Raw genomic sequence first — 56856 nt, forward strand, 5'->3', positions numbered from 1 at the left:
GGGCGAATACAAAGAAGCTATTCAGTATTTTTCTAATGTGGTAGGTCAGCGCCCCCGCAATGTAACCAGCTGGGAGTCGCTGATAAGGTGTTTGTATCATGGAGAATTTTATGAAGAAGCGCTGGAACAGATCCATGCGGCCCTTCATATAACAAATAATAAACCTGTTTTCAGATTTTATCTTACTGCCGTATATCTCGCGCTGGGCAAGACGAAAGAGGCCATGCTTCAACTGGAGAACGCCATGAGTCATAGTCCCAGATTGTTGAAAAAAATAGTAGAGCTCGAACCATCGTTGCTGCAGCATCCGCTGGTGGCCGAAATTGTGGCGAGATTCAAAAAGAATAAATAAGGCTGCGTTAAAGCTGTTACGCGTTTTATCAATCTTCCCTATTTTTGCGGCGACTTTAGAATTCCTAAGTGTAAAACCAGTCGAATGAATTTCAATCTCTCTCAGATCCCCGAAAGAACGGCCAGACCCCGTACTGATGGTATAACCATGGTGATGGACAAAGGCCTCAGCATTACAGAAGTTCATAATTTCATGGAGATTGCGTCTCCCCATGTAGATATTGTGAAGCTGGGTTTCGGAACCTCTTTCGTAACACCCAACCTGAAAGAAAAGATCAAAGTATATCAGAGCTACAATATTCCCATTTATTTCGGCGGAACATTGTTCGAGGCATTCCTCATCCGTAATCAGTTCGATGATTATATCAATGTCTGCAAAGAATATGGCATCTCTTATATGGAAGTAAGTGATGGTTCAATCACTATCCCTCATGCCGAGAAATGCGGTTATATCGAAAAACTCACCAAACACGGAACCGTGTTGAGCGAAGTGGGCAGCAAGGATGCGGCTCATATCATCCCTCCTTACAAATGGATCGAACTGATGCGCGCAGAACTGAATGCCGGATCTACTTACGTGATCGCAGAAGCGCGCGAAGCAGGTAACGTAGGCATCTATCGCGGATCAGGTGAAGTGAGAGAAGGTCTGGTACAGGAAATTCTTACACAGATCCCCGGCGAAAAAATTCTCTGGGAAGCTCCGCAGAAAGCACAGCAACTGTACTTCATAGAGCTGCTCGGATGCAATGTAAACCTCGGCAATATTGCACCTACAGAAGTAATTCCTTTGGAAGCGATGCGTGTAGGCCTTCGTGGCGATACCTTCAGCTTATTCCTCGATAAAGAATTGACTCAATGAGACAATTTGGCCTGATTGGATACCCACTTGGGCATTCTTTCTCACAGCCTTTTTTTACGGAGAAATTCAACAGGGAAGGTATCACAGATTGTGTGTACCAGAACTTTCCGATTGCTGAAATCGGGGCGTTGAAGACAGTGCTGCAAAATCATCCCGGTCTTGCAGGACTGAACGTAACTATTCCTTACAAAGAACAGGTAATTCCTTTCTTACATCATATGCAGCCGGTGGTAGCAGCTATCGGCGCATGCAACTGCATCCGTATTGAAAATGGTGAGCTCACCGGTTTCAATACGGATGTTATTGGTTTCGAACGATCTCTGGCAGAGAAACTGCAGCCAACCCATACGAAAGCGCTGGTGCTGGGCACAGGCGGAGCCGCCAAGGCGGTTTGTTATGTGCTGGAGCAAAAGGGGATTGCATACTGCATTGTTTCCCGCAATCCTTCAGGGACCAATCAGATCGGGTATGAAGATGTAACACCTGCTATCATCGATGATCATACGCTGATCATCAACACCACTCCATTGGGGATGTATCCGAAAGTGGATACTTTTCCGGATTTGCCGTATGAGGCCATGAGCGCAAAACATTATCTGTTCGACCTGGTGTATAATCCGGCACAGACGCTGTTTCTCCGCAAAGGAGCAGAGTTTGGAGCAGCTACAAAGAATGGCATGGATATGCTGGTGATACAGGCCGAAGAGAGCTGGCGGATCTGGAATGAAAAATAATAGAGCAGCTGATGGATTAGTTGCTGATCATCGAATCTATCAGGAGGTAATTATTGCGCGGTTTGGCGGAATCGAGTATCACTAAGAATCTGGCGCCTTTGCATATTTCCTTATCTGGTTTCTTACGGGAAAAATAATAGCCGTCGGTGTATTTTTTCCCCTTGTAGTTGTAAGTATATCGCAAATAATGTGTGGAGCTTTTGTAATCCGTATGACAGGTTGTAGTGGTTCCAACTACTGTAGCTTTCCGTTTGTAAATGCCCTCGCTTTCGGCTTCATTGGATGCTACGATACAATAATTGATAAGCGCAGCTACAAGTATAAAAGAAGCTACAAGCAACAGATAGAACCTGATATTCGCCGACAACTTCATGCTTATTTTGCTTCGAGCTTTTCGCGGGCTTCGGCAGGGATCGCCGCTACTTTTTTCTTCTCATAATCGAAACAAACCATACCGGTTTTGGCAGCCGCTACCAGAATAGTTTTTCCATTCTCCTCTTTTTCCAGTTTGTAATAAAGATCGAAAGAGATCTTAGTGAAGTCGCCTGCAACAACAGATACTTTCACCACATCGCCGTAATGCAATTCTGCTTTGTATTCGATGCCAACATCTGCCATGATGAGTCCGGTTCCGGCGAAGCTGAGTTCACCATATCCGAGTGCATGCAGGTATTGAACGCGGGATTCGTGAATGAGGCTGAGGATGGTATCATTACCTACGTGATTGCCGTAATTGATGTCTGTGATACGTACAGGTATAACCGAAGTGAATGCAAATTCAGCAGGGAGGTCGATCTTGATGCGTGGCATAGGGTGCTTATTTATCCTGAAGGAGTTCCTTCAGTTCCATGATATCGAGAAAATTTGTGGCCGAAGGTACGAAAGATGCCTGTTGTATCAATTGATTGCGCCACTTCTGAAAACGCTGTTTGAGGGTGTTGTTGAATTGTCCGTTATCAGCGCCGGTATTGAGGAAGGTAAGCACCGGAAGGAATTTTTTGTTGATGCGTGTCTGTTCTCCGTTAGGCGCCGTAACCGTTACGTATTGTGTGCCGGGATTGTTGAGCAGGTTCATGTCCATCACCACCTTACCTCTTGCATCGCGATATGGGCGATCCGGGATAGTTGCCGGAGCTTCTGTTGCAGTTGCTTTTACGGTAACCGGGTTGGCAGGGGTGATTTCTTCCACAACAGCATCATTGCCGATATCTGTACTGCTGATGGCAGTTGCTGCATTGATGGATTGTTCGTTTTTATCTGAAGCACGCAATGGCTTTACTGCCTGATCATGTTCTTTCTGTGCAATCACCGGTGGCGCAACTGCAGGTTGCGGGATGGATGATGGAGAGGCAGGTTGCTCATTTTCTTTCTGGGCTGCAACGGATTGCTGAACAGGCGGGATGCCTGCACTGTTTGTGCGAAGGAGGTACCAACTCCCGAGGGCAATGATGCCAAGCACCGCAGCGGCTACTGCTATTTTCTTCAGTGAGAAGGGAACCACTTTTGCAGGTGTTGCTTCTTCAGTGAAAGTGGGTTGAATGGTTTGTTTCGGCTGCACCGCTTCAGAAGGGATGGCAGCAGCGATAGCGGCCCATGCATTGGCAGGAGGCTGCAAAGCAGCGGCATCCAGTTTTTGCGCGAGGGCGATTTCGGGGAGATCATACTCCGCGTCCAGTCTGGCAGACAGTTGATCCCAGGAGCCCTGAGGGGGCGCCATTTCGAGATTGGCCAGTGTGTGTTGGATGTTGGAAGCCATGATTACCTTGTATAAGATTTCCGTGTATCGCTCAAATATTGACTGATCTTTTTCTGCAATAATGCTTTTGCTCTTGCGAGCTGGCTCTTGCTGGTACCTTCGCTGATACCGAGCATTTCGCCGATCTCCTTGTGAGAATATCCTTCCACAACATACAGGTTGAAAACAGTGCGGTATCCGGGAGACAATTCCTGGATGATGGCGATGATATCTTTTTCGGCCAGTTGATCCAGGGCCGTGATATCACTGTCTTCAATCGTATTTTCTTCTTTCTCGCTTACACTGGAGAGTTGAGCCGACTTCTTTCTGAAATACTCGATGGAAGTGTTTACGAATACCCTTCTCATCCAGCCTTCGAAAGAGCCTTCGGCCCGGAACCGGTGAAGGTTCCTGAATACTTTAATGAATCCTTCCTGTAAGAGGTCCTGCGCATCGTTGGCATTGTTGGCGTACCGGAGGCAGACTGCATACATTTTAGGTGCGAACCTGTTGTAGAGTTCCTCCTGCATCCGCCTGTCGCCGGCTACAGCTCCCTTAATTAAGTCGGGTTCCGAAATGGTATAGTTGCTTTTGTTATTCAAGTTTTCTGAATGGTAATGATATGGATTTGCCGCAATCAGGCATTTTGGGTCTGATTTTGCAGGAAAAGCACCAATTTATCGGCGGCTTTGCGGCGATGACTGTACTGGTTCTTTTCTGCAATGTTCATTTCTGCAAAACTACGGTTGCTGTTGTCGGGTACGAAAATGGGGTCGTAACCAAATCCGCCCTCGCCTTGTCTTTCGGTGAGGATGCGACCTTCGCAAACTCCTTCAAACAGGTATTCCTGCTTGTTCCAGATGAGGGAGATCACAGTGCGGAAGCGGGCGCTGCGATGGGTGGTGTCGCCCATTTTGGAAAGAACCTTGTCGATATTCTTGCCAAATGCTTTGTCCTCCCCGGCATATCGGGCGCTTTTTACACCTGGTTCTCCGTTAAGGGCATCAATTTCCAGGCCGGTATCTTCACTGAAACAGTTTTCGCCGGTGAGCTGGTGAATAGTGCGGCTTTTTTCTGAAGCATTGGCTTCGAGGGTATCGTGAGGTTCGGGAATATCTATATCGATGCCTGCTTCGCGAAGGCTGATCACATCGAGCGAACTGCCAATGGCAGCCTGCATTTCAGTGACTTTATTGGCATTATTGGTAGCGAATACTATCCTGATCATAATTATTCATCTGTTATGTGCAAACGACAAATCCCTGCTGAATTATTCTATCCTAAATATTGAACATTTTTTTCAAACATCCCCATAATTTTCCTTTCAATAATTTTCCTTCTTCGGTGGGTTGGTTCATATCGGCCAGGGAAGTGGCGAGGAGATAGGTGCATCCTGCATATTCCTGTTCCTTGAACGGGGGGAAACTGAGCGGAAGACCTGTGAGTTCCGGCTGAATACCGAAAAGGATTACGCGTTTCGGTTGCAGTTGCTCCGCAAGGCGGCTGAAATGAACAGGCTGGGTGGCATGGTTGATAATGGCAACGTCGCCGAGATTGAGACGGCAGGCGTCGAGCATTTTGGTGAGCAGCGCCAGCTGGTCGTCGGGGAGGAAGGGCTCGGTAGGTGAGAACACCACAATGGAAACATGCTGCGCATTCTTACCGAGGAAACGATAGGGGGCGCCGGGCGCGTCCGAAGCGGGCTGAGGACGGGTATTTTGTTGGGTGCTATATGAATCTTCGGATTGAACAGGCTGGGAGACTATCGGAGTCGAAACGATGAGATTTTCCTGTGCCTTGGTTGCGAAGCCAGGGATCGAACTTGGCTTAGGTTGGGCAGGCTCAGGCTGATAGGCCTCCTGTGAAGTGGTTTGTGGCACCGGTTGTTCGGCGGCTTGTACGGGAGATTCTATAACCTCTGCTGTTCTTTGTGCACGATTGCCATTGGGCATGCTTGCATGATCGTCGGTTACTACAACCTGTTTGAAGAGGTTGGATAAGACGGTGGATGGCAATTGAATGTTCTCGAAACTCATAGCGCGGTAAAGATACGAAAGGGGAGGGGAAGATGGCTAGCGATGAAGCATTTCGCGTAAACTTTCCACGGAGAGGTTGTCGATGTCTTTATGGAGTATGCGATGGCAATTAGAGCAAACTAAGGCTAGGTTATCGATTTTGGTAATGGTGTTGGTTTCTAACTTTGACAGGGGTACACGGTGATGACATTCGATAAACCCGCGCCCAAGTTCACCATAATGCTCTTCAAAATCAAAGTCGCAGACTTCGCAGGTGAGTTTGCCGAATTTCGACCATGCCCATTGGATCTTTTTCTTTACGATACTGCGAGAGCGTTCGCGATACTTGTGAATTTTATAATGAGCTTGACCTTCAACGGCAGCATCATCCCATATGGTTTCGTCTTCTTCGATGGTGGAGATAGCTTGCACCAATGCTGCGTCTTTATTGATTTTTAGAATTGATTCGGCAAGTTTTTTTAGTTGAGGAAGATCATTTCTGTACTTCTTGAATAATTCTTCATCCAGTTTGGATCCGCCAGTCATGCCCTTCTTGCCTTGCTTTGTGTATTCAGGATCGACGGCTCGGAAATTCGAGAGCTTTAGTGTTACTCCATTGGGGTTACGGAATTTTTCTGCATCAGGACGATTGGTAACAATTTCCAGGTCATTCAGTGTTTGGCTGAGTGCTATGATCTTTGGGTTTTTGCTGTCGATGCTTCCTCGGTCTGGAGAGAAATACAAATTCAAGGCAAGAATGATCTCGTCGGATTGCCATTTGGGATTGCGCGTGCTCATTAAATAGGTTTAATGCTGATAGCTTTCAACAGGTTAGAAGTTGCTTAGCTTAACTGTTGATTTCTGAAAGCTAACTTATTTTTCTCGTACTATAATTCTACAATAGCGAATGCAAGCTTCCATCAGCAAAATCAATCTCTCCAAGCAAGTCATATTAAAAGAGGCGGGCAAATAGATTTTTTTCAATCCAGTGCCCCTTCAATTAAACAACTAACATTTGTTAGCAATTTAATCCTCTTTTTTTGCCAACCCCAATCTTTGTTCGTTTCTTTGTAGTCCAAAAATTTCGGAATTATGATTGATGCCTATAGCATTCCTGTTACGAAAATCGAACGTAGCAAGTTGAATGACACGCCCCTGGAGAATATTCCCTTTGGTAAGTATTTCACTGACCACATGCTGGAAGCAGACTACATCAATGGCGAATGGACCAATGTAGAAATCAAGCCTTATCAACCCCTGCTGCTGAGCCCGTCTCTCGCGGCCATTCACTATGGCCAGTCGATTTTTGAAGGTATCAAAGCTTATAGGAATGCCGCAGGTGAAGCCTTTATTTTCCGCCCTCACGATAATTTCAGCCGCTTCAATCTGTCTGCCAAACGCATGCAGATGCCCGAAGTGCCTGAAGAGATCTTCATCGAGGGTATGCGCCAGTTGATCGAGCTCGACAAGAACTGGATCCCCAATCTCACAGATCATTCGCTCTATATCCGTCCGTTCATGTTCTCTTCTGACGAAGTGATCGGCGTTAAAGCGTCTGATACTTACAAGTTTATGATCATCCTCAGTCCTACAGGACCTTACTATAGCACGCCTGTTCGCATTTATGTGGAAGAAGTGTATACCCGTGCGGCTCCCGGTGGAATCGGTTTCGTAAAAGCTGCCGGCAACTACGGCGCGAGCATGGCTGTTACGGCTGAAGCCCGCAGACAAGGGTACGATCAGGTGCTGTGGACCGACGCCTTCGAGCACAAATATGCGCAGGAGATCGGAACCATGAACGTGTTCTTCGTTACCGGCAAAACCATCCTTACACCCGATCTTGAGCAGGGAACCATCCTCAACGGAGTTACCAGATCAAGCGCCATTACCATTTTTAAAGAGATGGGATACAAGGTGGAAGAGCGTCCGGTGAACATCGAAGAAATGATCGAACTGTACAAGAAAGGAGAGCTGCAGGAAGTATTCGGAACGGGTACAGCGGCAACCATTTCACCGATCAAGGAACTGAAGTATAAAGACTTTGTAATGACCTTCAACGTAGACGAGTGGAAAGCGGCTCCGGAGATGAAAAGAAGGCTTACAGACATCAGAGAGGGTAGAGCGGCCGATAATCATGGCTGGTTATTTAAAGTATAAGTAGCTCATTTTCAAGTGGTCATAACTTTCTCAAAATATTTTCAACAAAATCAATTTTCAAAATTTGGTAAATAACCGGTAGGGGGTTACCTTTGCCGTCCCAAAAATAAAAGGTTTAGAATGCCTACAATTCAACAACTGGTAAGAAAAGGAAGAGAGATCATCAAGGCAAAGAGCAAATCACGTGCTCTTGATTCCTCACCATTCCGTCGCGGCGTATGTACCCGTGTTTATACTACAACTCCTAAGAAGCCTAACTCTGCATTGCGTAAGGTTGCGAAAGTGCGCCTGACCAACAAAGTTGAGGTTATCGCTTATATTCCGGGTGAAGGTCACAACCTCCAGGAGCACTCAATCGTGCTGGTAAGAGGTGGTCGTGTGAAAGATCTGCCAGGTGTACGTTACCACATCGTTCGTGGTAGCCTGGATACTGCAGGTGTGAAGGACAGAAAGAAGAGCCGTTCTAAGTACGGTACGAAAAAGGAAAAAGCTAAAAAATAATAAGTACGCATTTATAAATAAATCATAAATGAGGAAGACAAAAGCCAAGAAGATCGCCCCGGCGCCGGATTCTAAATACAATGACGCTCTGGTTACGCGCTTCGTAAACAACTTAATGTGGGAAGGTAAGAAGAACACTGCCTTCAACATTTTCTATGATGCGATGGATCGCGTGTCAAAGACAACCAATGAGAATGGTTATGAAATTTGGAAAAAGGCGTTGAGCAACGTTACACCTGCTGTGGAAGTACGCAGCCGTCGTATCGGTGGTGCAACCTTCCAGATTCCTACCGAGGTTCGCCCTGACAGGAAGATCTCCCTCAGCATCAAATGGATGATCCGTTACAGCCGCGAAAGAAACGGACGTAGCATGGCTGAGAAACTGGCTAACGAGATCGTTGCTGCAGCTAAAGGTGAAGGTGGAGCTTTCAAAAAGAAAGAAGACACTCACCGTATGGCAGAAGCCAACAAGGCATTCTCTCACTTCAAGGTTTAATTCAATCTTGAATCCATATAATTGGAACCCCCGCATCAGCGGGGGTTTCTGTTTTGCAGTTGACTCAAATTGTTTTACAGTTGCCTGAAATGTTTCTGGCAATCCGAAGTCCGTCAATTGATTTCGCAGATTGTATCGCTCACTTACGAAAGGCTTTTATTGCTGAAAGCCTATTTTAACTGCAACCATTTATCTACCCGCAGCCATTGATGGAGGTTGTTCGATAGTATGCCGCAGCTCCTGTTGGGAATTGTTCCATCATTTTCTGGCAGCCCCGCTTCGAGTCGCAGTTCCTTCATCATTCGCTGTGCAATGCAGCTCCCTGGCCACAGAAATAGTCAGTTATTCCATCTGATAAACGACGAACTGCATCCGAATCAGATCTGCATCAACCCTTTGCAAATAAAACTCACTTCGTTTCACTGGTTTTTAACTTTCATTGTTTGCCGGGGCAGGATAGTTCAGGTAAATTTGCGTTGGAACTTTAGCAATTCTTCACCCCCTCAACCGAATGCTGTATGATTCGTTTGCTGTCCGTTTTACTGGTCATTTCAATTTTTGCTGCCTGTGGCAACAGGTCGGGCAATGATCAACCTGCACCAACGGGCGACAGTACCAATCAGGCGTTCTTCTCCGATAGCCTCAACCCGGATTCCGATACAACCTGGCAACCCTCTTATGCAGACCTCCTCGCAGGTTCCTGGGCCAGAGTTGGACACAGAGAAGTCTCCCTCGTTTTTCGCGAACAAACTGTTTTCTTTCCCGATCAGCAGATATCAGCCAATTATCAGATCAGGAATGATAGCCTGCTTGTAGATCAGCCCGACTGGCAGGCAGGAGGAAAATGGAGAATGATTGGCATCGATACTTTCGAGCTGGAATCAAATGAAGAAGGTATCGCAAAGTATTATCGCATCAGTCAATAGAAGATTCTCAAATTCATCGTACCACCACGGCTTTCCGGTACAATTGTTTCCCGTTTTTCGATACCACCAGAAAATACAATCCATTCTTTAGTCCTGATAACGAAACCGCTTGCGGGAATTCCGTCAATGGCTGTTGTTTCATCAACTGCCCCTGCACATTGTACAACTGTATCAATGCCGGCAGAAAATCTGCTGCATAAACTTTCAGCGTTCCCGTTGCTGCAACCGGATTCGGATACGCCAGGTAAGCGCCTTCTTTCAATGCGAATACTGTCTGTGGCTCACTGTACACCCATTGCCCGTTCTGCAACTGGAGTTTCAGCCGGTAGGTATTTTCTCCCTGCTGCAATTGTTCATCTGTCCATTCGTACAAAAGCAGGGTAGGAGCAGTTACCTGTTTCAGTTGCTCACTGCCTTTGCGAAGCAGTTTTTCCAGTACAATATTTTTGATCTGATACAATGTTCCGAGTTCTGCATTGATCCGGATGGCGCCTGATTCTCCCAATACCGCAAGAAAGTTTCTGATATAACAATCCACTCCCTGTGCCGTATAATCGAAAGCAAAGCTTTTTATGCCGGAAGTGTTGCCGTTGATACTAGTTGCCACAGCATAATGCAATGCCGGATGTGCTGATTTTTTCAGCACAACGTTCGTATCGGAAGTGGTAAGTATTGGATGAAGATATTGATCGCCCAGTTCATACACCGTAAACTGTTTGGTGTTTGCAGATTTGTTCCAGCTCAATAAAAATGAGTCTGCGCAATTGAAACCTGTAACAGCATTGAGTTGCCCCGAAATCGTAAAGGGATCACTGTCGAAATGTTGCCCGCCGATACTCATGCGCAGCTTCGCTATGCAGACCGTATCTGGTGTTGTCCATTTAAACCATGATTGTGTCAAAGCAGCCGCCCCTACTGGCTTCCAGCTGCTGCCGTTATCGGTCGAATAGCTGAGTTGTCCTGCCGCCACATCAAAGGATGATGACCAGCGAAGCGTATTGCTGCTTCCATTCAGCAGGTTGTCTTTTCTTCCCGGATAATACCAGCGGAACCTGTTCGCCGTATCCATTTGAAAGGCTACTGCATAATCCTGATAGGCCGTTGTTATATGCGTGCCTTTGACTGCAATCTGATAGGTACCGCCAGCGGGATTATCGATAGTGATCTGTTCGGTATTATTGAGCGTATCCACTTTCCTTACTGCTGCTTTCTTCAATGAATCTGCATGCGGAAAATGGGATGCTACCCATGGGTGTAAGATCTCTCCTGTTAGTGTATTCGTTAGCGTTAGATCGAGATCGTTCACCAGCGCTTTGCTGGCTGCAGGATCTCCGGGAGGGTCCGTCCAGCAGAGCGTGACTTTGAATTTCTTCAGTCCGGCAGGAAGCGCAATGGTTACCTGATCTGTCTGCCCTGGTGCAAGCCTGTTCTGCATCCAGCTGATCCAGCTCATAGCCTCCAATGCGCGCAGCACATTTACATTTCCATAGCCATATTGAAAATCGGGGCCGGGTGCGCCCATATCATCGGCTGAGTTGATGAGGAATGCTTTTACCAGCGAGGCATTGGGATACACGCTCCGTATCTGTTTGTAATATTGCTGCAACAGCAATGCTGCACCGCTCACGATTGCTGCTGCTCCGGAGCTTCCATCCTGACCGAATGCTACGAGATCGGGTTTTAACCTTCCATCGTATGTGGGACCCCGTGAGCTTCGTATTTCGAGCTGATGCAGAGAATCTGTTGCACCAACTGTAATGATGTTTTTCGCCATCTTGAAACTGCCGGTAAGATTCGCGAACGCCGGTATGTTTTGATACGGCCCACTGGTACTGGTTACATTGCCGCTATTGCCTGCCGAGAAAACATGCAGCAACAATGGATTGGCTGATACACTGGCATCATAGGCCAGCGCATCTGCACCGTAATAGTTTTCAATGCCCGTTCCATAACTGTGATTCTGCACATTGATTGCATACTGCTGATACACTGCATCGGGTTCAGGCAACAGGCTTTCGAATGAGGCCGAACTGATCCCCGCAGCCCATGCTGCTCCTTTACTTGTGTAGTGTGAGTTTCCACCTCCGGCAGCGATAGTACCCATGATAGTTGCATGCCCCGAAAACGTATTGGAAACGAGATGGGTACGAAGATAGCGTCCCTTAAAATCTATATCGGTAGTATCGAAGCGATTCTCCTTCACGGAGAGCACGGTGCCCTGTCCATTCAGTGTTTCAAAGAAATTATGGGCGGCATTGATCTGATTGGCGGTGGGGTCGAAGCCCTCGATGCTGAGTTCTTCTGTCGGGATCCTGGGCCGGTCTACCAGCTGCAGCAGCCCCGGTACTGCCAGCAGTGAATCGATCACTTTACGGGTGGTCTTAACCACAACGAGTCCGGTTGCGGGATAGCGCTGCAGAATGGTTAAGGGAACCTGTTTTTTAATGATGTAATCCTTCAGCAGGGTGGTATCTTTGCAAAGAAGCCACCACGTAGTGGATTGATTATCAGAGTTAATTTGGATAGCCGACGGAGATATGCGTCCGATACCGGGTTTTGACGGTTGCGCAATACCGGGCAAAGCCGGCAGGAGTAAGGCTAGCAGAAGCGATAAGTAGATTCTCATAACAGCGGCACTATCCTTTAAAGTTAAATAATTGCGGCATGCGCATTTTGCATATATTTTTCGGGTCGCCGCACGTGTTTTTCCGGGTTATTTGATTACCTTTGCGCACCAAATTCAGGGAGCGTTGTTCCCTGTTCACATTAAAAAGCAAATAAATCAAGTCATGGCAGACTTACGACTACAAAGAAATTTTGGTATTGCGGCGCACATCGATGCCGGCAAAACCACTACCACAGAGCGTATCCTGAGGTATACCGGTATGATCCACAAGATTGGTGAAGTACACGACGGTGGCGCTACCACTGACTGGATGGAACAGGAAAAGGAGAGAGGTATTACCATTACTTCTGCTGCTGTTAGCTGCCAGTGGCAATTCCCTACCGTAATGGGTAAGGCTGATGCAAACACCAAGAAATACTATTTCAATATCATCGATACTCCAGGTCACGTAGACTTCACCGTAGAGGTTGAACGTTCTATGCGTGTACTGGATGGTCTGATCGCATTGTTCTCTGCCGTTGACGGTGTTGAACCTCAGTCTGAGACTGTATGGCGTCAGGCTAACCGTTACAAAGTTCCACGTATCGGTTTCGTAAATAAAATGGACCGCTCAGGAGCCGACTTCCTGAACGTGGTTAAACAGGTGAAAGAAATGCTGGGTGCTAAAGCAGTTCCCCTGCAACTTCCAATCGGCGCTGAAGATGATTTCAAAGGTGTGGTTGACCTGATCACCATGAAAGGTGTTATCTGGGATATGGCAACTGAAGGTATGACCTTCCAGTACATTCCTATTCCGGACGACATGAAGGAAGAAGCTGAGTTATGGAGAGCGTCACTGATCGAAGCAGTTGCTGAATACGACGACAAACTGATGGAGAAATTCTTTGAAGATCCCAACACCATCACTGAAGAAGAGGTTCACGAGGCTATCCGTAAGGCTACCATCGACCTCAGCATCGTTCCGATGATGTGTGGTTCTTCATTCAAGAACAAAGGTGTACAAACTGCACTCGATGCCGTTTGCCGCTACCTGCCTTCTCCTGTAGATATCGACGATACAGTAGGTATCAACCCTGAAACTGGTGCTGAAGAGGTTCGTAAAGCCGACCCTAAAGCTCCTTTCGCAGCACTGGCCTTCAAGATCATGACCGATCCTTTCGTAGGTCGTCTCGCGTTCTTCAGGTGTTATAGCGGCCACCTCGATGCCGGTTCTTATGTTAAGAACATGCGTTCTGGTAAAAACGAGCGTATCAGCCGTATCATGAAGATGTTCGCCAACAAACAAAACCCTATCGACTTCATCGAAGCTGGTGATATCGGTGCGGCTGTTGGTTTCAAGGAAATCAAAACCGGTGATACCCTTTGCGACGAAAACCATCCGATCGTTCTCGAGAACATGTTCATCCCTGAGCCTGTAATCGCGATCGCTATCGAGCCTAAAACTCAGGCTGACGTCGACAAAATGGGTATGGCTATTGCCAAACTGGTGGAAGAAGATCCTACACTCCGCGTTAATACAGATGAAGATACCGGTCAAACCATCCTTCGTGGAATGGGTGAGCTGCACCTGGAAATCATCATCGACCGTATGCGTCGTGAGTTCAAAGTAGAAGTAAACCAGGGTGCTCCTCAGGTTGCTTATAAAGAAGCGTTCCGCAAATCTGTTGAACACCGTGAGGTGCTGAAGAAACAGTCTGGTGGTCGTGGTAAATTCGCCGACATCGTATTCGAATTCGGTCCTGCCGATGAAGAATGGCTGAAAGCGAACGAAGGACAGCAATTCCAGTTCGTAAACGATATCTTCGGTGGATCTATCCCCCGTGAGTTCGTACCTGCGATCCAGAAAGGCTTCCAGACTTCAATGACCAGCGGCGTTCTCGCAAACTTCCCTGTTGAAAACATGAAAGTGCGCGTATTCGACGGTAGCTTCCACGCAGTTGACTCCGACTCTATGAGCTTTGAGCTTTGTGCTAAAGCAGGTTTCCGTGAGGCAGCCCGCAAAGCACAGCCAGTGCTTCTTGAGCCAATCATGAAAGTAGAAGTTATTACTCCGGACCAATACATGGGAGACGTAACAGGTGACCTTAACCGTCGTCGTGGTATGCTCGAAGGTATGGATAGCCGTAACAATGCACAGGTGATCAAAGCTAAAGTTCCACTGTCTGAAATGTTCGGATATGTAACTCAGCTGCGTTCACTCAGCTCTGGCCGCGCTACTTCTACCATGGAGTTCTCTCACTACAATCCTGCACCTAACAACATCGCTGAAGAAGTGATTGCAAAGGTGAAAGGAAAAGCGAAAGTTGAAGACTAAATAGCAAATTCCGCTGCATATTTTCCAAAGGGGTGTATCGAAAGATGCACCCTTTTTTTGTAGCATTCGTACTGAAAGATTCTCTAGTTTTACAACTGAACCAATCGCTGCTAATTGCCCCCTGATCCCATTCATACAGAAAAAGAATTGCTATCCCTCATCGCAGCAGGTGATGAGTACGCTTTCAAAGCGCTGCATAGTCTGTACTGGAATGAAGTATATTCTCTCGCTATCGCTTTCACCAAATCGCCTTCAACGGCGGAAGACATCGTACAGGAAGTATTCCTGAAATTGTGGATCAAACGCCATTCCCTCGATCATATCGCCAACTTCCGAGCATATTTTATGATCATGGTGAGAAACGAACTGATCTCCGCACTCCGGAAAAATAAAAAGCAGGAAAAAGACCTGCAGGTGTTTATCAAAACCGCCGCCCCTGCTGATATTCAGCCTCATCACAGCGACATCGGCGCTGCATCGGAACTGGTGAAAGAATCATTGCAGCAACTGCCCGAAAGGCAGCAACAGATCTTCAGAATGAGCCGCGAAGAGGGTATGGATCACAATGCCATCGCCGACGAACTCAACCTCTCGAAAAAGACGGTCTCCAACACCATCACAATCGTACTGGCACATATCAGAAAACAACTGCACAAATACGATCTCCTCATCGCGGTGTTTGCGGCAATGAGCATCTTCATCATGCCATAAAAAATATTTCTCCTTTTGTCGGGTGTGCCGATATGAAACTGCGTCTATACCTAAGTAACCTTTCCTTTTCTGTAAGCCAATCAAAATACCCATGCAACAATCATTACAGGAATTGCTCGAAAAGTATTTGTCTGAATCCCTCACCGGAGAAGAACTGGTCCTATTCAAACAAATGCTGCAAGACAATAACCAGCAGCAAACGCTGGAACAACTCATCGACGAATATGCGAATGAAAAAACGCTCCTGGGAGCCGATGATGAGGAACTGAAAGCACAAAGCTTTCATCGCCTGAAACAACAGATGCAAATTGCAGATCACAACGATCTTCAATCCCGCAGGCCGGTAAGGAGATCACTTATCCTGAAATGGAGTGCAGCTGCTGCTGTATTGCTGATGGCCGGTGCCGCCTGCTATATCTGGCTTCGGCCCGCACCTCAAAAGAAGGCGGAGACTGCATTGGCTGATAAATCAAATACAACGGTGCCGGGCGCCGGCATTGGTCCCGGAGGGAACAAAGCAGTGCTCACATTGGCAGACGGACGTTCCATTGAGCTCGACAATGCAGCCAACGGAACCCTCGCTATGCAGGGAAGTGCAAGGATCAGCAAAACCGGTAATGGCCAACTGATGTACGAAGCAGATCGCAAGAATGAGGAATTGCTGATGAATACCATCAGCACACCAATTGGCGGACAATATCAGGTGGTATTGCCCGATGGATCGACAGCCAGATTGAATGCAGCTTCGTCCATTTCATTTCCGGCCAGCTTCTCCGGAAAAACAAGGAATGTGAAGATTACGGGAGAAGTATTTCTGTCTGTGGCAAAAGAGCCGAATCAGCCATTCATGGTAGAAGCAAATGGATCAACCATCAAAGTGCTGGGAACGGCTTTCAATATCAATGCCTACAAAGATGAGGCATTCACGCGCACCACGCTGGTGGAAGGCGCTGTATCCATCGGGGCAGGCAGCAACCAGTTGCTGCTGAAACCTGGTCAGCAGGCCGCTATACCTGCCGATAACTCCGGTATAAAACTGGTGGAAGCGGCAGATATGCAAAAAATACTGGCGTGGACAAATGGACTTTTCAATTTCGAGGGTGCCGAATTGCCGGCTGTGATGCGCCAGCTCGAACGCTGGTACAATATCACTGTGGAGTACGAAGGCCATCCGCCCACGATCCATTTCAAAGGAAAAATGTACAGAAATCTGAATCTCCCCGATGTGCTGGAAAGCCTCAAAGGAATGGGACTTGAATTCAGAATGGAAGGGAGGAGGCTGATTGTGAAATAAACATGCAGAATTGTTGATCAACAAAAAAAGCCAGAAATGCTGTCACATCTCTGGCCGAAAGTTGGGCAACTCTTAATAGTCATCTGGACTGCTTATTTATCACCCAAACTTTGCAAAACTATGCAAAATGTAATGATTTGCATGCCGGCAACCTGCTGGAGGTATCGGCGCGTCACCAAATTTCTGTTAGTAATGAAACTAACTGCTGTATTTCTTCTGGCCGGAATTATGACTGTATCTGCGAACGCCGTTTCGCAACAGATCAGTTTTTCGGGTCAGCAGGTTTCTCTCGAAACTGTGATTGGTTCTGTTGAAAAACAAACCAGTTACGTATTCATGTACACAGACCAGCAGCTGCGTACTGCCCGGCCGGTTACCATGAAAGCGGTGAATGTTCCCGTCGAAAAATTTCTGGCTGATGTATTCCGCGATCAGCCTCTCAGTTTCACCATCAAAGGCAAAAGTATTTTCATCGCCACCAAACCCGTACCGGGCGTATCTTTCACCGAGTTACTGATTGCCGTTCAGGATCCTGTGGCAGGGCGCATTCTGGCTGCCGACGGCAAGCCATTGTCCGGCGCCTCTGTTTTGGTGAAGAACAGCAAAAACTCAGTGATGACCGATAACGAAGGCAATTTCAGATTGCAGGTGAAAGAAGGCGATGTTCTTGTTTTCTCCTTCGTGGGATATGAGCCGCGCGAGCTGAAGGTCACTGCTTCCATCCTCGAAAAAGCAAAACAACAATCCGGAATAATTCCTGAGCTCACTGTTCAGCTTTCATTAAGCAATTCGAAGCTGGACGAAATACAGGTGATTGCCTATGGCACCACCACCTTGCGCATGAACACCGGCTCCGTAGCCAAAATAAAAGGAGAGGATATCAGAAGACAACCCGTAGACAATCCATTGCTCGCATTGGGAGGCCGTTTGCCGGGTGTGCAGATTGTACAGACGAATGGCTTGTCGGGCGCTCCGGTTAGCGTACTGATCCGCGGCAAAAGTTCGCTGGGCGCAGCCAACGATCCTTTATATGTGATCGACGGAGTTCCCTTTGCGCATTCCCTTACCAATGTTACGTTGGGAAACGGCATTCAGGTGCAAACCCTTGGAGGACTTAGCAGCGCCAGTTTCCGTACCAATCCGTTTGTAGCTATTAATCCTTCTGACATTGAAAGTATTGAAGTATTGAAAGATGCCGATGCAACTGCCATCTACGGCTCAAGAGGCGCCAATGGTGTAATTCTGATCACTACCAGAAAAGCAAAGGCAGGGAAGATGTCTGTGGACTTCAACTTCTACACAGGATGGGGAAGGCCCACCAAACTGCCTGAGTACATGAACACGCAGCAGTACATTACCATGCGTAAAGAAGCGTTCAAAAATGATAACATCACACCTACTGCTTCCAATGCAACCGACCTGATGGTATGGGATACCACCCGCTACAACAACTGGAGCAAGCTGCTGATGGGAAACAAAGCCCACAGCACAGATGCACAGGTTCGTCTGTCTGGCGGCAATCAACAAACGCAGTTCGGATTGGCTGCCGGCTTCCATCGCGAAACGCCCATTTTTTACGGCAATATGTATAACAACAGGGTGAGCTTCCGTGCTAATGTGATGCATCGCTCAACCGACAATAAATTTCAGGTGTCTTTCAATGTCGGTTACAATGCAGATAAGAACAGCATCGTTACCACCGATCTTACTCAGTTGCTCAACACCATTCCCAATGCACCTGCTCCATTCGATGAAAAGGGCAATCTTGTATGGAGAGACAAAGGCATCAATTTCTCCAACCCAATGGCCTATCTCTTTAAAACATACCTGGGTAAAACCGACAACCTGATCGGTAACATCAACATGCGATACAACATTGCAGAAGGGCTGCAGGTTAGGCTGGATGCGGGTTATACAGCCATGACACTCGATCAGAGAACTGCAAACCCTATCAAATCTCAAAGTCCGTACAGCGCTAATCTCATCAGCAGTGCAGACTTCTACAATCAAACGCATAAGAACTGGATCGTAGAACCACAGGCAGAATACACCAAACGCTGGGGCCGCGGTAAACTGCAATTGCTGGCGGGTCTCAGCTTCCAGGAACAGGTGAATGAAGGCACTACCATCAATGCTTCGGGTTATTCAAACGACGACCTGATGAAAACACCGGGCCTTGCTTCGAACAAAGCTGTATCGAATTCTTACGCCAAGTATCATTATGCGGCCTTGTTCGGTAGAATCAATTACAACTGGGACAGCAAGTATCTCATCAATATTTCTGCGCGTCGCGATGGATCGAGCAGGTTTGGTCCTGGTCGTCAATTCGGCAATTTCGGAGCCATTGGTGCCGGCTGGATCTTCAGCGAAGAAAACTTCATGAAGAATCTGCACTTCCTTCACTTTGGTAAGCTGAGAGCAAGCATGGGCATTACCGGAAACGACCGTATCGGCGACTACCAATACCTGGCCAGCTGGTCGTCTTCCAACGCTGCTGTTCCGTATCAGGGACTCGGAGGTCTCTATCCATCGAGATTGTACAATCCTGATTTTGCATGGGAGCGAAACAAGAAATGGGAAGCCGCCATTGAATTGTCTTTTTTGGAAGACAAAATTTTCTTCAGTGCAGATTATTACCTCAACAGAACCGATAATCAGCTCACCGGACTGGTACTGCCTTCTCAGGTTGGTTTTACCAGCGTGCAGGCCAACAGAGATGCCATTTTGCAGAATACAGGATGGGAGTTGATGCTGAACACCACCAATATTGCAAAAGATAAGTTCAGCTGGAAATCGTCTTTCAATATTTCCTTCCCCAAAAACAAACTGATCGCATACCCGGGACTGGAAGATACTTACTACGCAAGTGTGTGGAGCATCGGTATGCCTATCACCATCAACAAATCCGTACCCTATCTTGGTGTTGATCCTGCTACCGGCATTCATAAACTGGCAGGGATCTCCATTCCGAAAGACCAGACTTCTGTAAATGATATGGCTATGCAATACTACGGCGGTCTTCAGAACACTTTTGAATACAAAGGATTCACACTCGATTTCTTTTTTCACTTCGTGAAGCAGAAAGGTAAAAGCAGTATTCTGTTTCAGGCACCCGGTTCGCGTGTGAACCAGCCTGTGGAGATGCTGGCCCGCTGGCAAAAGCCCGGAGATCCTACCAATGTTCAGAAGTTCTCTACAACAGGCGAGGCTGTTACAACATACAGCTACTATGCCAATTACTCTGATGCACGTATCGTTGATGCGTCTTATATCAGATTGAGGAACGTATCGCTCTCTTACCGTTTCAATAAACAGATTGCACAGAAAATAAAAGCGCAGGACCTGAGGGTGTATTTCCAGGGACAGAACCTGCTTACGATCAGTCCATACGAGATCAGTGATCCGGAAACCATGTCGCTTTCTTCAATGCCTCCAATGAGAATGCTCACAGTTGGCCTGCAGGTTGTTTTTTAATCAACTCAATCAAGTTGCAATTATGAAAAGTATATCATCAGTTATCAAATATAAAGTTTCAGTATTTAGCAGGAGAGCAGCGCTGACTTGCATTGCTGCGGCATTGCTGCTCGGCGGATGCAAGAAGTTTGTGGAGGTGGAAGATCCTCCGCATCAGCTCACCGGCGACAAAGTTTTCACCAGCGATAATTCTGCAACATCTGCCATGTTATCGATCTACATCGACATGATGAACGATCAGTTTGGCAACAGCGGTTCATTCGCGGTTTTTTCCATGAGCTCACTCGCCGGCATGTCTGCCAATGAAATGACATGGACGCAGAACAATACCACTGCTCCGATATTTCAGGAGTTTTCGGATCATAATCTCACTCCGGAGAATTCTTATGTGCAGCCTTTCTGGAGAGATGGATACAAATACATTTTCCGCACCAACGAAATTCTGAATGGATTGGCCACAGCTACGGGAATGACAGATGCTGTGAAGATCCAGTTACAGGGTGAGGCTAAATTCATGCGTGCATTCTGTTACTTCTATCTGGTGAATCTCTTCGGGGATGTGCCGCTGATTATGCAGACCGATTACAACCAGAACATGCTGCTGCCGCGCACTGCAGCAGCTAAAGTGTGGGAGCAGATCATAACGGATCTCAAGGAAGCTAAAGCGATGCTGAAAGAAACTTACCCTACGGCAGAAAGGCTTCGCCCCAATGCTTACACAGCAGGCGCATTGCTGGCACGTGCTTATCTCTATACAGGCAAATGGGAAGATGCAGAAAGAGAAGCGGATGCCATCATCGCATCGGGCAAGTATGGTACAGGTCTGCCAGCATTGAATCAGGTGTTTAAGATGAACAGCCCGGAAGCGATCTGGCAATTGCAGCCAGTACGCGCCAATTCCAATACAACAGAAGGTGCGCAGTTTATGGTAGTTGGTACCACACGCCCCAACTATGAGCTTACGCAGCAGATGTTGCAGGCCTTCGAAGCAAATGATCAGCGCAAGCTGGAATGGATTGGCTTCAGTGATCCCGTGAATAATCCAACTTGGGCCTTCCCGGCGAAATACAAAGCAGGAGCGGGTTCTGTAACGGAGTATTACGTTGTGTTCAGGCTCACCGAACAATATCTTATTCGCAGCGAAGCAAGAGCGCAACTGGGAGCAGCCAAATTACCGCTGGCGAAAAATGATCTGGACATCGTTCGTGCGCGCGCCGGATTGTTACCAACTGCAGCGGCAGATCAGACCTCACTGTTGCAGGCAATTGCGCAGGAACGCCGTGTTGAGTTCTTTGCTGAATGGGGCCATCGCTGGCTCGATCTCAAACGAACCAATATGGCTGAAACGGTGCTCAAGCCGCTGTCGCCTGCCGGTACCTGGAAAAAAGGTGATGACCTGTATCCCGTACCCGGACTGGAAATCAGGGCCAATCCCAAACTCGATCAAAATGAAGCGTACAGGTAGTTCACCTCAAAAAATTACACCATGAAAAGAAGATCCTTCTTCCTTCCATATAATTTCATACTTACAATGTTTGTATGTTCAGTTGCAAACGCTGTGCAGGCACAGGGCATTGAATTCATGCATAACCTCGACTCGGCTTTCGCAAAAGCAAAGGCTGAAAATAAAATGGTATTCGTTGACTTTTATACCAGCTGGTGCGGGCCATGTAAAGTGCTGGCCAATGAGGTGTTTCCGCAAAAGCAGGCGGGCGATTATTTCAATGCGAATTTCATCAATTGCAAAGTGCAATGTGATGATAAAGGAGCAGGTGAGATTATCGGAAAGAAATATAACGTGAATGCATATCCTACATTGATGTTTCTCGATGGAGATGGCAATACCATCCATTCAACCGCAGGTACTCCCGATTGCAATGGGTTGATAGAGCTGGCAAAAACAGCGCAGGACCCCAACAAAAATCAACTGTCGATGGTGCATCAGTGGGAAAGCGGCAATCGCGATCATGCATTCATGCTTAAATATTTCGGTGAACTGATCGGGAGCTACCGGAATCAGAAAGCCACTACTGAGTTTGAAGCATATTTCAGTCAGCTCGACAAGAAGAAGAAAACAACCAAAGAAACTTTCGAACTGATACAGCTGGTAAAAAGCGCACCATTTTCACTGCCATTTGAATACATCGGAGCCAACAAAAAGGCATTCGGAAAAACAGTAGGAGAGGCTGCTATCGATAGTTTTATTGCTAAAAGTTATCTCTGGTATTTCAAGGGCACTCAGCTCAGCGGGCAGATCAATAAAGACCTCTCTAAGTTCAATGCTGAAATGGAGCAATTCAAAGCAAAGAAATATCCTTACTATCAGGAGTATGCTGAATTTTATGCAGTGTTCGATTCAAAGGACAGCAATGGTAAGGATGATATTAAAGAATACATGCGGAGAGGAACTGCTTTTCTGGAAAAATATGGTAAGAAAAATGACAGCTATGCATTGTCATTGTCGAGCATGCTGGGAAACTGGACGGGTGGTAAAGACAAAGGCGCTGCCGGCATTCAATGGATGGAAGACTTGCTGAGCAGAAACAGAGATCCTCGCTTTCTCAATACCTATTTGTATATCCTGTGGAGGAACCATCACTGGGATAAAGCCATTGAAGTAGGAAATGAGATTAAAGAATCACTCGCGCGCAGCGGAAAAGAAACAGGGGATATTGAAAAACAGATCGAACAGATCAAAGGGTATAAAGTAAAATACGGCGATTAGGCTGCGCAAACAATTCATAGCAAAGGGAGTTACCGCAAGGTGCTCCCTTTGTTTTTTCGCCCGCCGCCAGTTCCCAAAAAATAATAATGTCCGGATATTATGTCTTTTCCCGAAATGTTATATGTTTGAACATACGTACATACTAATTGCCCGCTTTGTACCTACCGATAGCCGGCAATTTCAGTGATGTGCGCAAACCAGAACGATAAAAACTCGCCGCATGAGAAAAGTATTTGCACTGCTGAACCTTTGTCTGCTCTGCATTTCAGCATCAGCCCAATCCAATATTCCCTGGCTGGGCAATATCAAATGGATTACCGGATATGCCCATGAAGTCGGTGGTGAGAATATCGGCTACTTCTCCATCTATCCCGATCACGCACCTATAGCATTACTCACCCGCGCCTCAGACGGCAACAAAACCATCGAATGGGAAACCGCTGCGTTACCAGCATCAGAAAAAGGCCCCTACGTTTATTTCAGCTGGGTTGCGGCACACTCCAGCGCTACCAGCGGAGGGCCCCGCAATTTCGACCTCTATGTGAACGATCAAAAATTGCTCACCTTTACCACGCAGCCGGGTAACCGAAATCCTAACTGGACCTTCGCCGCGCCTGACAGCTCCAGACTTGTATTCATTCAAAAGAAACTCGATGGAAACAGCGATGCACACGGCCTTGCTTTTCTTCGCCTGCCCTTAACACGCCTCACTCTTGGTAAACCGGTGAAAATAAAAGTAACCGGACAAGCACAGCAAAGCAACGACTGGTTCATGACCTTCAAATTTTCTTTTGAAGAAAAAGCGGATGTGATCGCTACACCCTTCATGCTGAAGTCCGGAAAACAGCTGCTTTCCTTTACTGCACTGCATTTCGGCGCTAACGATGTAATGGATGTGCATGCCAATAAAAAAGCTTTCAAATTTCCTGTTAAAGAAGGGATCAATCAATACGATATCCCTGTTGATATTGTACAAAAAACAGACAGCATACTGGTAACAGTTTCATCGCGCGGAAAAGAACTGTTTCGCAGGCAGGTGATTATTCAACCTGTTGTGCATCGACAATTGTATTTTGTTCATCATTCCCATACCGATATTGGCTACTCACACCTGCAACCTGAAGTGGAAAAGATCCACAACAAAAATATCGATGATGCTCTCCGCATGATCGAGCAAACCAGGGCCCTGCCTGCAGCTGCAAGGTTTACATGGAATGTTGAATCGTTATGGGCTGTTGAAAATTATCTGAAGCAGGCGAGTGCCGGTCAAAAAGAAAAATTCATTGCGGCAGTGAAGAGCGGAAGCATCAATCTGTCTGCACTCTATGCGAATATCTTAACCGGATTGAGCCAACCGGAAGAAATGTTCCATTACACTGATTATGCAGCCCGTCTGAAAAAGCAGTATGGACTTGATTTTTCAGTAGCCATGACTTCCGATGTTCCAGGCTTCGCATGGAGCACTGTTTCAGCATTGGCAAAAGCCGGTGTAAAATATTTCTCTGTCGGATCGAATTACATCGGCGAGCATCATCCATTCCTCGGCGACCGTGCAGGTCATTTTCTGAAAGCATGGGGCGATAATCCTGTTTGGTGGATGGGGCCCGACGGAAAAGAAAAGATCCTCTTCTGGGCTGGAGGTAAAGGTTATTCCTCCTGGCATGGAACCGGCCCCGGTGCTGTGTTCGACAGAGGCCCGCAACGCATAGCCACCTACCTCGAAGAACTGAACAAGAAGAAATATCCTTATGAGATAGTGCAGTGGCGATACAATATCGTGGCTGATAATGGTCCTGTCGATACCAGCATCTCCCGATTCGTTGCCAGCTGGAATGAAAAATACAGTTCTCCAAGGATCGTATTGAGTACTGCTGAAACCATGTTCAAAGATTTTGAGCGTCGGTATGGAAAGCAGATCCCTGTTGTAAAAGGAGATATCTCGCCGTACTGGGAAGATGGCGCCATGTCAACCGCTGAAGAAGAAGGAAAGAATCGTGTGAACAGCCTTCGCCTGCAGCAACTCACAACTTTGTACAGCATGCTGAACCCCGGAAAATACAATGAGCAACTGTTCTATGAAGCATGGAAAAATATTCTCCTCTTTCATGAACATACATGGGGAGCACATAACAGCATCACCAGTCCGGATATAACTTTCGTTACAGAACAATGGAGAATCAAAAAGCAATTTATGCTGGATGCTGATGTGCGAACCAATCAGCTTGCAGATGAATTGATGAATACTATCAGTGATGCACATTCGAAAATAATAGCAGTATTCAATACAAGCTCATTTCCGAGAACCGGTGCGGCAATGATTCGTATTAATGGATCGGCTCAATCGGTAAAAGCGGCTAATGGGAAATTGTACCCACTGCAAAAGCTGAGCAACGGAAGTTTTGCATTTATCGCGCACGATGTGCCTGCCTTAGGCACGGCGATGTTTGAATTGTCTGATGAGCCTGCACCCGCAGCCAATCAAATAACGCAAACAGAAAATTCGCTTTCGAACGGATTGATCAAACTCAGCTGGGATGCCACTGACGGAAGCATTACCAGCCTCACCAAAGACGGTGCTTTCAACTATGCAGGGCGCTTCAACAAACAGGGACTGAACAGTTACTGGTATGTTCCCGGAACAAACCCGGAAGATGCCACCTCCAATAATCCCATCAAAGTAGTATTGCTGGAATCGGGACCTGTACTCACGCGCGTATCGCTCAAGTCTGCGGCACCGGGTGCGAACAGTCTCGAACGCAATATCACATTACTGGCAGGTGAAGACATCGTTCGGATCGAAAACATCATCGATAAGAAATCAGTAAGAAGCAAAGAAGCGGTACATTTTGGTTTTCCCTTCAACAGTCAGCTTCAGCAAACCACGCTGGATGCGGGTTATGGCATTATCAGATTTCAGGCAGATCAGTTGCCAGGCTCCAACAAAGATTATCTCTATGGCCGCCGCTGGCTGGATGCAAGTTCCACTGACAAAGGCATTCAGCTGTTGTGGATTCAAACCCCGCTTACCGAGCCCGGCACTATGATCGATGAAAGACAAACCGCCGGCAATGCGCATAAGAACTGGAAGACACACGCAGATAATACGAGTAACTGGTTCAGCTATGTGATGAACAATTACTGGCATACCAACTACAAAGCAGATCAGGAAGGAAAGAGTCAATACAACTATGCGTTGCGTCCGCATGAGAAAGTAAACAATGCAGAGATGGAGAAGGCTGCTGCTGCTTTTACGCAACCATTGCTTGCAGTACCCGTGAAGCAGGGTTTCAGCAACACCACAAATCTTTTCGGATTAAGCAATAACAATATCGTGGTAACGAGTATTCAGCCAGATGGAACGAACGCATTCATGGTGCGTCTTTTCAATCCGGAACCGATTGCTGCGGAAACATCTTTCCATTGGGGAAGATTGAAACCAAAACAGGTAATTGAAAAGCAAACGGGTAAAGTACTCCCCGGAACAATAAAGCTGGCGGCAATGGAGGTAATAGAACTGAAGCTGGAATTGTAACGGCGTTAAGATCCGCGCAACAGCTTATGCTGGCTTGCAGTGAAAAAATTCCGCCAGATTCTGTTGGCTTCCGAGTTTTCGTCGGCTGCCATCATACCCAGTACTGGATACAGTTCCTGCATCAGTTGTTTCGACACTGCAAATAGGTTCGTACTGCACTTACTCACCGCCGTTAGTGTATCTTCTGAGATGTGCCCATCTTTCACGAGCATATCCCATGATTTTTCGACCTGCGTATAAAAAAGATCACGGGTCATGAGTAGAGCAGCTTCGTGTTTTCCGGCGGCTTCCATTTTTGCCGGTGACGTGGAATGCTGCTGCAATAAGATTTCCAGAAAACGAAAAGCCATGCCGCAGAAATTGATGCCCAGTGTGGCTTCTGCAAATTGATGGAATGGATATTTGAACACCGCATGTGGCAGCACTGCATGTTCTGCTTCGATGAGAAACCGGCGGGTCTGCGGAACAGCTATGGGCGCAACTTCAAAGCTGATGCTGCCTGTAGCTTTCATGCCCATCATATGCCAGTCTGGTATCTGCTTCACTTCATCTGGCCGGAGCCAGAATGCTTCTGTTACCGGGTTGCCATTGCTATCGCGTTTCACCACTCCATTCTCTTTTATTACGCATGCGACTGTGAAGATGGTAGCGTGTGGTGCGCCAGTGGCGTATTTCCATTTGCCTGCAATTTCGTACATGCCGTTGCGGAGTGTGGCGGTTCCAGTCGGCGCGCCGCTTCCTGCCAGACAAACTTTGGGGTTGGAGAAAATACCCTGCACTTCGTCCGGATGCAAAAAGCCGATGAAGAAATTAGCTCCGCTGCAAAGCGTAACTGTCCAGCCGAGGCTGCCATCTGCCCACGCCAATGCTTCTTCCACCCGCAATGCTTCGGGGAGTGATAGTTCCAATCCGCCATTAGCTTTCGGAACAAACAGATTGAACCAGTTGTTTCGCCAGGCGAGTTCGAGCTGTGCCTGATGAAGACTGCCCTGCAACTCAGCTGCAGCAGCCGTTTCACGAATGATGGCCACTGCTTCGGGCGCAATGATTTTATCGAGGGGTATGATCATTATTATTCAATCGAGGGTACCAGATAACTGTCTTCTTCCTTGTTCTGCTGCGCTGTTTTTCTCCACTGGAAATATCCCATCACCGCGATGATGAATAAAAAGATAGTGAGGAAAGCATACAGTGGTAGCTGCTTGTGGAACAACAAAGGAACAGCCACTGCATTCGAAATGTTCAGCAGTATCCAGTTCTCCACTTTGCGTTTGGCCAGCAACCACATGCCTGCCCATGCCGTAGCGCTTACAAATGCATCCATTACAGGAACTGTAGATGGAGTGAAATATTTCAGCGAAGTGTAAAGCACTATAAATCCACCTACAACTATCAGCATCACATTCAGCCAGTCGCGTTGATTGCTGAAGCTTACTTTCACTGCGGGTTTGTCGCGCTTCTTCACCCAGAACCACCAGCCATAGATGCTCATAACGATGTAGTATAGGTTGAGCAGACATTCTGCAAACAATCCTGCTTCGAAGAGAATGAAAACCGAAAGAGCCGTAGCGGCAATGCCGGCAGGGTAGAGCCAGATCTTATTAGCTCTCGCGAGCAGCACTTCCGCTACACCTAATGCAACTGCCAGCCATTGAAGCATTGCAGTTTCCCTGACCTGCTGCCAGAGTAAATGGAACCAATCCTGTATGTTCATATTTTTTGTTTATCCCTACGCCGGCATTACCCGGATCAGGTGGATGAAGAAAACTTTTGAGTGGTTTTCTTCAAAGGGTATAATCTCAGCCTGTAAGGCACCCCCTTTGGAATGATGCGAAGATAGTACAACTATTGCACAGATATGCCTGTTTCTGCACAGTTAATCAACCGGCTGTCACACATGCAAATCGGTGCTGAGTTCAATCACCTAATTGCGTTCTTTTGCAATGTTAACCCCTGAAGCAAATTATTTCTATGCAAAAATCCTACTTACGCAACGCATAGATCTGTATGATGGCTAGTAAGGTTGACTAAACCTTAACCTCCAAAGTACCGGCCTTCTGCTCCTACAGAGGGCCTTTATTTTTTCCTTTTATCATTCTTCTTTGTTGCCCACGTGGTTTTGTACTAATTTCCAGCCCTAAAATTTCGCTGGAAATGCAAATGAAAAGAACCATTAGCCGATTGATAGTTTTAGCTATCGGCATGCTTGCTACCGATTCGCTCTTCGCTCAGGATGGACTTCAATGGGCAAAGGACGGAAACAGTTATTACGAAATGACTGATAAAGGAATTGTACAAAATGTGCCCAAAGCTCCTGCTACCGTGGTGTTGACCAAAGAACAGCTTACACCCGCCTCTTCTAAAAGTGCACTGGCTGTAAGCAGTTTCAGTTTTTCTGAAGATGATCAGAAAGTGCTGTTGTTTACAGATACCCGCAAAGTATGGCGCCTCAATACCAAGGGCAATTACTGGGTATTCGACAAAAAAGCGGGCACCCTCAAACAATTGGGTAAAGGCCGCGCAGCGAGCTCACTGATGTTCGCCAAATTCTCTCCCGATGCAAAAAAAGTGGCTTATGTAAGCGAATTCAACATTTATGTGGAAGACCTCGCTACCGGAGCCATCAAACAACTTACCAAAGACGGCAACAGAAAGCTGATCAACGGTACCTTCGACTGGGTGTATGAAGAGGAATTCTTCTGCCGCGACGGTTTCCGCTGGAGCCCCGACAGCCGCCAGATCGCTTACTGGCAGATCGATGCCAAGAACACCAAGGATTATCTGATGGTGAACAACACAGATTCTATCTATCCGGTAGCTGTGCCTGTTGAATATCCGATCGCAGGAGATGCTCCTTCTCCTTTTAAAATCGGTGTGGTGGATATCACAGCTGGCAAAACCAACTGGATGAATGTTCCTACCGATAAAGTGTTGCAGAGTTATGTTACCCGCCTCGAGTGGGCCAGCAGCAATGAACTGATTCTTCAGCATATGAATCGTCGCCAGAACGAAAGCAATATCATGCTCTGCGACGTGAAATCAGGAAGCGCCAAAAGCATCTACACCGAAAAAGATGCAGCGTGGATCGATGTTATCCAGCTCTGGGACGAAGACTATATCTGGGGCGGATGGGATTGGATCAACAATGGCAAAGAATTCATCTGGCCTTCTGAGAAAGACGGATGGAGACATCTTTACCGCATCAGCCGCGACGGCAAAAGCGAAACCCTCATCACCGTTGGCGATTACGATGTAATGGATATCGCCTGCATCGATGAAAAAGGCGGTTATGTTTATTTCATGGCATCACCCGGCAACGGAACGCAGAAATATCTCTATCGCATTACCCTCGATGGTAAAGGAAAAGCAGAACGCCTTTCTCCCGCAAACCAGCAGGGTTTCCATAATTATGATGTATCTCCTAATGCGAAGTACGCGGTGCATTCTTTCTCCAACTATTTCACTCCGGCTTCTGCCGATTTCATCACCCTGCAGGATCACAAACCTGTTGATGGCGAATCGAAGATCGATGCAGCAGTAGCGAAAGCAGATAAATCAAAATCAACACTCGAATTCTTCAAGGTTACCACTTCCGAAGGTGTTGAAATGGACGGATGGATGGTGAAGCCAAAGAACTTCGATGCTTCCAAAAAATACCCTGTGGTATTCTACGTGTACACAGAACCATGGGGACAGAACGTGAAGGATCAGTATGGAGTTGGCAGAAACTTTCTCTATGCCGGCAACATGCCGAACGACGGATACATTTACATTTCTATGGACAACCGCGGAACACCGGTTCCGAAAGGCCGCGAGTGGAGAAAATCTATTCACCACAATATCGGTCAGCTGAACATCAAAGATCAGGCGCTTGCTACCAGGGAAGTGCTGAAATGGAATTTCATCGATACCAGCCGCGTAGCGGTTTGGGGATGGAGTGGTGGCGGTTCTGCTACACTCAACCTGATGTTCCAGTATCCGGAGATCTACAAAACAGGTATCGCTGTTGCAGCAGTAGTTAACCTGAACACATACGACAATATCTACGAAGAAAGATACATGGGCCTTCCTCAGGAAAGACAGGCTGATTACGCAAAAGGATCTCCGCTCTCACACGCGAAGAACCTGAAAGGCAACCTCCTGTACATCCATGGAACCGCCGACGACAACGTGCATTACAACAATGCCGAAATGCTGATCAACGAACTGGTGAAACACAACAAACAGTTCCAGCTGATGAGCTATCCTAACCGTTCGCACAGCATGCAGGAAGGAGAGGGTACATTCATGCACCTGGCAACCATGTACACCAACTACCTGAAGCAATATTGCCCTCCGGGAGCAAGATAATTGCAGGGTAGATTTGATATAGATCATGTCATTCAAAGGGGCAGAGCTTGTTGCAAAACAGTTCTGCCCTTTTTCTGTGAAGGATGGTTTGCTGATCAGTTTACAGATAATTGCATTTCGTTTTTCGTTAACAGGGATGCCGCTTTATTATGATTATCTTGATGTGTAAACCTTGTTTCGTATGAAAAGAATTTTACCCCTGCTGGCAGTGATAGCACTAACTGCAAGCTGTAACCGCTATCAGTACCTGAGTTTCGATAGTAAGCACATAAACAAGAACGACCAGAAAGATTTTGTGGTGGACACAGATAGTCTGAAGATCATTTACAGTTTCACCGGCGTGAATGCCCCCGTGAATATCCGCATCTACAATAAACTCGATCAGCCACTCTGGGTTAACTGGCGCCGGAGTGCACTGGTGATCAATCAGCGTGCAATCAGTTACAATGGTTCACTTACCAGTATGCCGGACATCGTTGCTGCTGCAAGAACCGGCGATCCTGAGCCTGTTGCATTATCAGATGAGCATAACAATGATGATCTGCCTGCAGCAGAAACATCTTATACGAATCAGAAAGGCGAGCTTATTCCACCGCACAGTTATATTTCCAGATCGCCGATGGGGCTTACCAACGACTTTTTCAATGAATTGCCAAAGTCGGCCTTCAGGGTTACTTCGCGCATCATGTACGACGGTACGGTTGCCCATGTGAAAGAGGCGGAATTTTCAGAAGAGAATTCACCGCTTCGTTTCAGAAACTATCTCAGTATTGTGGGGGAGGATAGCGCAGCAAAGCCAATAGTGTACCAGCATACTTTTTATGTAGGCCAACTGATAAGAACTGGTATTGGTCCCGGACAATTCGATGCAGGGCAGGCCTGGGTGAAAAAAGAAACAGGATTAGGAAAAGGAATGGCCACCGGATTTGGCATCGTCGCCGAAGCTGCTATTGTTGGGGCTGCAGATGCATTGACAGAGAAAATGACGGGCAGGCCGGTTATACGATACTATCCCTACGATAAACCATAGTAATTATTTCTAATGCCGTATATGTGCAGACGAAAAAGTTAAATGAAGCATTCTTAACAGATTGTAAGAAAATTTCTTTTTACTTTTCGGGCACAAACCTGATTATGAAGAATTTAATACCCCTGCTCCTATTAATAGTATCCTTTACCGGTTGTAAATCCTACCAATATATTTCAGTTAACAGTACCCAGCTTCTGCGAACCGGCAATGATGAATTTGTTGCCGAGAACGACAGTGTGAAGATCACCTACAATTTCAACGGAAAGAACCTTCCTGTAAATATCCGCGTAATGAACAAGCTGGATAAGGTGATGGTGATCGACTGGAAGCGAACTTCTCTCATCATCAATGATCAATCCTACAGTTTCTTCAGGGAAGAAAAAGTAACAAGGGGAAGGGCAGAAACATCTACCCTGGCTTTATCGAGAATTGCCAGCAGTTCATATACTGAATTCAGATCTGTAACTCAAATGCCTCCTGATGGCGAAACAGTTCCTCCTAAATCTTTCGTAACCCGCAGCTCTCAGTTTGTTACGGACAATTTTATAGAACCTGCTCCGGGACATCCGGGATTTGGGAAAACAAAGTACTCCATGCCTCATGGTCCCAGAGTGAGAGTAAGGATGGCCAGCTTTGAGCAAAGCAATTCTCCTTTAGTGATCAGAACTTACCTGAGCATGCTGATTGAAGAAGGGGGGAAGATCCAGACCATTCCTCTGGAGCATAATTTTTATGTATCCTCTCTGATCAGGACCGATAGAAATCCCTTTACCACTGGTTGGAATGGGGCATACGTAGTGCAGGCTGCCGGTGTTCAGTAGATAACCGGAAGAATTCCACTACAAACTGAACTGTTGTATTACAATGCCAGCCCGCATTCTGTAAATATACCGGGAACGTATCGGATGGTTTCGCCTGATCGGCGAAGCGCATTTCTGAATGATCCCGGACCACAAAACCCGATTATGAAGATTTTAGCATCTCTGCTCTTTTTAGTGATTTCCGTTTCTGGCTGCCGCACCTATCAATACGTTTCTGTGAAAAGCAATCAGCTTCAGCAGAACGATAAAAGTGAGTTTGTTGCGGAAAACGACAGTGTTCAGATCAGTTACAGTTTCAAAGGGGAAGACTTCCCGCTGAGTATCCGTTTTATGAACAAACTGAATAAGGCGATGGTGATCGATTGGAACCGGAGTTCTCTTATCATCAATGGACAAGCCTATGGCATGCTGCCGCAGGAAGCGAAAACAAAGGGCCAGGCAGTGACTGTAGGATCAACGATTCCAAGACCGGCGCCTGTATCCTATACCGATTTCTCTGCAGTTACAACCATGCCTCCGGATGGAGAGACTGTTCCTCCGATGTCTTTTGTAGCCCGGGAATCTAAAAAGCTTACCACCAGATTTCTGGAACTGCCGGCCGGCAACACCATTACACCTGTGGCAACAAAGGTTGAAATGCCGAAAGGATCCACGCTGAATGTGAAGATGTTCAGTTTTGAGGAGAAGAATTCTCCGATGCTGGTGAGAACCTTTCTTACTACGCTGATGGAGACAGATGGCAAGATTCAGACGGTGACGCATGAGCATGCATTTTATGTATCGTCGATGTTCCGAACAAACAGAGACCCTTACCGTACTGGTTGGAAAGAAACCTATACGGCCAAAGCGTCGGTAGGGGGAGAAGTGCTGGCGGGAGTAGCGGGAGCAGCGGTGGTTGGCGTGCTGGTGATAGCGGCGGTGAACAACTCTGAAAAAAAATAATAAAAAAAATCAGGTGTCCGGAATAAGGCAGACGCTCAAAAGCGGAAATATTAGCACCTGAAATACAGTAAGATACAAACATTATTTGCGGCAAAGGCAGTAAACACCTACCTTTGCCGCCTATTTTTTTAACCAGTGGGAGCAAAAGTTTTCGTTATTTCTTTTGTTAATAAAGAAACAAGCCCTTACCTTTGCATCCCCATCGAAAAATGGGTTTTGGAATATGTCTCAACGAATCAGAATCAAATTACAATCATACGATCATAACCTGGTTGATAAATCAGCGGAGAAGATCGTGAAGACTGTGCGAAGCACCGGCGCTGTAGTTACAGGCCCTATTCCTTTACCTACAAGGAAAAAGATCTTTACAGTTCTGCGTTCACCGCACGTGAATAAGAAGAGCCGTGAGCAATTCCAGCTCTGCACGCACAAACGCCTTCTGGACATTTATACTTCCAGCAGCCGTACAGTAGATGCGCTCAGCAAACTCGATCTGCCTTCAGGGGTAGAGGTAGAGATCAAAGCGTAAAATTTTTGAGGCCTTGTCCGGATTTAAGATCCAGACAAGGTTTTTTCATAGTTCTTTCCAACCTATTCTGCAAACTTGGTCCGGTAAAACGGCCGATAAAGCAGCGCTGGGTAATTATAGCGGGTCCTGAGCAGAAAACTCAGAGATCCGGATAGAAAAAACATTTAAATATGAACTAGCCCTTCGAGGTTAGTTTACTATCGGTACTTCTATCACCCGCAGAGCCATATGCCTCATTGAGGCTACTTAACAGAAAGGCAAACACGGGCATCCCGGATGAGGGATGAACGAAGCAAACAGCAGATCGCAGATCAGGGCAGCTTCGGTGAACAACAGAAAAGGTCGGTAGCAAACGGGGATTGAAGTCCTGATGGTCATCCGTCATCAACTGTCTCTTCAACCTTTCGAAGGCATAAATTAAAAACGATGAAAGGAATTATTGGAAAAAAGGTCGGGATGACCAGCATCTTCAGTCCCGATGGTAAGCAAACTTCTTGCACCATCATTGAAGCTGGTCCCTGTGTAGTTACCCAGGTAAAAACAAAAGATACCGATGGGTACAACGCACATCAGATCGCTTTCGGCGACAAAAAAGAGAAACACACACTCTTAGCCGAGAAAAATCACTTCGCAAAGGCAAATACTCCCGCCAAAAAAGTCGTAAAAGAATTTCGCGACTATTCTCTCGAAAAAGCATTAGGTGAAACTATCACTGTAGACATCTTTACTGAAGGCGAAACCGTAGACGTGGTTGGTACTTCAAAAGGTAAAGGTTTCCAGGGGGTAGTTAAACGTCATGGATTCAGTGGTGTTGGTGAACAATCACACGGTCAGCACGATCGTCAACGCGCTCCAGGTTCTATCGGTAACTCTTCTGACGCATCACGCGTATTCAAAGGCATGCGCATGGCAGGCCGTATGGGTGGCGACAGAGTGAAAGTGAAAGGATTGAAAGTGGTGAAAATTTTCGCTGAAAAGAATTATATCCTCGTGAGTGGTTCAGTTCCTGGCCACATCGGTGCTGTTGTAATTGTTCAGAAATAACATTAACTGAAGAACTGACCTCCGGGTCAAATCAAAAACAGAGTAAGATGCAATTAGATGTATTAAACATAAAAGGTCAGAAAACAGGTCGCTCAGTAGAGCTTCCCGATGATATTTTCGGAATCGAGCCGAACGATCACGTGATCTACCTCGCTGTGAAACAATTCCTGGCTGCTCAGCGTCAGGGAACACACAAAGTGAAAACCCGTCTGGAAGTGAAAGGTTCCAGCAAAAAGCTGCACCGTCAGAAGGGTACAGGTGGCGCCCGTAAAGGTAACCTCCGTAACCCGCTGTACAAAGGTGGTGGTACTATCTTCGGACCTAAGCCCCGCGATTACGACTTCAAACTGAACCGTAAAGTGAAGGACCTGGCCAAAGTAAGTGCACTGGCTTACAAAGCGAAAGAAAATGCAATTGTGATTGTTGAAGACATGAACTTCGACACTCCTAAAACCAAAACTTTCGTTGAAGCTCTTAAAGCGCTGAATATCAACAATAAGAAAGCTCTGGTTATTCTGCCTGAGTATAACGATAACGTATACCTGAGCCTCCGTAACATCCCTAAGGTGAACGGTACGCTGATCGCAGACATGAACACTTACGACCTCGTTAATGCGAACGTTCTGGTGTTGACTGAAACCACTGCCAAACTCTTCTCTGAAGAAGAAGCAGTAGCTGAAGCGTAACGAAGCAGGGGAGTACCCGCTTCACCAATTGTATAATTTTTCAAATTGAGTTATATGAAACTCTCAGAAGTATTAGTAAAACCGATCGTTACCGAAAAGAGCAACAAGCTCACTGATGCCAGGAGAACTTACGCTTTTCGTGTAAATCGTAAGGCAAATAAACTGGAGATCAAGAAAGCTGTTCAGGATTTCTACGGTGTAAATGTAATTGATGTGAACACTATCGTAGTTCCCGGTAAAGCTAAAAACCGTTTCACTAAAGCTGGTTTCATCTCTGGTGTAAAACCTGCTTACAAAAAAGCTTACGTAACTGTAGCTGAAGGTGAAGCAATCGACCTGTACGGTAATATCTAATTATATATCTATCAGGAATGGCGCGTCAAACGCCGCAAAGCATTGACAAAGATTTTTAAACTGTTTAAGTAACAACAAATGGCACTTAAGAAATACAAACCGATCACCGCAGGTACCCGTTGGAGAATTGGGAATGCGTATGCTGAGATCACTACCAACGAACCTGAAAAATCACTGCTGGAATCTACTTCCGGAACTGGTGGACGTAACGCACAAGGCCGCAGGTCTATGCGCTATATCGGTGGCGGTAACAAAAAGATGTATCGTAAGATCGACTTCAAGAGAAACAAAAATGGCATCAAAGCCGCTGTAGCTTCTATTGAGTACGATCCAAACCGTACTGCATTCATCGCTCTCCTGAACTATGTTGATGGTGAGAAAAGATATATTCTGGCTCCTCAGGGTCTGCAAGTAGGTTCTACCGTTGAAAGCGGACCTGCAGTAGCTCCTGAAGTTGGAAACGCTCTCCAGATGAAGAACATCCCTCTCGGTACCAACATCCACAACATTGAGATGCAACCTGGTCAGGGTGGTAAACTGGTTCGTTCTGCAGGTACTTCTGCTCAACTGACCAACAAAGAAGAGAAATATGCTGTGTTGAAAATGCCTTCAGGTGAACTGAGAAAGGTACTGATCAACTGCTTCGCTACCGTAGGTATCGTGAGCAATGGCGATCATAACCTCGAGATGATGGGTAAGGCCGGCCGTAACCGTTGGAAAGGTATCCGCCCACGTACCCGTGGTGTTGCGATGAACCCTGTAGATCACCCGATGGGTGGTGGTGAAGGTCGCGCTTCAGGTGGTCACCCACGTAGCAGAACCAGCAAATACGCTAAGGGTCTGAAATCACGTACACGTGGAAAAGGCAGCGATAAGCTGATCATCCAACGTAAGAACGGTAAAAAATTAGCAAAGTAAATTCTCAACTTCAAATTAATCAGATATGGCTCGTTCGATAAAAAAAGGTCCTTATGTGGCGGCGAAACTGGAACAAAGAGTTCTGGCCATCAATGAAGGAAAAGCCAAGAAAGGTGTGCTCAAAACATGGAGCCGCCGTTCTACCATCACTCCTGATTTTGTAGGACATACACTGGCTGTGCACAACGGTAACAAATTCATCCCTGTATACGTGACTGAATTTATGGTAGGTCACAAACTGGGCGAGTTTGCACCAACGCGCAACTTCAGAGGACACTCAAGTAAAAAAGTAGCTTAATCAAAATAGTTACTGGTTGCAGGTTACCTGGAGAAACAGGAAACCGGTAACCGGGAACCAGAAACAAGAATTACAATGGAAGCAGTAGCTAAACTTAGAAATTATCCCACGTCTCCCCGCAGAATGCGTCTGCTGGCCGATGAGATCCGTGGCATGGCAGTAGAAAAAGCGCTGGCATTGCTGGAGCACCATCCGCAACATTCTGCAACGCCATTAGGCAAATTGCTGAAAAGTGCAGTAAGCAACTGGGAGCAGAAGAATGAAGGAAAAAGTGCAGCAGATGCCAACCTGGTGGTAAAAACAATCTTCGTTGATGGAGCCCGCACCCTGAAAAGGATGTTACCTGCACCTCAGGGAAGAGCGTACCGCCTTCGCAAGCGCAGCAATCACGTGACGATCATTGTAGACGCTAAAAACTAAACGAAAAAGATCTGTGTACGATCAGTGCAGCATGAGCGGTGGTAAAAGCAGATCAACAAATTTTCAAATTTTCAAATTCTAATAAATGGGTCAGAAAACAAATCCTATTGGTGCCAGGTTGGGAATTATCCGCGGTTGGGAGTCTAACTGGTATGGAAACAAGAAAGATTTTTCTACCAAGTTGATCGAGGATAACAAGATCAGAACGTACTTGAATGCCCGTATCAACAAGGGAGGAATCGCAAAGATCGTTATCGAGCGTACGCTGAACAAGCTGATCGTTACGATCCACACTTCCAAGCCCGGTATCATCATAGGTAAAGGCGGTGGCGAAGTAGACCGTATCAAGGAAGAGCTGAAAAAGCTGACTGGTAAAGATGATGTTCAGATCAACATCCTCGAAATCCGTCGCCCTGAGCTCGATGCCATGATCGTAGGCGATACCATTGCCCGTCAGATCGAAAATCGTATCAACTATAAAAGAGCTATCAAGATGGCGATCGCTTCTGCTCTCCGCATGGGTGCTGAAGGTATCAAAATCAAAGTTGGTGGCCGTCTGGGTGGATCTGAGATCGCCCGTACCGAAGAAATCAAACAAGGTCGTACTCCTCTGCATACCCTGCGTATGGATATCGACTATGCTAACGTATTTGCACTCACTGTTTACGGAAAGATCGGTATCAAGGTATGGATCTGTAAAGGTGAAGTTCTTGGCAAACGCGACCTCAACCCCAACTTCGTAGCAGGTAAGGGTGAAGGAGATGCACGTCAGGAAGGTGGCCGCTCACATCATGGTGGAGACAGAAGAGACGATCGTCGTGGTGGTGGAGACCGTCGCGGTGGTGGAGACAGAAGAGACAACCGTGGTGGTGGCGGTGGACAACGCCGTGACAACAGGAAAGCATAACCGAAGCAAAAGGGCAGTTTGAAGGATGCCCTGAGAAAAAGGGACCTTCAGATTACCAAATTCACAAATTTTCAAATTGTTTATAAATGTTACAGCCTAAAAGAACGAAACACAGGAAAGCGCAGAAAGGACGCATCCGGGAAGTAGCAAAGCGTGGCTCTACCATCGCTTTTGGTTCTTTCGCTTTGAAGGCCCTCGAACCAATCTGGTTAACCAACCGTCAGATCGAAGCGGCCCGTCAGGCAATGACCCGTGCTATGAAGCGTGAAGGTAATGTGTGGATCCGCATTTTCCCTGATAAACCAGTTACCCGCAAACCACAGGAAGTGCGGATGGGTAAAGGTAAAGGTAACCCTGAATTCTGGGCTGCTGTGGTTGAACCAGGTCGTATCCTGTTTGAAGCAGACGGTGTTACACTCCAGACCGCTAAAGAAGCACTGGAACTGGCTGCTCAGAAACTGCCGATCAAGACCAAGTTCATTGTACGCAGAGACTATCAAGCATAATTTGATTCATGAGGTGCAGCGTTAGCCGCCGATTCAATCAAATCTTCAAATTCTCAAACAGAGTATTATGTCTAAGAAAATAGAATTCGTAAAGAGCCTGACAGACCTGAGTGCTGCAGATCTGAAAGCAAGGATCCAGGAAGACGAGCTTCGTCTGAAGAAACTGGAGTTTGCTCATGCCATCTCTCCACTGGAGAACCCCATGAGCATCCGCAGTCTCCGCAAGGATATTGCACGCCTGAAAACAATGCTGACACAAAAGCTGGCACAGGCTTAAATGTAAGATCTGAAAGCCTGATCTGAGGAGAAGAAAAGGTGAGTAGGTTTTCAGACTAAAACAATCAAACTTTCAAATTACTAAGATGACTGAAAGAAATTTGCGGAAAACAAAAACAGGAATAGTTACCAGCAACAAAATGGTAAAAACTATCACTGTAGCCGTAGAAAGAAAAGTAAAACACCCTATTTACGGCAAGTTCGTAAAGAAAACTACTAAGTTCCACGCTCATGACGAAAAGGATGAGTGCACAGTAGGTGATGTGGTGAGAATCATGGAAACCCGCCCTCTCAGCAAAACAAAACGCTGGAGACTGGTAGAAGTGATCGAGAAAGCGAAGTAGTAAAGAAGTTAGCTATTGGCGATTAGCGTAGCTGACACCTCAATTATAATTTATCATTAGCTGTTGGCTGCAATGCCTGATAGCTAAAAGCTAAAAGCTAAAACAATGATTCAGCAAGAAAGCAGATTAAACGTAGCTGATAATAGTGGCGCCAAAGAAGTGTTGTGCATTCGTGTGCTGGGTAACAGCGGACAGGATTATGCCAAGATCGGCGATAAGATCGTGGTTACCGTTAAAGACGCCATCCCTGCAGGCGGTATCAAAAAAGGTACTGTTGTTAAAGCGGTGATCGTTCGCACAAAAAACAAACTGCGCCGTAAAGACGGATCTTATATCCGTTTCGACGACAACGCAGTAGTACTTCTGAACGCATCCGATGAGCCACGTGGTACACGTATCTTCGGACCAGTTGCCAGAGAGCTGCGTGATAAAGGTTACATGAAAATTATTTCACTGGCACCTGAAGTACTGTAAGCGAATTCACTCCACCGCAAGGTGACAGCGAATAACGAAGAACAACATTCTCATACGAGATAAAGCATAAGAAAATGAGCAACAGATTCAAACCTAAGTTCAACATTAAAAAAGGCGATACAGTAGTTGTGATTGCCGGAGACGATAAAGATGCAACCAAGCCCCGCAAAGTGCTGGAAGTATTTCCAGACAAAGAGCGTGTACTTGTTGAAGGCGTAAACATCGTTACCCGTCACACCAAGCCTTCTGCGCGTAATACCAAAGGCGGTATCGTTAAGCGCGAAGCGGCTATTCACATTTCCAATGTGATGCTGTTCGACGCCAAAAAAGGTGAAGGTAGCCGAATCAAGCGTACACGCGAAAACGGTAAACTCGTTCGCGTTACCAAAAAATCCGGCGAAATCATTAAATAAGTTAATCTGTCCGCCGGCTCTCATCCCCTGCAAGGGACTGATGAAAGCACTTAGTCCGGGCAGGGCCGATATAATAAAGGATAAACTTTACAGACATGAGCACAACAAAATATACTCCGAGGTTAGCAGATAAGTACAAACAAGAAGTTGTACCTGCCCTCATGAAACGTTTCAGCTACGGCACTGTGATGCAGGTTCCAAAACTGGAGAAGATCTGCCTGAACCGTGGTGTGAACGGAGCTGTAACTGATAAGAAACTGGTGGACATTGCCATCGACGAACTGACCAATATCACCGGTCAGAAAGCGGTAGCAACCCTGTCTAAGAAAGACATCTCCAACTTCAAACTCCGTAAAGCAATGCCAATCGGAGCAAGAGTTACCCTCCGTGGTGTAAAGATGTACGAATTCCTCGACAGACTGATCGCAACTGCGCTCCCACGTGTACGTGACTTCAAAGGTGTGAACGATAAAGCGTTCGACGGAAGAGGCAACTACACCCTGGGTGTTACAGAACAGATCATCTTCCCTGAGATCGATATCGACAAGGTAAACAAGATCACCGGTCTGGATATCACTTTCGTTACAACTGCAGGTACCAACGAAGAAGCTTATGAGCTTCTGAAAGAACTGGGAATGCCGTTCAAGAATATCAGAAAAGACAATCAGTAAGTAAAACTCGTAATAATTCAATTATGGCAAAAGAGTCAGTAAAAGCCAGACAAAGAAAGAGAGAACGCATGGTAGCTCAGTATGCTGAAAAACGTGCTGAACTGAAAGCTGCCGGTGAGTGGCAGAAGCTGGATGAGCTCCCTAAGAACTCTTCTAAAGTTCGTCTGAAAAACCGTTGTCAGCTGACAGGTCGTCCTAAAGGATACATGCGCTACTTCGGAATTTCACGTGTTACTTTCCGTGAGATGGCTTTAAATGGCAAAATCCCAGGAGTAACAAAAGCTTCCTGGTAAGCAAAACAATACGATATCTGCCGGGTTGGGCATAAACCCCTTACCGGTATGATCCTATTAACAAAATTTAGAACAGTTTAATTACAATACAATGGTAACTGATCCTATAGCAGATTTTCTGACCAGAATCCGTAATGCGCAGATGGCAGGCCATAGAATCGTGGAAATCCCCGCTTCTAATCTGAAAAAGCGTATGACCGAGATCCTGTACGATCAAGGCTATATCCTGAAATACAAATTTGAGGATGATAACAAACAAGGCGTAATCAAAATCGCCCTGAAGTATGATGCTCAAAGCAAAGAACCAGCTATCAAGTCGCTCGAAAGAGTTAGCCGTCCGGGTCTGCGTCAATACGCCAGCCCAGCTGAATTCAAACGCGTGAAGAACGGTCTGGGTGTTGCTATCGTTAGCACTTCCAGAGGTGTTATGACCGACAAGCAGGCGAAATTGCAGAATGTTGGTGGAGAAGTTCTCTGCTACATTTATTAGTAGATTCAGGAGGGGTGCTGAAATGTGCTCCTCTTTTTCTATATTTGCGCCCCCAACCGGAAGGGAGGGAGCAGAAGCTGACCTGACAATTAAGTTTTCTATGCGGAACTGAACACAGCCGGCTTCTTTCAGAACACATTACTTAAACAAACAAATCGCATTACTATGTCTCGTATAGGTAAACAGCCGGTAACACTTCCAGCAGGTGTTACAGCTACCTTAGGTAAGGATAACGTGCTTACAGTGAAAGGCCCTAAAGGCGAACTGAAACAAGCTATCGACAGGGATATCACTGTAGAAGTGAAGGATGGAGAAGTGACTTTCGCACGCCCTACCGATCAGATCCGTCACCGCGCTATGCACGGTCTGTACCGTTCACTCGTTGCCAACCTGGTAAAAGGTGTAACAGAAGGATTCACCAGAAAACTGGAACTCGTGGGTGTAGGTTACAAAGCCTCTAATCAGGGCAACCTCCTCGACCTGTCTCTCGGTTATTCTCACAATATTCTCTTTGAGATTCCAAGCGAACTCAAAGTGGCCACTGCCCAGGAAAAAGGTCAGAACCCCCTCATCACACTCGAAGGGATCGACAAACAACTGATCGGGCAGGTTGCAGCAAAACTCCGTAGCCTCCGTAAACCTGAGCCATACAAAGGAAAAGGTGTTAAATACGTTGGCGAAGTTATCCGTCGTAAGGCTGGTAAAGCTGCTGGTAAATAAATTTGAAATTAAAAGATCCCCCCGGCAGTATCGGGGGGATATAAAATAAAGTCTCATGAACACAAAAGCCGAAAAGAAGCAGAAAATCCGTTACAGGATCCGTAAAAAGATCTCTGGCTCTTCTGCTAAACCCAGACTGTCAGTTTTCAGAAGCAATGCTGATATCTATGTTCAACTGATCGATGACAACGAAGGCAAAACACTGGCTTCAGCATCTTCCAGAGATAAAGACATCGCTGCTCAGAAAGGAACTAAATCTGAAAAAAGCAAACTGGTTGGCGCGGCAATCGCCCGTAAGGCAACAGAATTGGGAATCAGCGCTGTAATCTTCGATCGTGGTGGAAACCTTTACCATGGCCGTGTGAAGAATGTAGCTGAAGGTGCACGCGAAGGTGGTTTACAATTCTAATCTCAAATCAATTTAGAAATTATCAAATAGCAATAATGGCAAAAGTTAATTTAAACAGAGTTAAAGCCGGTGACCTTGAGTTGAAAGAAAAGGTTGTAGCCATTAACCGTGTTGTAAAAACTACCAAAGGCGGTCGCGCATTCAGCTTCTCTGCCCTCGTTGTAGTTGGTAACGAAAATGGTGTGGTAGGTCATGGTCTGGGTAAAGCCAAGGAAGTTCAGGAAGCTATCACAAAAGGTATCGAAGATGCCAAGAAGAACCTGATCAAAGTACCCGTAATGAAAGGTACCGTTCCTCACGACCAACTCGCAAAAGACGGCGCTGCGAAAGTGCTGATCAAACCAGCCGCTCACGGTACTGGTGTGATCGCAGGAGGTAGCATGCGTGCTGTGCTGGAAGCTGCCGGTGTAACCGACGTTCTGGCTAAATCTCTCGGTTCTGCCAACCCACATAACGTGGTAAAAGCTACTTTCCTGGCTCTCGCTATGCTGCGCGAACCAATCACTGTAGCTAAAACACGCAGGCTGAACCTGAAGAAAGTATTTAATGGTTAATATTGCACCCGAAATATTTAATAACATGGCAAAGATCAAAGTAACACAGGTAAAGAGTGCAATTGACAGACCTGAGCGCCAAAAGCTTACGCTGAAAGCACTCGGACTGAACAAAATGCATGCTACCAGAGAAGTAGAAGCTACTCCTCAGATCCTGGGTATGATCCGCAAGGTGACTCACCTGGTGAAAGTAGAAGAAGCATAATTATTTTTTAAAAGCGAGGGGAGATTCCCCGTTGAGTTAAAATCAAATTACGATGAAATTACATGAGATCAGGCCCGCAAAAGGGGCAACACATAGAGAGAAAAGACTTGGCCGTGGTGAAGCATCCGGTAAAGGTGGTACTTCTACAAAAGGTAACAAAGGTGGTCAAAGCCGCGCTGGTTACCAACGCAAGAACGCCTTCGAAGGTGGTCAGATGCCAATTCAGCGTCGTCTCCCTAAACGCGGTTTCAACAATATCAACCGTGTTGAATACAAAGTATTTAACCTTGGTCAGGTAGAAACCCTGATTGAAAAATATGCACTTACAGACTTCTCTCTCGAGACACTGTATGTAAATGGTCTGGTAAGCAGAACCGACCTGGTGAAGATCCTCGGAAACGGTGAAATCAAGACCAAAGTTAATTTCCGCGTAAATGCAGTAAGTGATAAAGCGAAAGCTGCTATCGAAGCTGCAGGTGGTGCTGTGGAAATTGTTAAGTAATTCGTAAATTGCAAGACGCATTTAACCATGCGTCTTTTTTGTGGATCAGTTTTATTGACTTAAATTGATCGCTCAAAAAAGAAACAGGTTTGCAACTAAAGTTCTTTTGCGGCAAACCTGTTTCTGATTTTCAACAAAAAGGCATCATCTAAAACATCTGCGTTTCGTGAAAAAGTTCATACAAACCCTTAAGAATATCTGGAGTATTGAGGAACTGAGAAGTAAAATTCTTGTTACCCTTACCCTGGTAGCTGTTTATCGCCTGGGTACGCATATCGTACTGCCAGGTATGGACCCCACCAAGATCAATACTGCAGGCGGCGGAACAGGCATCATCGGCCTGATCGATGCATTTGCAGGAGGCGCATTTTCACAAGCCTCTATCCTCGCATTAGGTATCATGCCGTACATCTCTGCATCGATCTTCATGCAGCTGATGACCATCCTTTATCCTCCTTTCCAGAAACTGCAGAAAGAAGGTGATTCAGGAAGAAAGAAAATCAATCAGTATACACGTTATCTCGCCGTTGTTGTAACCCTCCTTCAGGGCTCAGCTTACGTTGCATATCTGCACCAGACTAACAGCGCTGCCATGATCCCGGCATTCCGCGATTATTTCTGGTTGTCCACCACCGTTATACTTACGGGAGGTACCTTATTTGTAATGTGGCTTTCTGAAAGAATCACAGACAAAGGTCTTGGTAACGGTAGCTCAGTGGTGATCATGGTTGGTATCCTCGCACGTCTGCCACAATCTATCTGGCAGGAGTGGGGCGCTCAATCCGCCAAAGGCGGTGCAGGTCTCCTGTACTTCGTGATCATGCTGGCTGTACTCGTAGCTATCATCATGGGTCTGATCGTACTGATCCAGGGCGTTCGCAAGATCCCCGTTCAATACGCAAAACAGATTGTTGGTAACCGTCAGTTCGGTGGAGCTCGTCAGTTCCTCCCGATCAAGGTTAACAGCGCTGGTGTAATGCCTATCATCTTTGCACAGGCAATCATGTTCCTGCCAACCCTGCTCAGCGGTTTCAAAACCACTCAGGGTATTGCAAAAACTTTCAGCGACCACAGTAACTTCGTTTATATGCTGGTGTACGCTGTAATGGTGATCGGTTTCACCTTCCTGTACACAGCTCTGATCTTCAATCCCAAACAGATCGCTGACGATCTGAAACGCAATAACGGATTTATCCCCGGTGTAAAACCCGGTCAACCTACAGCCGATTATATCGGAGCTGTAATGGATAAAATCACCCTCCCCGGCGCGGTACTGCTGGCACTGGTAGGTATCCTCCCAGGCTTCGCTCAACGCCTCGGCATCCAGCCAGGATTCTCTACCTTCTTCGGTGGTACATCCCTGCTGATTATGGTGGGTGTTATCCTCGATACACTGCAACAAATTGAGACTCAGCTGCTGATGCGTCAGTATGATGGCCTCATGAAGAGCGGTCGTATCCAGGGTCGCCAGACCGTTTCACCGGCATCTATGTAAAATATTCTATTTTCGCATAGCAAACCTGACAACTGTAAACTATAGTTGTCAGGTTTTGTTTTAATTAGAGTAATTATCAAAAAGGAATTTCTCAATGATGCATTTCAAAAATCCGGAAGAGATCGAACTGATGCGTATCAGCGCCAGACTGGTTAGCCAGACCCTGACCGAGATCGCAAAAATTCTCAAACCCGGCATCACTACCCTCTATATCGATCAGCTGATCGGCGATATGATCAAAAGTTATGACGCCACTCCATCTTTCCTCGGATACAGCGGTTATCCGTTCAACAGCTGCATTTCGGTGAACGATGTGGTAGTACACGGTTTCCCTACAAAAACAGAACTCAAAGACGGTGATGTTGTTTCCGTTGATATCGGCGTTTACAAAAACGGATACCACGGAGATCATGCGTATACCTTCGCCATCGGTGATGTGAAAGAAGAGCATATGCAACTGATCCGCGTTACCAAAGAATCGCTGTACAAGGGAATCGAAAAAGCTATCGCCGGCAACCGCGTTGGCGATATCGGATGGGCTATTCAGGAACATACCGAAAAACAATATGGATACGGCGTAGTGCGTGAACTCGTAGGCCACGGCCTCGGCAGAAAAATGCACGAAGATCCGCAGGTGCCTAACTATGGCAGACGCGGGTCAGGTGCTAAACTCCGCGAAGGTCTGGTACTCGCTATCGAGCCGATGATCAATCTCGGAGTGAAAGAAGTGTACACCGAAGAAGATGGCTGGACTGTTCGTACGCTCGATCATAAATGCTCCGTGCATTTCGAGCATGATGTAGCTGTAGGAAAAGGAAAAGCAGACATACTTTCCGATTACAGTATCATCGAAGCCGCGGAAGACGCCAATCCGAATTTGAAAAAAGAAAGAGAAACAGTAGCATAAAGATCTTGCAAGGCGCGTCGGGAGATGCGCCTTTTTTCTTTGAATGGCTTTGTTGTTTTTGTGATTGAGCTTTGTTTGGTTGATTTTTTCGCGGCCGGTTTGTGAGGGCAAGTTTTCAGGTCGCGAAACCAGACCGCCCAAAATGAATGCTGTGGAGCAGGGGAATGGAGGATTGAGCTATTGGAATTCTCTTAGGGGGCTGGGCAACTGCTTTCAAGGCCCTGAAAACTTGTCCTCAAAACCTGGCCGCAGCCCGCTGAATGTGCAACATAGAAAAAGGTCTTACTATTTTCAACTTTTTAATATTACGGGACTTGAGTTCAAAACAATTGATTGTTATTGGTGGAGGTGCAGCAGGTTTCTTCTGCGCAGTGAATGCTGCAAGATTGCATCCGGGACTGAAAGTGAGCATTCTGGAGAAATCATCCAAAGTGCTGGCGAAAGTGAAAGTGTCGGGTGGGGGAAGATGTAATGTTACGCATAACTGCGATTCCATCAACGAAATGGCAAAGAAGTATCCGCGCGGAGATAAGTTTGTGAAGAAAGCTTTCCATCATTTCTTTACTACCGATACTATTGAATGGTATAAGCAACGTGGCGTAGAACTTAAAGCTGAAGCGGATAACAGAATGTTTCCGGTTACCGATTCTTCACAAACGATCATCGATTGCCTGATTGCTGAACTGAACCGGTATGGCGCAGAAATATGGATGAATACAGACGTGAAGGAAATTGTGGTGAATAGCTCAGTTGGTAACGGGGAAGCACAATCGAATACGGAAAGTGATCAGAAAAATAATGCGGCTGCAAGATTCACTATAAAATCGGCTGATGGAAAAATATTCGAGGCGGATGCTGTATGTGTGGCCTGTGGCGGGTTTCCGAAATCAAGCATGTTCGACTGGCTGAGGCAACTGGGGCATAGCATTGAAGAACCTGTGCCTTCTTTGTTTACGTTCAATATGCCGGGAAATGCTATTACTCAGCTGATGGGTGTGGCAGTCTCGGATGCGCAGGTACGCATTACCGGTAGTAAACTGGTTTCTTCAGGTCCCTTGCTGATTACGCATTGGGGAATGAGCGGCCCGGCGGTACTCCGGATGTCTGCCATGGGCGCGAGGGATTTTGCAGCTGTGCAGTACAAGTTCACTGCTGTGGTGAATTGGGTGCCCGAGTGGAATGAGAACAGCCTGAGAGAAGAGATGCAGCGGCTGCGTTTTGAACTGGCTGCACAGAAGATGGGACAGCGAAATCCTTTTCAGTTGCCGCAGCGTTTGTGGGATTATCTGTTGCAGCAGTCTGATGTAAAAGCCGACATGCGATGGGCTGATCTTCCAGGTAAAGAACAGAATAAGCTGATCAAAAATCTTTGCGCACAGGAACATGCGGTGAATGGCAAAACCACTTTCAAAGAGGAATTCGTTACGGCAGGTGGAATAAAGTTGTCGGAAGTAGAAGCGAGTACCATGCAGAGCAAACTGGTGCCTGGCCTGTATTTCGCGGGAGAGATACTCGATGTGGATGGCATCACCGGCGGATTCAATTTCCAGCATGCCTGGACGAGCGGATTTATCGCAGCGCAGTTAAGCGGAACTGTATAGGTCCCATAAAAAACAGGTGAACGAAGCGATTGCCCCGTTCACCTGATCCATAAAAAAATTAAGCCTGTGTAGCAGCTACTTTCGTTGCTGCAAGTCTCCTGTGATAGTTGATCTGACCGATATGGTAGTTCAGATGCGACAGGAGATATACCAGCATATACTCTGTTGTTACTGGTTCGTCGAACAACTGAATGGGATATGTTTGCTCAAGCGTTTTCTTGCTCAGCTGCTCCAGTGTATCACGCACCGACATTTTGGTAGCTTCCACTTCGTCGAGCAGTTTCTTCTTGGAGATATTCTTCAGAGAGAATTCCGCATCGCGGTTCCTCACATATCCCGAATCATTCAGTACAGCTCCCAGAAAATGTTGCAGATTGCCATTCAGGTGCAAACAGAGGTTTCCACCGGCATTGGTGATACCTTCAAGCGGTATCCATAAGCTCGCATCATCGGGATACTGATCGATTTCATTAGACAGTTTCGTTAGCCCTTGCTCAAATAGTTGAATCAGGATCGGAGTGATCATAAAAAGTATTGATTAGAAAATTGGCCCTAAATGTAGTGAGAAAAGACTTTTAGGTGGTAGTATTTTTGGAAAAATAATAATGCACAGTCCCGATCCATGTGAAAAAAATATCTTCTTTTGCAATTGAAAACCAGTCGATTACGGGTCTAAAAAACGCCCTGAAAAGCTGTGTTTTCCAGTATTTTGGCGTATCTTTGCTGCCCCGAAATCAAAAACCTTCGGGTATTTATCATGAATTTCATTGTTAAACAACTTAACGCTGATGCTCAGGAGACTTCTGGAGCTGCAGAAGCTACAGCGACAACAAAAGCACCTGTGCAGGCGCCTGTAGAAGATACAGGAGCTCACGACGACTTCGACTGGAGTATCGACAAACGCAATGTTGCTACTTACAGCAAAGAAGAGAAAGAGAAGTATGACACCGTTTACGAAGGTACCTTCAAAGCAGTAAGCGACGGCGAACTGGTGAAAGGTCTCGTAGTGGCAATGACCAAAACTGATGTTGTGATCAATATCGGTTTCAAATCCGACGGTCTGGTTTCTCTCAACGAATTCCGCGACCTCGTTAACCTGAAAACAGGTGACGAAGTTGAAGTGATGGTTGTAGAAAAAGAAGACAGAGACGGTCACCTCAACCTGAGCCGCAAACAAGCGCGTATCACACGTGCATGGGAGCGTATCGTTGAAGTACACAAAACTGGTGAAGTTATTACCGGTACTGTTACCTCTAAAACCAAAGGCGGTCTTATCGTTGACGTATTCGGAATGGAAACCTTCCTTCCAGGATCTCAGATCGACGTTAAGCCTGTTACCGACTACGATCAGTTTGTTGGTAAGACTATGGAGTTCAAAGTGGTTAAGATCAACGAGGCTATCAAGAACGCTGTAGTATCTCACAAAGCCCTCATCGAGAGCGATATCGAAGCACAACGTGCAGAGATCATGAGCAAACTCGAAAGAGGTCAGGTTCTCGAAGGAACTATCAAGAATATCACCGACTTCGGTGCGTTCATGGACCTCGGCGGTCTGGACGGTCTGCTGTATATCACCGATATCAGCTGGGGCCGTATCAGCCACCCAAGCGAAGTACTGAAACTCGATCAGAAACTGAAAGTAGTAGTACTGGATTTCGACGACGAGAAAAAACGTATCAGCCTGGGTCTGAAACAACTCACTCCACATCCTTGGGATATTCTGCCAGAATCTGTGCATGAAGGAGCTGTTGTGAAAGGCAAAGTAGTGAACATCGAAGATTACGGTGCATTCCTCGAAATCATGCCTGGTGTAGAAGGTCTGGTTCACGTAAGTGAAATCACATGGGCTAATACTCCAATCAACGCCAAAGAGTTCTTCAAACTGGGCGACGAGTACGAAGCGAAAGTGGTTACCCTCGATAAGGACAATCGCAAAATGAGCCTGTCTATCAAGCAAATGAGCGAAGATCCATGGACTACCATCGAAACCAAATTCCCAGAAGGAAGCCGTCATAACGGTCTGGTTAAAAACATCACTCCATACGGTGTGTTTGTTGAACTGGCTCCCGGCATCGGCGGTATGATCCACATCTCTGACCTGAGCTGGCTGAAACGCTTCAACCATCCTTCTGAGTACACTAAAGTTGGTGAACACATCGACGTAGTGATCCTCGGAATCGACAAGGAGAACCGTAAACTCCAACTCGGACACAAACAACTGGAAGAAGATCCCTGGAACGCACTGCAGGATACATTCGCTGTAGGCTCAGTGCACGAAGGAACTATCATCCGCAGAGATGATAAAGGTGGTATCGTTCAACTTCCTTACGGTCTCGAAGGATTCGCTCCTAACCGTCACCTCCAGAAAGAAGACGGCAAAGGCATGGTAGCTGATGAAGCAGGTCAATTCATGGTGATCGAATTCGATCGCAATGAAAAACGCATCGTAGTTTCACACACACGCCTGTGGGAACAATCTAAAGTAGAGGAGAAAGAAGCTGCACGCAAAGAAGCTAAAGCTGTATCTGATACAACCAAGAAAGCTGTTAAGAACATCCAGCAGAAAGTAGAAAAAACTACTTTGGGTGACCTCGGCGCTCTGGCTGAAATCAAAGAAAAGCTGAAGCAGGAAGAAAAGCAAAGTGGCGACACTCCGGCTGCTCAATAATAATTGAACTCATTCAATTATACACGAAGGGCCGTTACGAAAGTAACGGCCCTTTTTTATTGGAATGCTTTTGCTGTCGGATGAAATACTCTACTTCGCTATATCGATCTTTACTTTCTTTCCTTTGATCTTCTGATCTTTGATCAGCTGCAAAGTATGGCTGGCCCTGGATTTGCGCACCGCCACAAAAGAAAAGAAATCTTTCACTTCTATCAATCCGATGTCTTCTTTCTTCAGCTGGCCTTTATTGGTGAAGAATCCTACTATATCCACCTTATTCACTTTGTCTTTTTTGCCGGCGGCAATGAAGAGGGTGGTCCATACCGGTTTTTGAGGAATAACAGCTGTTTCCGGCAATTCAATTTCAGTTGGCGCAGGAACGATGTATTCAGGAATTCTTTCACCCGGTGCTAAGATCAGAATGGCAGTGCCACTGGCATCCATACGCGCAGTACGGCCATTGCGGTGTGTGTAGATATCCTGCGATGTGGGCAATTGATAATGTATTACGTAACGGATATTGGGAACATCCAGTCCGCGTGCAGCGAGATCGGTTGTTACCAGCACATTTGAGCTGCCGTTGCGGAAGCGGCAGAGCGCATTGTCGCGTTCCTGCTGTTCCATGGCACCATGATAGAACACACTCACAATACCTCTGTCTTTGAGTGAGCTGTTTACCTGCTCTACAAACTCCCGTTGATTGCAGAAGATCACAGTACTGCGGTTTCCCAATGCACAGATGAGTCTGAACAAGGTCTCCGATTTATCTTTCTCATCACTATGCACCATCTTTACTTCCAGTGCAGCAGACTTTTCTCCTGTGAGGAAATTGATCTCCACCGGATTTTTCAATCCTACAAATTCAGGTACTTCCACGGCCACTGTTGCAGAAGTGAGTATCCGCTTTTTCAGGGCAGGCAATGCGGCGATGATGTTAGACATCTCTTCGTCGAAACCTTCTTCCAGCGATTTATCGAATTCGTCGAGCACCAGTGTTTCGATAGCGCTGGTATCGATATTGCCGCGGCGGATATGGTCGGCTAACCTGCCGGGTGTTCCCACAATGAGAGCAGGCGCCTGTTTCAGGTTGTTCTCTTCCGTTTCTCTCAGGTGGCCGCCATAACAGCAGGTGATCTTGAAACCTGTGCCCATTTTTTTGAATACCTGTTCTATCTGAAGCGCCAGTTCGCGGGAAGGCACAATGATCAATGCCTGACAAAGCTTTTTATTGTTATCCAGCACTTGTGCGATGGGCAACAGAAAGGCGAGGGTTTTACCGGAACCGGTATCTGCAAGCAGTACAATGTTGTCGGATTGCTTATTGGCTTCGAGCGATGCCTTTTGTATTTCATTCAGTTCGTCGATCCGAAGATTGTTCAGTGCAAGTTCAATTGAAAATGGAGGTTTCTGCATTCGGCAAAAGTACGCTCTTCCCGCCATTGCCAAGCTTTCTGTGGCATAAATGCCTTTTTCAGTGCAGATTTTGTAAATTGACTATCAAAACCAAGCAACATATGATTTCCAGCAAAATTGAAGAAGCCCTCAACAGGCAGATCGATCTCGAAGGATACTCATCTATGTATTACCTGGCGATGGGGTCGTGGGCAGAAGTGAAAGGATACAATGGAATTGCCCAGTTTCTGTATCATCACTCAGATGAAGAGCGCATGCATATGCTTAAACTTTTTCATTATATCAATGATCGTGGCGGGCATGCTATTGTGCCGGCATTTGCAGCCCCGCAGAAAGATTTTACGAATATCCGCGAGATCTTCGATATCGTTCATTCGCACGAAGTGAAAGTATCCAATGAGATCAATGCGCTGGTGGAACTATGTATTCAGGAGAAAGATTACACTACACATAATTTTCTGCAATGGTATGTAACCGAGCAGATCGAAGAAGAAAGTCTGGCGCGTCAGATCATCGATAAACTGAATCTGATTGGTGAAGACAAGGGTGGCATGTATCTCTTCGACCGAGATCTGGGCAATATGCCGGGAGAAGGGGGCAAGGGCGGCCACGGCAAACGTTAGCAGGCAGACAAATTCGAGTTGTATTATATGAATAATCCCGGTATGCCAATGCCGGGATTATTTTTTTGGATACCAGAACGACCGCTTTCAGGTACTTCCACCCCGAAATGGGAAAAACGGCCTCCAGTATGAACTTACCGTTATTACCTCAAAGTAGTATAGTTATATATTACCGGAACTTAGTATCTTCACTGTCCCCAATCGTAGAACCCATTAGGTTCCATAACCCCTCTCTTGAAGTAGCGATCACGGTTAAAGCTTGCACAACACAATTCCCTGATGCCCGGCCTTTCGAAAGAAAGCTGTTTGGTAATGCTTAAACTCATTGTTATGAAAGAAGAGAGCAAACAAGAAGAAACCACCATCAAGCCATTCTATCTGTTTCTGGTGATCCTGGTTATTATTTTCTTTTTCCACTACTGCGGCAGCAGTCATTAAGCAATTTTTACAGTGCTTCGATCATCGAAGCAGTAACCTGTTCGAGCGATCTCAGCTTGATATCGGCAGCATCCCATCTTGTTTCGGCATGCTGATCGGGAGCAGGTATAACAATACATTTCATTCTTGCTGCTTTAACGGCGATCATGCCGTTGAAACTATCCTCAAAACAAATGCATTGAAGAGGAGAGACGCCCAACTCTTTCGCGCAATCGAGATATACTTGCGGATGTGGTTTGCCATAGGGCAGAAATTCCGCTGAAGCAATGGCATCGAGGTAATGGCGGATATTCAGTTTTTCTACAACAACATTTACAAGAGACAGAGGCGATGATGTGGCTATGCCGATTTTGCATCCCTGATTGCGGAAGAATTCGAAGATATACTCCACGCCAGGCATGGGCAATCCTTTTTCTCTGATCTTGCTGATGGCTTTCTCCACAATAGTGGCTTCGGCCTTCTCCGTAAATTTCATATCGATACCGAAATATGCAAACCAGTACTGCACCCATTCTTTGGTACGGAGGCCGGTGGTTACATGATATTGTTCGGGTATCAGAGAAACGCCGTATTCTTCCAGGGTTTCTTTGCCTGCTTCTTCCCAATAGGGTTCGGAGTTGATCAGCAGACCATCCATGTCGAAAATAACTGCTGTAGCATTCATAGGCGGCAAAGATAGGGAAGCCGCAGAAATAGACCGGGCCGCATTTAGCGGCCCGGAGAGTATTAACAATTATGTAGAATTATTTATTTGAGAGCAAACACTGCATTGATCTCAAATCTCATTTTGATCTTTTTGAATTCAACACCAGTTGCAGAAGGAGCTGCTCCATCCATCGCATACAGGGCATTTGACTGTGCTCCGAGTTTGTACTGGTATGGCTGGAAAATATTCTCAGGCATTTCCGAAATGCTTACTGCTGCACCAACTGTTTCATCAACGGCAGCGGCGAGGTAAGTTGCTTTTTCTTTCGCGGCTTTCACTGCATTGATCTTAAGTTGTTTTCTGAATTCCTGCAATTTGCTGTGAGAAGTTTTCACTACCTGAAAATTGTTGGTGGCTTCGTCGTCGAGCAGATTCACTAATTCATCGATCTTGCTGCTGCTGGAGAATTTGATCTGGTAAGCGATAGAGGCATACAGTTCATCCTTCTTTTGTTTTTTTCTGCGGATCCAGTAATAATCGGTGTATCCGTCGTAAGAAGCAATGGTAACTGCTGAATCGGGGATTCCGATCTTTTTTACTTTCTGTAGAAAATCTGCTTTGATCTTTTCGAGATCTATCTTGCCTTGTCCTTTCTTTTCGTATTCTTTCAGGTCTACCTGTACATAAATTTCATCGGGTACCACTTCGATTTCTGCGCTTCCTGTTACTGTAATTGTTTTGGGGAATGGATTCACTGTGTTAGATTGTGCAAAAGCTCCCATCGTTGTAATCATAATTGCACTGATTGCCATAATCCTTTTCATATACTTTGTTTTTATACTGGTCTGGATGTAAAAATAAAAGGGATTACATACGAAAGGGACGAATAAAACGTATATGCCTTCTTTCTTAACAAATCATTAATTTCGGCACTGACCGATAATAATATTGTACATGAGTCCATTCTGGGAAAAGGTTAAGCATATCAGCATTATTCGAAAGCTCATCTATATGGTGGTTGGTGTAATCACTTATCCGGGACTCGCGATCTTCAACAAACTGCAGATCAGCGGAACCGAACATATTGCCAAACTTCCCAGAAAGAAAGTATTGTTCGTGAGCAATCATCAGACCTATTTTGCGGATGTGATCACTTTTCTGCACATCTTCTGTGCCGTGAAATGGAGAAAGCAAAATAAACTGGGTGTTCCGTATTATCTGCTGAATCCTTTCTCCAATGTGTATTATGTGGCTGCTGAAGAAACCATGCGTGCTTCATTTGTAAGCAAATTGTTTACAGTAGCCGGCGCTATAACGGTGAAGCGTACCTGGAATAAGAAAGCCACAACAGAAGGACAGAAAGGGCTCGATGTTTCCGACACCAGAAAAATTACCAAAGCACTCGATAACAACTGGGTGATCACATTCCCGCAGGGAACTACCAAACCATTTTCTCCGGGAAGGAAAGGAACGGCGCTGATCATTAAAGTAGCAAAGCCAATTGTTGTACCTGTTGTGATCAATGGATTCTGGCGCGCATTCGATAAGAAGGGATTGAAGTTTAAGAAAAAGGGCACCTTGCTCACTGTTCGTTTCAAAGAACCCCTGCAGATCGATTACGAAGCACCTGCGGAAGAAATTCTGCAACAGATTATGGTGGCCATCGAGCAGAACAAAGAGCGGCAATTCAAATACCAGAAACCCGAAACAGGAGAGAAGAAGGAAGAGGGACCAGTTGAATGATTATTCCCTGAGTAACTGAATGGGACTGGGTTTGATGGAATACTGAACAAAATAAATTTGAATATAAAAATGGCTGCACCATCCTCTGGTGCAGCCATTTTTTATGTGAAGCAGCCATCTTGTGCTGCCTGTAATCTTTCGGAAACTAGTCTTTTTGAAAAAGCGCTTTCAGTTCTGTTGCATCATCCGGTTTCATCTTTCCGCCGAGGATGAGACGAAGCTGTCTTCTTCTCAATGCTCCATCAAACAGCACTTTCTCTTCTTCGGTTTCCGGAATAATGCCGGGCACCGGGCGTGATTTACCATTAGGATCCAGCGCTACAAAAGTGTAGTAGGCTTCATTGCTTTTGTATTTGTATTGCTGAATGGCATCTTCACCCCACACGCGCATATGCACTTCCATGGAAGAGTTGAATGCGCGGGATACTCTTGCCTCGATATGTACAACGTTGCCGAGTTTGATAGGATTTTCAAAAGAGATATTATCCACTGAAGCAGTCACAACCGGAGCAGCACAATGCTTCATGGCAGCGAGCGCTGCTGCTATGTCCATCCAGTACATCAGTCGTCCACCCATCAGATTTCCAAACATATTGGTATCGTTGGGAAGCACCAGTTCTGTCATCACTACAAACGATTCTTTAGCGGTTTTCGCTTTTCGTTCCATTTCTAAAATTTTGGCAAAGATATCATCTCCTGAGCATTACACCGTAACG

The 56856-nt window shown here is 46.3% G+C and carries 61 protein-coding genes and 1 riboswitch (2 of these 62 running past the window's edge); of the genes, 45 read left to right on the forward strand and 16 right to left on the reverse strand.

Going from position 1 to position 56856, the window contains the following annotated elements; translation table 11 throughout:
* The 3 genes from HHL16_RS19310 to HHL16_RS19320 form a co-directional block, all read left to right on the forward strand.
* On the forward strand, positions 1-352 hold the 3' end of the coding sequence (locus HHL16_RS19310; protein WP_169426986.1) for a tetratricopeptide repeat protein. Its footprint begins 1064 nt before the window's first position; only the last 352 of its 1416 coding nucleotides appear in the window; its start codon lies beyond the left edge, outside the window; it ends in the stop codon at positions 350-352.
* An 84-nt stretch (positions 353-436) separates the two neighbouring features.
* Positions 437-1210, forward strand: coding sequence for a phosphosulfolactate synthase (locus HHL16_RS19315; protein WP_169426987.1), 774 nt, complete (start codon positions 437-439; stop codon positions 1208-1210).
* Entirely contained in the window at positions 1207-1944 is a 738-nt protein-coding gene (locus tag HHL16_RS19320; RefSeq protein ID WP_169426988.1) for a shikimate dehydrogenase, read from the forward strand. Before HHL16_RS19315 ends, HHL16_RS19320 begins: the two co-directional genes overlap by 4 nt.
* Positions 1945-1960: 16 nt before the next feature.
* Here HHL16_RS19320 and HHL16_RS19325 read toward each other — a convergent pair whose 3' ends face one another.
* From HHL16_RS19325 to HHL16_RS19355, 7 genes are read right to left on the reverse strand one after another with little or no spacing between them, the layout of a single operon-like run.
* Entirely contained in the window at positions 1961-2317 is a 357-nt protein-coding gene (locus HHL16_RS19325) for a hypothetical protein (RefSeq protein ID WP_169426989.1), read from the reverse strand.
* A 2-nt stretch (positions 2318-2319) separates the two neighbouring features.
* Positions 2320-2754 (reverse strand): thioesterase family protein, encoded by a 435-nt coding sequence (locus HHL16_RS19330; protein WP_169426990.1) that lies wholly within the window; start codon positions 2752-2754, stop codon positions 2320-2322.
* A 7-nt stretch (positions 2755-2761) separates the two neighbouring features.
* Positions 2762-3700 (reverse strand): hypothetical protein, encoded by a 939-nt coding sequence (locus tag HHL16_RS19335; protein WP_169426991.1) that lies wholly within the window; start codon positions 3698-3700, stop codon positions 2762-2764.
* A gap of 2 nt (positions 3701-3702) precedes the next feature.
* Positions 3703-4281 carry a sigma-70 family RNA polymerase sigma factor gene (locus tag HHL16_RS19340; RefSeq protein WP_169426992.1) on the reverse strand — a complete coding sequence of 193 codons (579 nt, stop codon included), beginning with the start codon at positions 4279-4281 and terminating at the stop codon, positions 3703-3705.
* A 35-nt stretch (positions 4282-4316) separates the two neighbouring features.
* Positions 4317-4907, reverse strand: coding sequence for an RdgB/HAM1 family non-canonical purine NTP pyrophosphatase (gene rdgB, locus HHL16_RS19345; protein WP_206022494.1), 591 nt, complete (start codon positions 4905-4907; stop codon positions 4317-4319).
* A gap of 52 nt (positions 4908-4959) precedes the next feature.
* On the reverse strand, positions 4960-5715 hold the full coding sequence (locus HHL16_RS19350) for a hypothetical protein (protein ID WP_169426993.1): 756 nt from the start codon (positions 5713-5715) through the stop codon (positions 4960-4962).
* A gap of 36 nt (positions 5716-5751) precedes the next feature.
* On the reverse strand, positions 5752-6492 hold the full coding sequence (locus HHL16_RS19355; RefSeq protein ID WP_169426994.1) for an HNH endonuclease: 741 nt from the start codon (positions 6490-6492) through the stop codon (positions 5752-5754).
* Between the two features lie 294 nt (positions 6493-6786).
* Between HHL16_RS19355 and HHL16_RS19360 the strand changes: the two genes are divergently transcribed.
* The 4 genes from HHL16_RS19360 (at position 6787) to HHL16_RS19375 (ending at position 9774) form a co-directional block, all read left to right on the forward strand.
* Complete coding sequence (locus HHL16_RS19360; RefSeq protein ID WP_169426995.1) at positions 6787-7851, forward strand: branched-chain amino acid aminotransferase; 1065 nt, start codon at positions 6787-6789, stop codon at positions 7849-7851.
* A gap of 120 nt (positions 7852-7971) precedes the next feature.
* Positions 7972-8352: a 30S ribosomal protein S12 gene (gene rpsL / locus HHL16_RS19365; RefSeq protein WP_130544060.1), complete on the forward strand. Its 381-nt coding sequence runs from the start codon at positions 7972-7974 to the stop codon at positions 8350-8352.
* Positions 8353-8380: 28 nt separating this feature from the next.
* The gene (gene rpsG / locus HHL16_RS19370) at positions 8381-8848 is read left to right on the forward strand and encodes a 30S ribosomal protein S7 (protein ID WP_169426996.1); all 468 of its coding nucleotides are present in this window, start codon (positions 8381-8383) and stop codon (positions 8846-8848) included.
* A 518-nt stretch (positions 8849-9366) separates the two neighbouring features.
* Positions 9367-9774, forward strand: a complete 408-nt coding sequence (locus HHL16_RS19375; protein WP_169426997.1) for a hypothetical protein — start codon at positions 9367-9369, stop codon at positions 9772-9774.
* 13 nt (positions 9775-9787) lie between these two features.
* On the opposite strand, the gene HHL16_RS19380 is transcribed toward HHL16_RS19375, so the two are convergent.
* Positions 9788-12400 (reverse strand): S8 family serine peptidase, encoded by a 2613-nt coding sequence (locus tag HHL16_RS19380; protein ID WP_169426998.1) that lies wholly within the window; start codon positions 12398-12400, stop codon positions 9788-9790.
* Between the two features lie 163 nt (positions 12401-12563).
* On the opposite strand from HHL16_RS19380, the gene fusA reads away from it, so the two are divergent.
* The 7 genes from fusA (at position 12564) to HHL16_RS19415 (ending at position 26450) form a co-directional block, all read left to right on the forward strand.
* Positions 12564-14714, forward strand: coding sequence for an elongation factor G (gene fusA / locus HHL16_RS19385; RefSeq protein WP_169426999.1), 2151 nt, complete (start codon positions 12564-12566; stop codon positions 14712-14714).
* A 114-nt stretch (positions 14715-14828) separates the two neighbouring features.
* Positions 14829-15425 (forward strand): RNA polymerase sigma-70 factor, encoded by a 597-nt coding sequence (locus tag HHL16_RS19390; protein ID WP_169427000.1) that lies wholly within the window; start codon positions 14829-14831, stop codon positions 15423-15425.
* A gap of 91 nt (positions 15426-15516) precedes the next feature.
* Entirely contained in the window at positions 15517-16719 is a 1203-nt protein-coding gene (locus HHL16_RS19395; RefSeq protein WP_169427001.1) for a FecR family protein, read from the forward strand.
* 192 nt (positions 16720-16911) lie between these two features.
* Positions 16912-20193, forward strand: coding sequence for a SusC/RagA family TonB-linked outer membrane protein (locus HHL16_RS19400; RefSeq protein ID WP_169427002.1), 3282 nt, complete (start codon positions 16912-16914; stop codon positions 20191-20193).
* Positions 20194-20215: 22 nt separating this feature from the next.
* Positions 20216-21658, forward strand: coding sequence for a RagB/SusD family nutrient uptake outer membrane protein (locus HHL16_RS19405; RefSeq protein ID WP_169427003.1), 1443 nt, complete (start codon positions 20216-20218; stop codon positions 21656-21658).
* Positions 21659-21679: 21 nt separating this feature from the next.
* Entirely contained in the window at positions 21680-22918 is a 1239-nt protein-coding gene (locus HHL16_RS19410) for a thioredoxin family protein (protein ID WP_169427004.1), read from the forward strand.
* Between the two features lie 220 nt (positions 22919-23138).
* The gene (locus HHL16_RS19415; protein ID WP_169427005.1) at positions 23139-26450 is read left to right on the forward strand and encodes a glycoside hydrolase family 38 C-terminal domain-containing protein; all 3312 of its coding nucleotides are present in this window, start codon (positions 23139-23141) and stop codon (positions 26448-26450) included.
* A gap of 5 nt (positions 26451-26455) precedes the next feature.
* Here the strand turns inward: HHL16_RS19415 and HHL16_RS19420 are convergent, their stop codons facing one another.
* Positions 26456-27520, reverse strand: a complete 1065-nt coding sequence (locus HHL16_RS19420) for an acyl-CoA dehydrogenase (protein ID WP_169427006.1) — start codon at positions 27518-27520, stop codon at positions 26456-26458.
* A gap of 2 nt (positions 27521-27522) precedes the next feature.
* Complete coding sequence (gene pnuC, locus HHL16_RS19425) at positions 27523-28164, reverse strand: nicotinamide riboside transporter PnuC (protein ID WP_169427007.1); 642 nt, start codon at positions 28162-28164, stop codon at positions 27523-27525.
* A riboswitch (TPP riboswitch) is annotated at positions 28160-28279 on the reverse strand. Its footprint overlaps the gene before it by 5 nt.
* 331 nt (positions 28280-28610) lie before the next feature.
* On the opposite strand from pnuC, the gene HHL16_RS19430 reads away from it, so the two are divergent.
* The 28 genes from HHL16_RS19430 to HHL16_RS19565 all read left to right on the forward strand — a co-directional run bounded on the left by HHL16_RS19430 (position 28611) and on the right by HHL16_RS19565 (position 48609).
* Positions 28611-30800, forward strand: a complete 2190-nt coding sequence (locus HHL16_RS19430) for a DPP IV N-terminal domain-containing protein (RefSeq protein ID WP_206022495.1) — start codon at positions 28611-28613, stop codon at positions 30798-30800.
* A gap of 181 nt (positions 30801-30981) precedes the next feature.
* Complete coding sequence (locus tag HHL16_RS19435) at positions 30982-31830, forward strand: hypothetical protein (protein ID WP_169427009.1); 849 nt, start codon at positions 30982-30984, stop codon at positions 31828-31830.
* Between the two features lie 104 nt (positions 31831-31934).
* Positions 31935-32651, forward strand: a complete 717-nt coding sequence (locus tag HHL16_RS19440) for a hypothetical protein (protein WP_169427010.1) — start codon at positions 31935-31937, stop codon at positions 32649-32651.
* Positions 32652-32795: 144 nt separating this feature from the next.
* Complete coding sequence (locus tag HHL16_RS19445; RefSeq protein ID WP_169427011.1) at positions 32796-33593, forward strand: hypothetical protein; 798 nt, start codon at positions 32796-32798, stop codon at positions 33591-33593.
* 223 nt (positions 33594-33816) lie between these two features.
* Positions 33817-34122, forward strand: coding sequence for a 30S ribosomal protein S10 (gene rpsJ, locus HHL16_RS19450; protein WP_014220852.1), 306 nt, complete (start codon positions 33817-33819; stop codon positions 34120-34122).
* A gap of 426 nt (positions 34123-34548) precedes the next feature.
* Entirely contained in the window at positions 34549-35166 is a 618-nt protein-coding gene (rplC, locus tag HHL16_RS19455; RefSeq protein ID WP_169427012.1) for a 50S ribosomal protein L3, read from the forward strand.
* Between the two features lie 47 nt (positions 35167-35213).
* Positions 35214-35852 (forward strand): 50S ribosomal protein L4, encoded by a 639-nt coding sequence (gene rplD / locus HHL16_RS19460; RefSeq protein ID WP_169427013.1) that lies wholly within the window; start codon positions 35214-35216, stop codon positions 35850-35852.
* 54 nt (positions 35853-35906) lie between these two features.
* Entirely contained in the window at positions 35907-36206 is a 300-nt protein-coding gene (gene rplW, locus HHL16_RS19465; protein ID WP_169427014.1) for a 50S ribosomal protein L23, read from the forward strand.
* A 78-nt stretch (positions 36207-36284) separates the two neighbouring features.
* Positions 36285-37124 carry a 50S ribosomal protein L2 gene (gene rplB, locus HHL16_RS19470; RefSeq protein ID WP_169427015.1) on the forward strand — a complete coding sequence of 280 codons (840 nt, stop codon included), beginning with the start codon at positions 36285-36287 and terminating at the stop codon, positions 37122-37124.
* A gap of 25 nt (positions 37125-37149) precedes the next feature.
* A complete protein-coding gene (rpsS, locus tag HHL16_RS19475) occupies positions 37150-37422 on the forward strand; it encodes a 30S ribosomal protein S19 (RefSeq protein WP_169427016.1) in 273 nt (90 codons plus the stop codon).
* Between the two features lie 75 nt (positions 37423-37497).
* Entirely contained in the window at positions 37498-37842 is a 345-nt protein-coding gene (rplV, locus tag HHL16_RS19480; RefSeq protein ID WP_169427017.1) for a 50S ribosomal protein L22, read from the forward strand.
* 85 nt (positions 37843-37927) lie between these two features.
* Positions 37928-38749 carry a 30S ribosomal protein S3 gene (rpsC, locus tag HHL16_RS19485; protein ID WP_169427018.1) on the forward strand — a complete coding sequence of 274 codons (822 nt, stop codon included), beginning with the start codon at positions 37928-37930 and terminating at the stop codon, positions 38747-38749.
* Positions 38750-38835: 86 nt separating this feature from the next.
* Positions 38836-39255 carry a 50S ribosomal protein L16 gene (gene rplP / locus HHL16_RS19490; RefSeq protein ID WP_169427019.1) on the forward strand — a complete coding sequence of 140 codons (420 nt, stop codon included), beginning with the start codon at positions 38836-38838 and terminating at the stop codon, positions 39253-39255.
* A gap of 67 nt (positions 39256-39322) precedes the next feature.
* Positions 39323-39532 carry a 50S ribosomal protein L29 gene (gene rpmC, locus HHL16_RS19495; protein ID WP_169427020.1) on the forward strand — a complete coding sequence of 70 codons (210 nt, stop codon included), beginning with the start codon at positions 39323-39325 and terminating at the stop codon, positions 39530-39532.
* 85 nt (positions 39533-39617) lie between these two features.
* Positions 39618-39875, forward strand: a complete 258-nt coding sequence (gene rpsQ, locus HHL16_RS19500) for a 30S ribosomal protein S17 (RefSeq protein ID WP_169427021.1) — start codon at positions 39618-39620, stop codon at positions 39873-39875.
* A 105-nt stretch (positions 39876-39980) separates the two neighbouring features.
* On the forward strand, positions 39981-40349 hold the full coding sequence (gene rplN, locus HHL16_RS19505) for a 50S ribosomal protein L14 (RefSeq protein WP_119051017.1): 369 nt from the start codon (positions 39981-39983) through the stop codon (positions 40347-40349).
* 74 nt (positions 40350-40423) lie between these two features.
* Complete coding sequence (gene rplX, locus HHL16_RS19510; RefSeq protein ID WP_169427022.1) at positions 40424-40762, forward strand: 50S ribosomal protein L24; 339 nt, start codon at positions 40424-40426, stop codon at positions 40760-40762.
* A 95-nt stretch (positions 40763-40857) separates the two neighbouring features.
* On the forward strand, positions 40858-41433 hold the full coding sequence (rplE, locus tag HHL16_RS19515) for a 50S ribosomal protein L5 (RefSeq protein ID WP_169427023.1): 576 nt from the start codon (positions 40858-40860) through the stop codon (positions 41431-41433).
* 23 nt (positions 41434-41456) lie between these two features.
* A complete protein-coding gene (gene rpsN, locus HHL16_RS19520) occupies positions 41457-41726 on the forward strand; it encodes a 30S ribosomal protein S14 (RefSeq protein WP_127132374.1) in 270 nt (89 codons plus the stop codon).
* A gap of 91 nt (positions 41727-41817) precedes the next feature.
* Positions 41818-42216, forward strand: coding sequence for a 30S ribosomal protein S8 (gene rpsH / locus HHL16_RS19525; RefSeq protein ID WP_169427024.1), 399 nt, complete (start codon positions 41818-41820; stop codon positions 42214-42216).
* Positions 42217-42381: 165 nt separating this feature from the next.
* Positions 42382-42936 (forward strand): 50S ribosomal protein L6, encoded by a 555-nt coding sequence (gene rplF / locus HHL16_RS19530; protein ID WP_169427025.1) that lies wholly within the window; start codon positions 42382-42384, stop codon positions 42934-42936.
* Between the two features lie 55 nt (positions 42937-42991).
* Entirely contained in the window at positions 42992-43345 is a 354-nt protein-coding gene (gene rplR, locus HHL16_RS19535) for a 50S ribosomal protein L18 (RefSeq protein ID WP_169427026.1), read from the forward strand.
* A gap of 35 nt (positions 43346-43380) precedes the next feature.
* Positions 43381-43899, forward strand: a complete 519-nt coding sequence (rpsE, locus tag HHL16_RS19540) for a 30S ribosomal protein S5 (RefSeq protein ID WP_169427027.1) — start codon at positions 43381-43383, stop codon at positions 43897-43899.
* A 25-nt stretch (positions 43900-43924) separates the two neighbouring features.
* The gene (rpmD, locus tag HHL16_RS19545) at positions 43925-44104 is read left to right on the forward strand and encodes a 50S ribosomal protein L30 (RefSeq protein WP_206022496.1); all 180 of its coding nucleotides are present in this window, start codon (positions 43925-43927) and stop codon (positions 44102-44104) included.
* Positions 44105-44156: 52 nt separating this feature from the next.
* Positions 44157-44606 (forward strand): 50S ribosomal protein L15, encoded by a 450-nt coding sequence (gene rplO / locus HHL16_RS19550; RefSeq protein ID WP_169427029.1) that lies wholly within the window; start codon positions 44157-44159, stop codon positions 44604-44606.
* Positions 44607-44772: 166 nt separating this feature from the next.
* Positions 44773-46101 carry a preprotein translocase subunit SecY gene (secY, locus tag HHL16_RS19555; protein ID WP_169427030.1) on the forward strand — a complete coding sequence of 443 codons (1329 nt, stop codon included), beginning with the start codon at positions 44773-44775 and terminating at the stop codon, positions 46099-46101.
* Between the two features lie 94 nt (positions 46102-46195).
* Positions 46196-47008 (forward strand): type I methionyl aminopeptidase, encoded by an 813-nt coding sequence (map, locus tag HHL16_RS19560; protein ID WP_169427031.1) that lies wholly within the window; start codon positions 46196-46198, stop codon positions 47006-47008.
* A gap of 314 nt (positions 47009-47322) precedes the next feature.
* Entirely contained in the window at positions 47323-48609 is a 1287-nt protein-coding gene (locus HHL16_RS19565) for an NAD(P)/FAD-dependent oxidoreductase (RefSeq protein WP_240966271.1), read from the forward strand.
* 58 nt (positions 48610-48667) lie between these two features.
* On the opposite strand, the gene HHL16_RS19570 is transcribed toward HHL16_RS19565, so the two are convergent.
* Entirely contained in the window at positions 48668-49135 is a 468-nt protein-coding gene (locus HHL16_RS19570) for a DUF1572 family protein (RefSeq protein ID WP_169427033.1), read from the reverse strand.
* Between the two features lie 231 nt (positions 49136-49366).
* Between HHL16_RS19570 and rpsA the strand changes: the two genes are divergently transcribed.
* A complete protein-coding gene (gene rpsA / locus HHL16_RS19575) occupies positions 49367-51277 on the forward strand; it encodes a 30S ribosomal protein S1 (RefSeq protein ID WP_169427034.1) in 1911 nt (636 codons plus the stop codon).
* Positions 51278-51367: 90 nt separating this feature from the next.
* Here rpsA and HHL16_RS19580 read toward each other — a convergent pair whose 3' ends face one another.
* Entirely contained in the window at positions 51368-52690 is a 1323-nt protein-coding gene (locus HHL16_RS19580) for a DEAD/DEAH box helicase (protein ID WP_169427035.1), read from the reverse strand.
* 101 nt (positions 52691-52791) lie between these two features.
* On the opposite strand from HHL16_RS19580, the gene HHL16_RS19585 reads away from it, so the two are divergent.
* Positions 52792-53313 (forward strand): ferritin, encoded by a 522-nt coding sequence (locus tag HHL16_RS19585; protein ID WP_169427036.1) that lies wholly within the window; start codon positions 52792-52794, stop codon positions 53311-53313.
* A 445-nt stretch (positions 53314-53758) separates the two neighbouring features.
* Here the strand turns inward: HHL16_RS19585 and hxpB are convergent, their stop codons facing one another.
* The gene (gene hxpB, locus HHL16_RS19590) at positions 53759-54415 is read right to left on the reverse strand and encodes a hexitol phosphatase HxpB (RefSeq protein WP_169427037.1); all 657 of its coding nucleotides are present in this window, start codon (positions 54413-54415) and stop codon (positions 53759-53761) included.
* Between the two features lie 83 nt (positions 54416-54498).
* A complete protein-coding gene (locus HHL16_RS19595) occupies positions 54499-55221 on the reverse strand; it encodes an SIMPL domain-containing protein (protein ID WP_169427038.1) in 723 nt (240 codons plus the stop codon).
* A gap of 130 nt (positions 55222-55351) precedes the next feature.
* On the opposite strand from HHL16_RS19595, the gene HHL16_RS19600 reads away from it, so the two are divergent.
* Positions 55352-56140, forward strand: coding sequence for a lysophospholipid acyltransferase family protein (locus HHL16_RS19600; RefSeq protein ID WP_169427039.1), 789 nt, complete (start codon positions 55352-55354; stop codon positions 56138-56140).
* Positions 56141-56285: 145 nt separating this feature from the next.
* Here HHL16_RS19600 and HHL16_RS19605 read toward each other — a convergent pair whose 3' ends face one another.
* Together HHL16_RS19605 and HHL16_RS19610 are read right to left on the reverse strand one after the other, a co-directional pair.
* On the reverse strand, positions 56286-56807 hold the full coding sequence (locus HHL16_RS19605) for an acyl-CoA thioesterase (RefSeq protein WP_169427040.1): 522 nt from the start codon (positions 56805-56807) through the stop codon (positions 56286-56288).
* Positions 56808-56843: 36 nt separating this feature from the next.
* Positions 56844-56856: the 3' end of a dipeptide epimerase gene (locus tag HHL16_RS19610; protein WP_169427041.1), read on the reverse strand. 1085 nt of this gene lie beyond the right edge of the window; only the last 13 of its 1098 coding nucleotides appear in the window; its start codon lies off the right edge, out of view; it ends in the stop codon at positions 56844-56846.

Origin of the sequence: Pseudoflavitalea sp. G-6-1-2 (assembly GCF_012927185.1) — a bacterium.
Lineage (GTDB): Bacteria > Bacteroidota > Bacteroidia > Chitinophagales > Chitinophagaceae > Pseudobacter.

What these genes read in the sequence shown, in the direction of transcription:
- HHL16_RS19395 (WP_169427001.1), top strand. Translation starts at nt 15,517, where the DNA reads ATGCAACAATCATTACAGGAATTGCTCGAAAAGTATTTGTCTGAATCC.
- HHL16_RS19355 (WP_169426994.1), bottom strand. Translation starts at nt 6,492, where the DNA reads ATGAGCACGCGCAATCCCAAATGGCAATCCGACGAGATCATTCTTGCC.
- rdgB (WP_206022494.1), bottom strand. Translation starts at nt 4,907, where the DNA reads ATGATCAGGATAGTATTCGCTACCAATAATGCCAATAAAGTCACTGAA.
- rplC (WP_169427012.1), top strand. Translation starts at nt 34,549, where the DNA reads ATGAAAGGAATTATTGGAAAAAAGGTCGGGATGACCAGCATCTTCAGT.
- rpsL (WP_130544060.1), top strand. Translation starts at nt 7,972, where the DNA reads ATGCCTACAATTCAACAACTGGTAAGAAAAGGAAGAGAGATCATCAAG.
- HHL16_RS19380 (WP_169426998.1), bottom strand. Translation starts at nt 12,400, where the DNA reads ATGAGAATCTACTTATCGCTTCTGCTAGCCTTACTCCTGCCGGCTTTG.
- HHL16_RS19360 (WP_169426995.1), top strand. Translation starts at nt 6,787, where the DNA reads ATGATTGATGCCTATAGCATTCCTGTTACGAAAATCGAACGTAGCAAG.
- map (WP_169427031.1), top strand. Translation starts at nt 46,196, where the DNA reads ATGATGCATTTCAAAAATCCGGAAGAGATCGAACTGATGCGTATCAGC.
- rplB (WP_169427015.1), top strand. Translation starts at nt 36,285, where the DNA reads ATGGCACTTAAGAAATACAAACCGATCACCGCAGGTACCCGTTGGAGA.
- HHL16_RS19410 (WP_169427004.1), top strand. Translation starts at nt 21,680, where the DNA reads ATGAAAAGAAGATCCTTCTTCCTTCCATATAATTTCATACTTACAATG.
- HHL16_RS19405 (WP_169427003.1), top strand. Translation starts at nt 20,216, where the DNA reads ATGAAAAGTATATCATCAGTTATCAAATATAAAGTTTCAGTATTTAGC.
- HHL16_RS19335 (WP_169426991.1), bottom strand. Translation starts at nt 3,700, where the DNA reads ATGGCTTCCAACATCCAACACACACTGGCCAATCTCGAAATGGCGCCC.
- HHL16_RS19420 (WP_169427006.1), bottom strand. Translation starts at nt 27,520, where the DNA reads ATGATCATACCCCTCGATAAAATCATTGCGCCCGAAGCAGTGGCCATC.
- rpsG (WP_169426996.1), top strand. Translation starts at nt 8,381, where the DNA reads ATGAGGAAGACAAAAGCCAAGAAGATCGCCCCGGCGCCGGATTCTAAA.
- rpsE (WP_169427027.1), top strand. Translation starts at nt 43,381, where the DNA reads ATGGCAAAAGTTAATTTAAACAGAGTTAAAGCCGGTGACCTTGAGTTG.
- rpsS (WP_169427016.1), top strand. Translation starts at nt 37,150, where the DNA reads ATGGCTCGTTCGATAAAAAAAGGTCCTTATGTGGCGGCGAAACTGGAA.
- rplP (WP_169427019.1), top strand. Translation starts at nt 38,836, where the DNA reads ATGTTACAGCCTAAAAGAACGAAACACAGGAAAGCGCAGAAAGGACGC.
- HHL16_RS19570 (WP_169427033.1), bottom strand. Translation starts at nt 49,135, where the DNA reads ATGATCACTCCGATCCTGATTCAACTATTTGAGCAAGGGCTAACGAAA.
- hxpB (WP_169427037.1), bottom strand. Translation starts at nt 54,415, where the DNA reads ATGAATGCTACAGCAGTTATTTTCGACATGGATGGTCTGCTGATCAAC.
- HHL16_RS19585 (WP_169427036.1), top strand. Translation starts at nt 52,792, where the DNA reads ATGATTTCCAGCAAAATTGAAGAAGCCCTCAACAGGCAGATCGATCTC.
- pnuC (WP_169427007.1), bottom strand. Translation starts at nt 28,164, where the DNA reads ATGAACATACAGGATTGGTTCCATTTACTCTGGCAGCAGGTCAGGGAA.
- rpsQ (WP_169427021.1), top strand. Translation starts at nt 39,618, where the DNA reads ATGACTGAAAGAAATTTGCGGAAAACAAAAACAGGAATAGTTACCAGC.
- HHL16_RS19350 (WP_169426993.1), bottom strand. Translation starts at nt 5,715, where the DNA reads ATGAGTTTCGAGAACATTCAATTGCCATCCACCGTCTTATCCAACCTC.
- HHL16_RS19315 (WP_169426987.1), top strand. Translation starts at nt 437, where the DNA reads ATGAATTTCAATCTCTCTCAGATCCCCGAAAGAACGGCCAGACCCCGT.
- rpsH (WP_169427024.1), top strand. Translation starts at nt 41,818, where the DNA reads ATGGTAACTGATCCTATAGCAGATTTTCTGACCAGAATCCGTAATGCG.
- HHL16_RS19605 (WP_169427040.1), bottom strand. Translation starts at nt 56,807, where the DNA reads ATGGAACGAAAAGCGAAAACCGCTAAAGAATCGTTTGTAGTGATGACA.
- rpsA (WP_169427034.1), top strand. Translation starts at nt 49,367, where the DNA reads ATGAATTTCATTGTTAAACAACTTAACGCTGATGCTCAGGAGACTTCT.
- rplN (WP_119051017.1), top strand. Translation starts at nt 39,981, where the DNA reads ATGATTCAGCAAGAAAGCAGATTAAACGTAGCTGATAATAGTGGCGCC.
- HHL16_RS19440 (WP_169427010.1), top strand. Translation starts at nt 31,935, where the DNA reads ATGAAGAATTTAATACCCCTGCTCCTATTAATAGTATCCTTTACCGGT.
- HHL16_RS19595 (WP_169427038.1), bottom strand. Translation starts at nt 55,221, where the DNA reads ATGAAAAGGATTATGGCAATCAGTGCAATTATGATTACAACGATGGGA.
- HHL16_RS19320 (WP_169426988.1), top strand. Translation starts at nt 1,207, where the DNA reads ATGAGACAATTTGGCCTGATTGGATACCCACTTGGGCATTCTTTCTCA.
- rplV (WP_169427017.1), top strand. Translation starts at nt 37,498, where the DNA reads ATGGAAGCAGTAGCTAAACTTAGAAATTATCCCACGTCTCCCCGCAGA.
- rplE (WP_169427023.1), top strand. Translation starts at nt 40,858, where the DNA reads ATGAGCACAACAAAATATACTCCGAGGTTAGCAGATAAGTACAAACAA.
- rpmC (WP_169427020.1), top strand. Translation starts at nt 39,323, where the DNA reads ATGTCTAAGAAAATAGAATTCGTAAAGAGCCTGACAGACCTGAGTGCT.
- rplO (WP_169427029.1), top strand. Translation starts at nt 44,157, where the DNA reads ATGAAATTACATGAGATCAGGCCCGCAAAAGGGGCAACACATAGAGAG.
- HHL16_RS19430 (WP_206022495.1), top strand. Translation starts at nt 28,611, where the DNA reads ATGAAAAGAACCATTAGCCGATTGATAGTTTTAGCTATCGGCATGCTT.
- rplR (WP_169427026.1), top strand. Translation starts at nt 42,992, where the DNA reads ATGAACACAAAAGCCGAAAAGAAGCAGAAAATCCGTTACAGGATCCGT.
- HHL16_RS19435 (WP_169427009.1), top strand. Translation starts at nt 30,982, where the DNA reads ATGAAAAGAATTTTACCCCTGCTGGCAGTGATAGCACTAACTGCAAGC.
- HHL16_RS19375 (WP_169426997.1), top strand. Translation starts at nt 9,367, where the DNA reads ATGATTCGTTTGCTGTCCGTTTTACTGGTCATTTCAATTTTTGCTGCC.
- rplD (WP_169427013.1), top strand. Translation starts at nt 35,214, where the DNA reads ATGCAATTAGATGTATTAAACATAAAAGGTCAGAAAACAGGTCGCTCA.
- HHL16_RS19325 (WP_169426989.1), bottom strand. Translation starts at nt 2,317, where the DNA reads ATGAAGTTGTCGGCGAATATCAGGTTCTATCTGTTGCTTGTAGCTTCT.
- rpsC (WP_169427018.1), top strand. Translation starts at nt 37,928, where the DNA reads ATGGGTCAGAAAACAAATCCTATTGGTGCCAGGTTGGGAATTATCCGC.
- HHL16_RS19330 (WP_169426990.1), bottom strand. Translation starts at nt 2,754, where the DNA reads ATGCCACGCATCAAGATCGACCTCCCTGCTGAATTTGCATTCACTTCG.
- rpmD (WP_206022496.1), top strand. Translation starts at nt 43,925, where the DNA reads ATGGCAAAGATCAAAGTAACACAGGTAAAGAGTGCAATTGACAGACCT.
- rplW (WP_169427014.1), top strand. Translation starts at nt 35,907, where the DNA reads ATGAAACTCTCAGAAGTATTAGTAAAACCGATCGTTACCGAAAAGAGC.
- rplX (WP_169427022.1), top strand. Translation starts at nt 40,424, where the DNA reads ATGAGCAACAGATTCAAACCTAAGTTCAACATTAAAAAAGGCGATACA.
- rpsN (WP_127132374.1), top strand. Translation starts at nt 41,457, where the DNA reads ATGGCAAAAGAGTCAGTAAAAGCCAGACAAAGAAAGAGAGAACGCATG.
- fusA (WP_169426999.1), top strand. Translation starts at nt 12,564, where the DNA reads ATGGCAGACTTACGACTACAAAGAAATTTTGGTATTGCGGCGCACATC.
- rplF (WP_169427025.1), top strand. Translation starts at nt 42,382, where the DNA reads ATGTCTCGTATAGGTAAACAGCCGGTAACACTTCCAGCAGGTGTTACA.
- HHL16_RS19445 (WP_169427011.1), top strand. Translation starts at nt 32,796, where the DNA reads ATGAAGATTTTAGCATCTCTGCTCTTTTTAGTGATTTCCGTTTCTGGC.
- HHL16_RS19600 (WP_169427039.1), top strand. Translation starts at nt 55,352, where the DNA reads ATGAGTCCATTCTGGGAAAAGGTTAAGCATATCAGCATTATTCGAAAG.
- rpsJ (WP_014220852.1), top strand. Translation starts at nt 33,817, where the DNA reads ATGTCTCAACGAATCAGAATCAAATTACAATCATACGATCATAACCTG.
- HHL16_RS19580 (WP_169427035.1), bottom strand. Translation starts at nt 52,690, where the DNA reads ATGCAGAAACCTCCATTTTCAATTGAACTTGCACTGAACAATCTTCGG.
- HHL16_RS19400 (WP_169427002.1), top strand. Translation starts at nt 16,912, where the DNA reads ATGAAACTAACTGCTGTATTTCTTCTGGCCGGAATTATGACTGTATCT.
- HHL16_RS19415 (WP_169427005.1), top strand. Translation starts at nt 23,139, where the DNA reads ATGAGAAAAGTATTTGCACTGCTGAACCTTTGTCTGCTCTGCATTTCA.